The 44,415-nt window shown below is 64.7% G+C and carries 41 protein-coding genes and 1 tRNA gene (1 of these 42 running past the window's edge); 29 read left to right on the forward strand and 13 right to left on the reverse strand.

Annotated elements, in window-relative coordinates:
• Positions 1–243, reverse strand: partial view of an AEC family transporter gene (locus I6F31_RS29815; protein WP_225186534.1) — the 5' end (the start) only. Its footprint begins 681 nt before the window's first position; only the first 243 of its 924 coding nucleotides appear in the window; it begins with the start codon at positions 241–243; its stop codon lies beyond the left edge, outside the window.
• 3 nt (positions 244–246) lie between these two features.
• The gene (gene ruvX / locus I6F31_RS29820; RefSeq protein WP_225186535.1) at positions 247–732 is read right to left on the reverse strand and encodes a Holliday junction resolvase RuvX; all 486 of its coding nucleotides are present in this window, start codon (positions 730–732) and stop codon (positions 247–249) included.
• A 47-nt stretch (positions 733–779) separates the two neighbouring features.
• Here ruvX and I6F31_RS29825 point away from each other — a divergent pair, with 47 nt between their 5' ends.
• The gene (locus I6F31_RS29825) at positions 780–995 is read left to right on the forward strand and encodes a hypothetical protein (protein WP_036039246.1); all 216 of its coding nucleotides are present in this window, start codon (positions 780–782) and stop codon (positions 993–995) included.
• A 58-nt stretch (positions 996–1,053) separates the two neighbouring features.
• Here the strand turns inward: I6F31_RS29825 and I6F31_RS29830 are convergent, their stop codons facing one another.
• Positions 1,054–1,989, reverse strand: coding sequence for a cyclase family protein (locus tag I6F31_RS29830; protein ID WP_036025535.1), 936 nt, complete (start codon positions 1,987–1,989; stop codon positions 1,054–1,056).
• Positions 1,990–2,189: 200 nt separating this feature from the next.
• Positions 2,190–3,080 (reverse strand): LysR family transcriptional regulator, encoded by an 891-nt coding sequence (locus I6F31_RS29835; RefSeq protein ID WP_036025534.1) that lies wholly within the window; start codon positions 3,078–3,080, stop codon positions 2,190–2,192.
• Between the two features lie 97 nt (positions 3,081–3,177).
• Between I6F31_RS29835 and I6F31_RS29840 the strand changes: the two genes are divergently transcribed.
• From I6F31_RS29840 to I6F31_RS29875, 8 genes are all read left to right on the forward strand, one after another.
• On the forward strand, positions 3,178–4,221 hold the full coding sequence (locus I6F31_RS29840) for a nitronate monooxygenase (RefSeq protein ID WP_225186536.1): 1,044 nt from the start codon (positions 3,178–3,180) through the stop codon (positions 4,219–4,221).
• A 118-nt stretch (positions 4,222–4,339) separates the two neighbouring features.
• On the forward strand, positions 4,340–5,416 hold the full coding sequence (locus tag I6F31_RS29845; protein ID WP_036015068.1) for a nitronate monooxygenase family protein: 1,077 nt from the start codon (positions 4,340–4,342) through the stop codon (positions 5,414–5,416).
• A gap of 76 nt (positions 5,417–5,492) precedes the next feature.
• Entirely contained in the window at positions 5,493–5,780 is a 288-nt protein-coding gene (gene gatC / locus I6F31_RS29850) for an Asp-tRNA(Asn)/Glu-tRNA(Gln) amidotransferase subunit GatC (protein WP_225135680.1), read from the forward strand.
• A gap of 14 nt (positions 5,781–5,794) precedes the next feature.
• Positions 5,795–6,007 (forward strand): hypothetical protein, encoded by a 213-nt coding sequence (locus I6F31_RS29855; protein ID WP_027547180.1) that lies wholly within the window; start codon positions 5,795–5,797, stop codon positions 6,005–6,007.
• Entirely contained in the window at positions 6,004–7,479 is a 1,476-nt protein-coding gene (gene gatA / locus I6F31_RS29860) for an Asp-tRNA(Asn)/Glu-tRNA(Gln) amidotransferase subunit GatA (RefSeq protein WP_225186537.1), read from the forward strand. The genes I6F31_RS29855 and gatA overlap by 4 nt, the downstream gene beginning before the upstream one ends.
• Positions 7,470–7,772 (forward strand): hypothetical protein, encoded by a 303-nt coding sequence (locus I6F31_RS29865; protein ID WP_225156971.1) that lies wholly within the window; start codon positions 7,470–7,472, stop codon positions 7,770–7,772. The genes gatA and I6F31_RS29865 overlap by 10 nt, the downstream gene beginning before the upstream one ends.
• Complete coding sequence (gene gatB, locus I6F31_RS29870; RefSeq protein ID WP_128265294.1) at positions 7,769–9,247, forward strand: Asp-tRNA(Asn)/Glu-tRNA(Gln) amidotransferase subunit GatB; 1,479 nt, start codon at positions 7,769–7,771, stop codon at positions 9,245–9,247. The genes I6F31_RS29865 and gatB overlap by 4 nt, the downstream gene beginning before the upstream one ends.
• Before the next feature lie 1,571 nt (positions 9,248–10,818).
• Complete coding sequence (locus I6F31_RS29875) at positions 10,819–11,085, forward strand: hypothetical protein (protein ID WP_036025525.1); 267 nt, start codon at positions 10,819–10,821, stop codon at positions 11,083–11,085.
• Between the two features lie 59 nt (positions 11,086–11,144).
• On the opposite strand, the gene I6F31_RS29880 is transcribed toward I6F31_RS29875, so the two are convergent.
• Both I6F31_RS29880 and I6F31_RS29885 read right to left on the reverse strand, forming a co-directional pair.
• Positions 11,145–13,166, reverse strand: a complete 2,022-nt coding sequence (locus I6F31_RS29880) for a tetratricopeptide repeat protein (protein ID WP_225186538.1) — start codon at positions 13,164–13,166, stop codon at positions 11,145–11,147.
• A 528-nt stretch (positions 13,167–13,694) separates the two neighbouring features.
• A tRNA-Ser gene (locus tag I6F31_RS29885) sits at positions 13,695–13,787 on the reverse strand.
• 748 nt (positions 13,788–14,535) lie between these two features.
• On the opposite strand from I6F31_RS29885, the gene I6F31_RS29890 reads away from it, so the two are divergent.
• Entirely contained in the window at positions 14,536–16,065 is a 1,530-nt protein-coding gene (locus I6F31_RS29890; protein ID WP_225113869.1) for a porin, read from the forward strand.
• A gap of 129 nt (positions 16,066–16,194) precedes the next feature.
• On the opposite strand, the gene I6F31_RS29895 is transcribed toward I6F31_RS29890, so the two are convergent.
• Together I6F31_RS29895 and I6F31_RS29900 are read right to left on the reverse strand one after the other, a co-directional pair.
• Positions 16,195–16,356, reverse strand: coding sequence for a DUF3551 domain-containing protein (locus I6F31_RS29895; protein ID WP_109143524.1), 162 nt, complete (start codon positions 16,354–16,356; stop codon positions 16,195–16,197).
• 264 nt (positions 16,357–16,620) lie between these two features.
• A complete protein-coding gene (locus I6F31_RS29900; protein ID WP_225148427.1) occupies positions 16,621–19,041 on the reverse strand; it encodes a transglycosylase SLT domain-containing protein in 2,421 nt (806 codons plus the stop codon).
• Between the two features lie 281 nt (positions 19,042–19,322).
• On the opposite strand from I6F31_RS29900, the gene dapA reads away from it, so the two are divergent.
• The 4 genes from dapA (at position 19,323) to I6F31_RS29920 (ending at position 21,796) form a co-directional block, all read left to right on the forward strand.
• Positions 19,323–20,213 carry a 4-hydroxy-tetrahydrodipicolinate synthase gene (gene dapA, locus I6F31_RS29905; RefSeq protein ID WP_036015047.1) on the forward strand — a complete coding sequence of 297 codons (891 nt, stop codon included), beginning with the start codon at positions 19,323–19,325 and terminating at the stop codon, positions 20,211–20,213.
• A 26-nt stretch (positions 20,214–20,239) separates the two neighbouring features.
• Positions 20,240–20,680 (forward strand): large conductance mechanosensitive channel protein MscL, encoded by a 441-nt coding sequence (gene mscL, locus I6F31_RS29910; protein WP_225148417.1) that lies wholly within the window; start codon positions 20,240–20,242, stop codon positions 20,678–20,680.
• Between the two features lie 59 nt (positions 20,681–20,739).
• The gene (gene smpB, locus I6F31_RS29915; protein ID WP_025036727.1) at positions 20,740–21,213 is read left to right on the forward strand and encodes an SsrA-binding protein SmpB; all 474 of its coding nucleotides are present in this window, start codon (positions 20,740–20,742) and stop codon (positions 21,211–21,213) included.
• A gap of 73 nt (positions 21,214–21,286) precedes the next feature.
• Entirely contained in the window at positions 21,287–21,796 is a 510-nt protein-coding gene (locus I6F31_RS29920; protein WP_225186539.1) for a peroxiredoxin, read from the forward strand.
• Between the two features lie 85 nt (positions 21,797–21,881).
• On the opposite strand, the gene I6F31_RS29925 is transcribed toward I6F31_RS29920, so the two are convergent.
• Both I6F31_RS29925 and I6F31_RS29930 read right to left on the reverse strand, forming a co-directional pair.
• The gene (locus tag I6F31_RS29925) at positions 21,882–22,556 is read right to left on the reverse strand and encodes a uracil-DNA glycosylase (RefSeq protein ID WP_036025518.1); all 675 of its coding nucleotides are present in this window, start codon (positions 22,554–22,556) and stop codon (positions 21,882–21,884) included.
• Complete coding sequence (locus I6F31_RS29930; protein WP_036015038.1) at positions 22,537–23,181, reverse strand: NYN domain-containing protein; 645 nt, start codon at positions 23,179–23,181, stop codon at positions 22,537–22,539. The genes I6F31_RS29925 and I6F31_RS29930 overlap by 20 nt, the downstream gene beginning before the upstream one ends.
• Positions 23,182–23,511: 330 nt before the next feature.
• Here I6F31_RS29930 and rpoZ point away from each other — a divergent pair, with 330 nt between their 5' ends.
• The 13 genes from rpoZ (at position 23,512) to I6F31_RS29995 (ending at position 37,847) form a co-directional block, all read left to right on the forward strand.
• Positions 23,512–23,904 (forward strand): DNA-directed RNA polymerase subunit omega, encoded by a 393-nt coding sequence (rpoZ, locus tag I6F31_RS29935; protein WP_007603391.1) that lies wholly within the window; start codon positions 23,512–23,514, stop codon positions 23,902–23,904.
• 205 nt (positions 23,905–24,109) lie between these two features.
• Positions 24,110–26,398 carry a bifunctional (p)ppGpp synthetase/guanosine-3',5'-bis(diphosphate) 3'-pyrophosphohydrolase gene (locus I6F31_RS29940; protein WP_036015037.1) on the forward strand — a complete coding sequence of 763 codons (2,289 nt, stop codon included), beginning with the start codon at positions 24,110–24,112 and terminating at the stop codon, positions 26,396–26,398.
• A 45-nt stretch (positions 26,399–26,443) separates the two neighbouring features.
• Positions 26,444–27,196 (forward strand): pyridoxine 5'-phosphate synthase, encoded by a 753-nt coding sequence (locus I6F31_RS29945; protein WP_057029760.1) that lies wholly within the window; start codon positions 26,444–26,446, stop codon positions 27,194–27,196.
• On the forward strand, positions 27,193–27,612 hold the full coding sequence (gene acpS / locus I6F31_RS29950; protein WP_225148418.1) for a holo-ACP synthase: 420 nt from the start codon (positions 27,193–27,195) through the stop codon (positions 27,610–27,612). The genes I6F31_RS29945 and acpS overlap by 4 nt, the downstream gene beginning before the upstream one ends.
• A 249-nt stretch (positions 27,613–27,861) precedes the next feature.
• Positions 27,862–28,626: a signal peptidase I gene (gene lepB, locus I6F31_RS29955; protein ID WP_036015031.1), complete on the forward strand. Its 765-nt coding sequence runs from the start codon at positions 27,862–27,864 to the stop codon at positions 28,624–28,626.
• Positions 28,623–29,444 carry a ribonuclease III gene (gene rnc, locus I6F31_RS29960; RefSeq protein ID WP_109143526.1) on the forward strand — a complete coding sequence of 274 codons (822 nt, stop codon included), beginning with the start codon at positions 28,623–28,625 and terminating at the stop codon, positions 29,442–29,444. Before lepB ends, rnc begins: the two co-directional genes overlap by 4 nt.
• Positions 29,434–30,360, forward strand: a complete 927-nt coding sequence (gene era / locus I6F31_RS29965; protein ID WP_036025516.1) for a GTPase Era — start codon at positions 29,434–29,436, stop codon at positions 30,358–30,360. Before rnc ends, era begins: the two co-directional genes overlap by 11 nt.
• 21 nt (positions 30,361–30,381) lie before the next feature.
• Positions 30,382–30,762, forward strand: a complete 381-nt coding sequence (locus I6F31_RS29970; RefSeq protein WP_036039208.1) for a hypothetical protein — start codon at positions 30,382–30,384, stop codon at positions 30,760–30,762.
• 120 nt (positions 30,763–30,882) lie between these two features.
• Positions 30,883–31,635 (forward strand): DNA repair protein RecO, encoded by a 753-nt coding sequence (gene recO / locus I6F31_RS29975; RefSeq protein ID WP_225186540.1) that lies wholly within the window; start codon positions 30,883–30,885, stop codon positions 31,633–31,635.
• A gap of 102 nt (positions 31,636–31,737) precedes the next feature.
• Complete coding sequence (locus tag I6F31_RS29980) at positions 31,738–32,022, forward strand: hypothetical protein (protein ID WP_036015015.1); 285 nt, start codon at positions 31,738–31,740, stop codon at positions 32,020–32,022.
• Positions 32,023–32,086: 64 nt separating this feature from the next.
• On the forward strand, positions 32,087–34,345 hold the full coding sequence (gene parC, locus I6F31_RS29985; RefSeq protein WP_036015009.1) for a DNA topoisomerase IV subunit A: 2,259 nt from the start codon (positions 32,087–32,089) through the stop codon (positions 34,343–34,345).
• 402 nt (positions 34,346–34,747) lie between these two features.
• On the forward strand, positions 34,748–36,298 hold the full coding sequence (locus I6F31_RS29990; RefSeq protein WP_225186541.1) for an ABC transporter substrate-binding protein: 1,551 nt from the start codon (positions 34,748–34,750) through the stop codon (positions 36,296–36,298).
• A 4-nt stretch (positions 36,299–36,302) separates the two neighbouring features.
• Positions 36,303–37,847: a GMC family oxidoreductase N-terminal domain-containing protein gene (locus tag I6F31_RS29995; protein WP_225186542.1), complete on the forward strand. Its 1,545-nt coding sequence runs from the start codon at positions 36,303–36,305 to the stop codon at positions 37,845–37,847.
• A 619-nt stretch (positions 37,848–38,466) separates the two neighbouring features.
• On the opposite strand, the gene I6F31_RS30000 is transcribed toward I6F31_RS29995, so the two are convergent.
• The 3 genes from I6F31_RS30000 to I6F31_RS30010 form a co-directional block, all read right to left on the reverse strand.
• Complete coding sequence (locus I6F31_RS30000; protein WP_225186543.1) at positions 38,467–38,730, reverse strand: hypothetical protein; 264 nt, start codon at positions 38,728–38,730, stop codon at positions 38,467–38,469.
• A 90-nt stretch (positions 38,731–38,820) separates the two neighbouring features.
• On the reverse strand, positions 38,821–40,203 hold the full coding sequence (chrA, locus tag I6F31_RS30005) for a chromate efflux transporter (RefSeq protein ID WP_225186544.1): 1,383 nt from the start codon (positions 40,201–40,203) through the stop codon (positions 38,821–38,823).
• Positions 40,203–41,021 (reverse strand): chromate resistance protein ChrB domain-containing protein, encoded by an 819-nt coding sequence (locus I6F31_RS30010; RefSeq protein WP_225186545.1) that lies wholly within the window; start codon positions 41,019–41,021, stop codon positions 40,203–40,205. The genes chrA and I6F31_RS30010 overlap by 1 nt, the downstream gene beginning before the upstream one ends.
• 194 nt (positions 41,022–41,215) lie before the next feature.
• Between I6F31_RS30010 and dmeF the strand changes: the two genes are divergently transcribed.
• Entirely contained in the window at positions 41,216–42,175 is a 960-nt protein-coding gene (gene dmeF / locus I6F31_RS30015) for a CDF family Co(II)/Ni(II) efflux transporter DmeF (RefSeq protein WP_225186546.1), read from the forward strand.
• A gap of 288 nt (positions 42,176–42,463) precedes the next feature.
• A complete protein-coding gene (locus I6F31_RS30020) occupies positions 42,464–44,296 on the forward strand; it encodes a tetratricopeptide repeat protein (RefSeq protein ID WP_225186547.1) in 1,833 nt (610 codons plus the stop codon).
• The last annotated feature ends 119 nt before the right edge of the window (positions 44,297–44,415 follow it).

Consider the following 44,415-nt stretch of genomic DNA (forward strand, 5'->3'; position numbering starts at 1 on the left):
AAGGCACAACAGCGACATCGCCAGCGCAGACAGCAGCAGCGCGCCGCCGACCCCGGCGACCGGGACCTTTGCGAGGTCCGCCTTCACCAGCGTCTGGATCAGCAGCATCGGAAACAGCACGAAATAAGTCAGCCGCTCCAGCCCGTGCCATTGCGTGTCGAGCCGCATCAGGCTGCGCTTCAGCACGATGCCGAGCACGATCAGGATGAAGACCGGCAGCAGCGCCGCGATGACGACGGCCATGGATCAGGCGGGTCCCTTGCGCAGGTTTGCCAGGCGATCGAGCGCGCCTTGCAGGATGAAGATCGCGGCGTGCTCGTCGATCACCTCGGCGCGCTTGGCGCGGCTGACGTCCATGCCGATCAGCTCGCGCTCGACCGCCGCGGTCGAAAGACGTTCGTCCCAGAGACCGATGGGCAGCGCGGTCAATCCGGCCAGATTGCGCGCGAAGGCGCGGGTCGATTGTGCGCGCGGGCCTTCGCTGCCGTCCATGTTGATGGGCAGGCCGAGCACGAAGCCGACCACCTTGCGCTCGGTGGCGATGGCCAGCAGCCTGGCGGCATCCTGCTTGAACTGCTTGCGCTGGATCGTCTCGACTCCGGTCGCCAGCCGCCGGTCCGGGTCGGACACCGCAACGCCGATGGTCTTCGTGCCCAAATCGAGGCCGACCAGCGCGCCGCGCGCGGGCCAGTGGGTTGCAGCATCGATGAGAGGCAGGATAGGAGCCGGCATGGCTTTAGCGCATATCATGCGTCGCGCTGCGGGGTGAACTGATAACCATGGATGCACTGACACTATTCGGCCTGTTTGCCGTGACGGCGATGCTGGTCTGCTATGCCCTGGAGGATCGCAGCCACTGGTTCGTGCTGCTGTTCGCGGCGTCCTGCGCGCTGGGGTCGGCCTATGGCTTCCTGCAAGGCGCCTGGCCGTTCGGCCTGGTCGAGGCGATCTGGGCCATCGTGGCATTGCGGCGGTGGCAGGTGAGGCCGCGGTGACGGAGGGGTGGGCGAGGGGCCTGCCGCGCGGCAAGCGGCTCCTCGCCCGGTTTTCAGCTCAGCGGATCGCGATCGGGTTGATCATGGCCTGAACGGCGCCGGTCCAGCGCGGCTGGCCCAGCACGAACAGGAATTCATAGCCCTTGTCGCGCGCGAGCGCGGCGGTGTCCATGTTCTCGAGGATGTAGGTCCCGTTCATCGCGAGCAGGATCTGATGCACCTCGAACACGGTCTTGCCTTCGAACGGCAACACCTCGAGCCCCCAGGTGTCGGCGCCGACCGCGACGACGCCCTTGCCGGCGAGGTACTTCGCGCCTTCGACGCCGAGGCCGGGCTCGCCGGCCGAGTAGCGTTTGTCGTCCTTGCCGATCAGGCTGAGCCAGCCGGTATGGAAGATGACGACATCGCCCTGGCGGATCTCGACGTTCTGCTGCTTGGCGGCTTCCTCGATCTCCTTGACGTTGAAGGCGGTGCCTTCCTTCACCACGTCAGTCTTGAAATAGGCGGCCATGTCGAGCAGCACGCCGCGGGCGACCATCGGCGGCACCTTCTCGATGCCGAGCTTCTTCAAGCCATTCGGATCGGCGAAATCGGCCAGCTTGTTGCCGTTGTAGTAGACGTGCTCGACGCCGAGATGGCCGAGCCCGTCGAGCTGACTGCCGATGCCGACCCAGCTGTCGAGGATGTCATCGTTGTAAGTGGCCTTGTTCGGACCGAGACCCGGGGTGCCGGCCTGTCCGGGCTGCACGATGGTGAGCTTGAAGGTGCGCGGCGGGTAAGCGGGCGTCTGCGGCGTGACGGGGATGCCGAGGGCGTAGGTCTTGCCGGTCTTCACCAGCGATGCCGCCTTCACAACGAGCTCGGGCGTCATGTAGTTGGCGGCGCCGATCTCGTCGTTCGGCCCCCATTTCGATTTGGTCCAGTCCTGTGCGCTTGCAGTTCCTGAAATCGCCGACAACGCAGCGACGCAGCACAACACGAGCGTATTGCGCATCAATAGTCCTCCCGATGTTTTCTGCCGGTGTTTGGCTTCGTTTATGGTTTCGCGCTGGCCAGTCACTCATCCTAACGTAGAAGAAGCGCGGGCTTCAAAGCTTTTCGAAGTGCTGCGCTGCGATGGCAGCACGCAGCGCGGATCGATTCAAACGCGATGGATTTGTGACGAATTTCGTGGCGTGGAACGTTGGCGCTCCGTCATGCCGCGATGACGTCCTCGTCCTTCTTCAGGCAATCGGCAAAACCGCTCAGCGCGCTGTATTGATGTCCGGCGCGGCGCTGGATGAAGAGTGTTTCGACACGTGCATGTGACGGGCTCAGCGTGTGGACGGCGACGGCGCCGTTCATCGCGCTGCGTTCCACGACGGCGCGCGGCAGCAGGGTCACGCCCATGTCGGCGGCGACGCAGCCGATCATGCCGTCGAGCGTGCCGAGCTCGAAGCGCGCCGCCGATGGCCAGCCGAATTCGACGAAGATCTGTTCGAGCCGCTGGCGATAGGTGCAGCCGGTGCGGAACACCAGCGCGGTCGGACCCGACTCGGGCGTGCCGGCGCGCAGCTCGGCGAGCGAGGCCCAGCGGCGCGCGCTGACCAGCACCAGCTCTTCGCGGAACGCGCTCGTCGCGGTGAGGTCGTCATGCGTGATGGGTCCAGCGACGAAGGCGCCGTCGAGCGTGCCGTCGAGCACGAGGGCGACGAGGTCGGCGGTCGGCGCGGTGCGCAACGAAAGGCGCACGGCCGGGAAGCGGCGGTGGAAATCGGCGAGCAGCGGCGGCAATCGCACGGCTGCCGTGGTCTCCATCGATCCGATCGCGAGCGGTCCTTTCGGCTCGCCATCGTCGCGCGCGGCGAGCAAGGCTTCGCGCGACAGCGCTGCCATCTTTTGCGCATAGGGGAGGAGGCGCTTGCCGGCACCGGTCAGCGTCATGCCGCGCGAGTGCCGCTCGAACAGCGGCGTGCCGATCTCCGCCTCCAGCGCCTTCACGCGCTGGGTGACGTTCGACTGCACGGTGTTGAGCTCTTCGGCGGCGCGGGTGATGCCGCCGGTGCGGGCGACGGCGGCGAAGGTCTTGATATCGCTGAGTTCCATGGTGTCGTTTCGCTTTTGAGATGGCAGCGTTCGCAACAATTCAATTTTCGAGAATGCTAGTCGCGCCTAGTCTCGCTGTCCAGATCGGGGAGGAGCCATGCCGATGACGACGTCGCTGACCACGCTGCTGTGGATCGAGCATCCGATCCTGCTGGCGCCGATGGATGTCATTGCCGGCAGCCGCCTGGTCGCGGCGGTGAGCCGCGCCGGCGGGTTCGGCATTCTTGGCGGCGGCTATGGCGAACGGGTCTGGCTGGAGCAGGAGACGGCGAAGCTCGCCGACCTCAGTGCACCGTTCGGGATCGGCTTCATCACCTGGAGCCTCGCCAAGCGGCCCGAGCTTCTCGATGTCGCGCTCGCTGCAAAACCAGTTGCGATCATGTTGTCGTTCGGCGATCCCGCGCCGTTCGCGCCCAAGATCAAATCCGCCGGCGCGCGCCTGATTTGCCAGGTGCAGGACGAAGCGATGGCGCGGCAGGCGCTCGATGCCGGTGCTGACATCCTGATTGCGCAAGGCACGGAGGCGGGCGGTCATGGCGCTTCGCGCACCACTGTCGATCTGGTGCCCGCCATCGTCGATCTCGTCGCGGGGCGCGTTCCAGTGGTGGCGGCTGGCGGCATCGCGGATGGGCGCGGCCTCGCGGCCATGATGATGCTGGGCGCGAGCGGCGTGCTGCTCGGCACGCGCTTCTATGCCAGCCAGGAGGCCGACGGTGCGGAGGAGGCCAAGCGCCGCATCTGCGCGGCGAACTCCGGTTCGACCGTGCGCGGCATCCTCTTCGATCTCTCCCGCAACAATGTCTGGCCGGCGCCGTTTACCGGGCGGTGCCTGGTCAACGATCATGCCAAGCGCTGGATCGGCCGCGAGGTCGAGCTGATGCAGAATGTTGCCGCAGTCGCGGCCGAGTATGCGGCAGCAAGGGCGGCGGGCAATTTCGATGTCGCGGCCGTGATCGCCGGCGAGGCGGTTGGGTTGATTCATGATATCCCACCGGCGGCGGAGATCGTCGAGCGGATTGCGGCGGAGGCGGAGCAGTTGCTGGCAGGACGCCGGAATTCAGCGAGAGGTGTTCTTCCTTCTCCCCTTGTGGGAGAAGGTGGCGCGCAGCGCCGGATGAGGGGTTCTTTCCGCGGAGAGTGAAGTCAAATCGGAGAGGTCTGCTTCCGCGGATGCAAACCCCTCACCCGTCTCGCCGCTATCGCGGCGATCCACCCTCTCCCACAAGGGGAGAGGGAAGAGCGAATGCGAGGCAAGCATCATGTGGCCTGACCGTCGACTGATCGATCTCTTCAAGACCGAATTTCCGATCGTGCTGGCGCCGATGGCTGGCGTGATGGATGCGGAGCTGGTGATTGCGGCTGCGCAGGGCGGGGCGCTGGGGTCGCTGCCGTGTGCGATGATCTCGCCGGAGAAGGCGCGCGAGCAGGTTGGTCTCATCCGCCAGCGCGTCAAGGCGCCGGTCAACATGAACTTCTTCTGCCACACGCCGGTCGAGTTGACGCGCGAAGCCGAGGCGCGGTGGAAGCAGCGGCTCGCGGGGTACTATTCCGAGCACAGTCTCGATCCCTCCGCGCCGATCGCGGCTGCGAACCGCGCGCCGTTCGATGCAGCGTTCTGCGAAGTGGTCGAGGAGCTGAAGCCGGAGGTCGTCAGCTTCCATTTCGGCCTGCCGGAGCAAGCGCTGCTGCGGCGCGTCAAGGCGGCGGGTTGCCTCGTCATCTCGTCCGCGACGACGGTGAAGGAGGCGGTCTGGCTGGAAGAACACGGCGTCGATGCCGTGATCGCGCAAGGTGCCGAGGCGGGCGGCCATCGCGGCATGTTCCTGACCGACAAGATCGCCGAGCAGCCCGGCACCTTCGCGCTGGTGCCGCAGGTCGTCGATGCCGTGAAGGTGCCGGTGATCGCGGCGGGCGGCATCGCCGACGGACGCGGCATTGCCGCAGCCTTCGCCCTCGGTGCCGCCGGCGTGCAGATCGGCAGCGCCTATCTGCGCTGCCCGGAATCCAAGCTCAGCGCGGGCGGCCGCAAGGCGCTGGCCGAGGCGCGGGACGATTCCACCGTCATCACCAATGTCATGACCGGCCGGCCTGCGCGCGGGGTGCAGAACCGGCTGATGCGCGAGGCCGGTCCGATCTCGCCGGATGCGCCGCCGTTTCCCCACGCCGCGACGGCGCTGGGGCCGCTGAAAGCGGCTGCCGAAAAGCAGGGCAGGGTGGATTTCACCAATCTCTGGGCAGGGCAGGCCGTTGCGCTGGGCCGCGAGCTTCCCGCCGCCGAATTGACCCGGGATCTCGCCAAATCGGCGCTGGGGCGCATGAAGGCCCTCGCCGGATAGGGGGAAGCGCCGGTTGCGGCGCAAAAGCGGCCTCTGCTATACGGCACATGGGATTTGCCGTAAGAGGCCTTATATAATGTCCGTCGACGCCGCTACCGTCCGCCGCATCGCGCATCTGGCGCGCATTGCGGTTTCCGAGGGCGAGGTTCCGCATCTGCAGGGCGAGCTCAACGCCATGCTCGCTTTCGTCGAGCAGCTCTCGGAGGTCAATGTCGAGGGCGTGGATCCCATGACCTCGGTCACCCCGATGCAGATGAAGAAGCGGCAGGACGTGGTCGACGACGGCGGGATCGCCGACGATATCGTTGCCAACGCGCCCGCGACCGAAGGTCACTTCTTCCTGGTGCCGAAGGTCGTTGAATAAACAGGTTAGATCCGATGTGCCTGCTTTGCGACGATGAGAAGGCCTATCAGGCCTACATGAATTATCTCGACAAGATGGAACGGCAGGGCAAGGCTGCCGATCCCAACGTCGCCGTCAATGCCGTGCTCGACGAGATCGAGGCGGCCGCGAAAGCCGCCGCCAAAAAGGACGACCCGGCCAACGACAAGACCCTGTCTCCGTTCTTCTGCAGCCCGATCAATAAATGACCGATTTGACATCGCTGACGCTCGCCGAGGCCCGCAAGGGCCTCGCGGCAAAAAATTTCACGTCGCTCGAGCTGACCGACGCGCATCTTTCCGCGATCGAGAAAGCGCGCGTGCTCAACGCCTTCGTGATAGAGACGCCGGACCAGGCGCGCGCCATGGCGCGCGAGGCGGACAGCAAGATCGCCAAGGGCGATGCGGGCCCGCTCGCCGGCATCCCGCTCGGCATCAAGGACCTGTTCGCGACCAGGGGCGTGCGCACCACGGCGTGCTCGAAGATCCTCGGCAATTTCGTGCCGACCTACGAGTCCACCGTCACCTCGCAGCTCTGGCGCGACGGCGCGGTGATGCTCGGCAAGCTCAACAATGACGAGTTCGCGATGGGCTCGGCGAACGAGACCTCGTGCTTCGGCCCCGTCGGCAATCCCTGGCGGCGCGAGGGCAGCAACACCACGCTGGTGCCGGGCGGCTCGTCCGGCGGCTCGGCCTCGGCCGTGGCGGCGCTGCTCTGCATGGGCGCGACCGCGACTGATACCGGCGGCTCGATCCGCCAGCCGGCCGCGTTCACCGCGACCGTCGGCATCAAGCCGACCTATGGCCGCTGCTCGCGTTGGGGCATCGTCGCCTTTGCCTCCTCGCTCGACCAGGCGGGCCCTATCGCGCGCAGCGTACGCGATGCCGCGATGCTGCTGCGCTCGATGGCCGGCCACGATCCCAAGGACACGACGTCGGTCGATATCCCCGTGCCGGACTACGAGGCGGCGATCGGCAAGTCCGTGAAGGGCATGAAGATCGGCATCCCCCGGGAGTATCGCCTCGACGGCATGCCGGCCGAGATCGAGAAACTGTGGAGTGAGGGCGCGGCGTGGCTGAAGGCGGCCGGTGCCGAGCTGGTCGAGGTGTCGCTGCCGCACACCAAATACGCGCTGCCGGCCTATTACATCGTGGCGCCGGCAGAGGCCTCGTCCAACCTGGCGCGCTATGACGGCGTGCGCTACGGCCTGCGCGAGCAGGGTAAGAACATCATCGAGCTCTACGAGAACACCCGTGCGGAGGGATTTGGCGCCGAGGTGCGCCGCCGCGTCATGATCGGCACTTACGCGCTCTCGGCCGGCTATTACGATGCCTATTACCTGCGCGCGCAGAAGGTGCGCACGCTGATCAAGAAGGATTTTGAGGACTGCTTCGCCAAAGGCGTCGACGCCATCCTCACCCCGGCGACGCCGTCGGCGGCCTTCGGCATAGGCGAGAAGGGCGGCGCCGACCCGGTCGAGATGTATCTCAACGACATCTTCACGGTGACCGTGAACATGGCGGGCCTGCCGGGCATCGCAGTTCCCGCCGGCAAGGACGCGCAGGGCCTGCCGCTCGGACTGCAACTGATCGGCCGTCCGTTTGACGAGGAGACGCTGTTCTCGCTCGGCGAGGTGATCGAGCAGGCCGCCGGCCGCTTCACGCCCGCGAGGTGGTGGTGAATGTCGCCGATTTCATCGCGAGCATCGGTGGCGCGGCGCCCGCGCCGGACCTGAACGCGCCGCTCGCCGGCCTGTGGTGGGCGGCGAAGGGCGACTGGGACCGCGCGCACAAGATCGTCCAGGACGAGAGCAGCCGCGAGGCCGCCTGGGTGCATGCCTATTTGCACCGCGTCGAAGGCGATCTCGGCAATGCCGGCTATTGGTACCGCCAGGCCGGCCAGCCGGCGGCAAAGGATTCATTGGAAGCGGAGTGGGAGCGGATCGCTGCCACGCTGCTCGGGAGCAGGACATGAGCACGGCCACGCACAAGCTTCTCAAGGGCTCAACTGGTGACTGGGAGATGGTCATCGGCATGGAGATCCATGCCCAGGTGACCTCGAACGCCAAACTGTTCTCGGGCGCATCTACCGCTTTCGGCGGCGAGCCGAACAGCCACGTCTCGCTGGTCGACGTCGCGATGCCGGGCATGCTGCCGGTCATCAACGAGGAATGCGTCAGGCAGGCTGTCCGGACCGGGCTCGGCCTCAACGCGCAGATCAACCTGCGCTCGGTGTTCGACCGCAAGAACTATTTCTATCCGGACCTGCCGCAGGGCTACCAGATCAGCCAGTACAAATCGCCCATCGTGGGCGAGGGTGAGGTGATCATCGATCTCGACGGCGGCAAGACGGCCACCATCGGTATCGAGCGGCTGCATCTGGAGCAGGATCCCGGCAAGATGCTGCACGACCGGTCGCCGTCGCTGTCCTACATCGATTTCAACCGCTCTGGCGTGGCGCTGATGGAGATCGTCTCGAAGCCTGATATCCGCGACGCCGAGCAGGCCAAGGCCTATGTGACCAAGCTGCGCTCGATCATGCGCTACCTCGGCACCTGCGACGGTGACATGGAGAAGGGATCCCTGCGCGCCGACGTCAACGTGTCCGTGCGCAGGCCGGGCGCGCCGCTCGGCACCCGTTGCGAGATCAAGAACATGAACTCGATCGCCTTCATCGGCCAGGCGATCGAGTATGAAGCGCGACGCCAGATTGAGATCCTGGAGGACGGGGGCGAGATCGAGCAGGAGACGCGCCGGTTCGATCCCAACAAGGGTGAGACGCGCTCGATGCGGTCGAAGGAGGAGGCGCACGACTATCGCTACTTCCCCGACCCCGACCTGTTGCCGCTGGAGTTCAGCCAGGACTTCGTCGACGCGCTGAAGGCGAAGCTGCCGGAGCTGCCGGACCAGAAGAAGGCGCGCTTCGTCGCCGATTTCGGCCTCTCGGCCTATGATGCGAGCGTGCTGGTCGCCGAGCGCGAGAGTGCGCTGTTCTACGAGACGGTGCTCGACAAGCTCGCCAACCGCGCCCGCGACGGCAAGATGGCGGCGAACTGGGTGATCAACGAGCTGTTCGGCCGTCTCAACAAAGAAGGCCGGGATATTACGGCCTCGCCCGTCAATGCCGGGCAACTGGCTGCGATCATCGACCTGATCGGCGAGGGTACGATCTCGGGCAAGATCGCCAAGGATCTGTTCGAAATCGTCTGGCAGGAGGGTGGCGATCCCCGCGCGCTGGTCGAAAGCCGCGGCATGAAGCAGGTCACGGATCTCTCTGCGATCGAAAAGGTGGTCGACGACATCATCGCGGCCAATCCCGACAAGGCGGCGCAGGTGAAGGACAAGCCGCAATCGCTCGGCTGGTTCGTCGGCCAGGTCATGAAGGCATCCGGCGGCAAGGCCAACCCGCAGAGCGTCAACGACCTGCTCAAGTCCAAGCTCGGCGTCTAAGCCTCACGCATTCGAACGAGGTGACGGACGCGTTTCGTCACCTCGCTTTCGGTTCTCGCTGCGACGTTCGCGCGCATCCTCGACGGCAAACTTCATCCTGATCGACGGCGATGCGGCGGCCGAATCGCCGCCGCGCGATTCGCCCGAAACGGCGGCTTGAACGCGCTCCGGCGAGCGCCCGCGCCGTTAAGCATGAAAATATTTTCGTTGCCAAAAATCGCGACTCAGAGTCCGCGAAACGCCTTTGCGAGGCGGCCGCACGATTGTCGATGCGCATCGCTGCGTTGGTCGCGCGCGATACGCGCGCGCGAAAAAATACTTGCTGCATAGTGTTTTCGTGCAATCGCATCGTTCGCGAACGTCGGCGATGCGCGCGCTCTGCATGATCGCAAGTGCACGTCGTACGAAGCGCCTGCGTCGCGCCCGCCAAGCGCAGGCGCCTTGCTGCGTCAACACTTCTTTAAGCGAGAAGCTGTTTTTTTCTTCGTGTTGGTGTATTCGGGATGAAGTGCATTCGATCCCCGAGTGCACGCAGCGATTAAAGCCATCTCACACATCGGAGGGCAACATGGCCAAGAAAGCGAAGAAGGCGAAGAAGGCGAAGAGCGCAGTGAAGAAGACTGCGAAGAAGACCCGCAAGGTCGCGAAGAAGAAGAAGTAACTTCGCTTCTGAAGTTGCCGGCTCCAGATAGCCGGCACGTCATCAGCGCCTCCTAGAGGTTCTGGTCGACGATAGAGGGTGTCGGCGAGACATCAGGTCAACGGTCGGACCGTTCTCTTTCGCGGTCCGGCAGAAGAAACGAGTTTTCTTCGTTCGGTGCGGTTCTCCTCAAACGGGCTCCGCAATTTCACGACAGGCCTTCGGGCCAAAGTGGAATCTGGTCCTGACGTGTTCGCCGACGCCCTCGTTCCCTTGAAGCCGGGGCATTGCCGGCATTCCTCTCTCTCACATCGTTGATTTGACCACGTCGCGTCCGAGCGCGCTTCTGTCGTGCCGGCTTGATCGCTTGGCTTGGAGAGGCAAGGCGGCCCGTGGCGTGATCGCGCGCCGTTTCGCCCGGCGGTGTCGCCGCCCGGCTCCGACGGGCCGATCCAGCACGCGCGGCTTGTCGTGGAACGATTGCGGCCGCTGGAATACTCGGTCACCCGCCTGCCACCTTCGCCGCTTCGGCGGCCCGAGACCGCATACCGTGGAAGCCTTGGCGTAGCGAGGGCGCGGGTGACGCCAGTTGAAGAAAAGCAACCACATGACCTGCGCCACCGCGCGCGATGGTTATCGATGTCCTGAAATCCCAAGGTAAACCGAATCTGACGAATGACAGAAGTCCCTGCGAATCATGGACTTCTTGAATTCTCGGCGCAGGAGGCGCGCGCCCGCGTTTACGTCTGCTTCATCGCGATGCTTAAACTGCCATTCAAATTTGCCCGCCATCATCGCCTCCAACAAGCCGGCAAACGGCGACGGGGAAGAGTTGAACAGTGCACGATCCCGTGACGGGTCATGCACATCAGAGGTTGGACGGGAGCCGCGCTCGGGGGACGAGGCGGCATAAGAACAAAGGGGATGCGTGATGTTTCAGGGTACTTTCGATCTGGAGACGGCGACGCCGGTCGATGCGAGCGCGCTGTCGGACGTGCTGTTCGAGCGCGGGATCTATTGGGCGAGCGGCCGCTCCGGCATCGTCGATCTCGTCGCCGCGCACAAATGGTTCAATCTCGCCGCGCTGAAGGGCCGCAAGGACGCCGTGGCGCTGCGCCAGGAAATCGCCGGGCAGATGTCGGAGGCCGAGATCTCCGTCGCGCAGCGTGAGGCGAGAGCCTGGGTCTGCGCGCACTGAGCGTCACTTCGCTTGGGAACCGGACCTTGACCGGGCGGCGCCACCGCGCCGAGGCGGCTTCAGGTCGAGGTTTGCACGGCAAACGAGGCCGGCGCTTCGCCCGCGCAATGCCTACGCCAGATTTCGTCGAATGCCTTTTCGATATCCCGCGTCATGCGGACAGTATCGAAAAGCGGCCAAGTGGTCCGGCGCGCCGCCAGCTTGCTCCTGAGCGCGACGCGAAGTTCGGAATCGTGCGCGATTCGAAGTGCCAAAGCCTCATATTCCTCCAGCGATCGCGTCACCAGCTCGGGAAGGCCTACGGCGTTCAGGAGACTGGCTGCAACGCGTCCGGCAAAAGTGGTCCCAAGGCACGTCAGGACCGGCAAGCCGGCCCACAGGGCGTCGCTGGCCCCGGTGTGGGCGTTGTAAGGCAATGTGTCCAGGAACAGATCGGCAACCTGGTGGCGCGCCAAATGCTCCTCAGCAGGGACGCGCGGAGCGAACACGATTCTCTCGGCGACAATCCCCCGCGCAACGGCTTCGCGCTTGAGATTCTCCATGGCGACCGGGTCACCATCTAGCAGCCAAAGGACGCTTCCGGGGGTCTTGTCGAGCAGCCGCATCCAGACGCCGAACAACGGGGGCGTGATCTTGGGGCTTCTGTTGAACGCGCAGTAGACGAACGCATCGTCCGCCAGTCCGAGCTGGCTCCGGCTCGGTGGCTTTGACGGGAGCGGTCGCTTCGCGTCGGTCGCCTGGTAGCTATTGGGAAGATAGATCACCTTCTCGGCGTAATAAGGCTGCTCTGCTTCGGGGATGACGATCCGGTCGGCCATGAGATAGTCGAAATAGGGGGCGCCCATCGTGCCGGGAAAGCCGAGATAGCTGACCTGGATAGGAGCCGGCCGGCGCGCAATGATTTTCGGCCGTGCACCGGCGGTGAAGCCGCCGAGATCGACGAGAACCTCGATCTCGAGCTGGCCGATCAGCTTGACGACGTCCTCGTCGGCAAGATCGCTGACATCTTCAAAACGTTCGAATGCGGCCCTCAGGCGGTTGCGCATCTGGCTGTCGTCGTCGGGCCCGTAGGAGATGGCGGTGACGTCGAAGCGCTCGCGGTCGTGCGCCTCGAAGATTCCGGCCATCAAATACGCGGTGGCATGACTGCGAAAATCGGCCGACATGTACGCGACCCGGAGCCGGGACGCCGGTCTCGGCGTTCCGGGCCTGGCGGCACCCCCGTCGGGGGTCACCTTGGCGACATAGGCCTTCGCGCAGGTCAATTGGCGTGCAGGCGATGAGGAGACATGAAAGAAGGTGAAGGGATCGACCGGCACGCCTGCCTCGGCAGCGTCTTCCATGGTGGCCTGTTCACGTTCGAAGCTGCTCCAGTCGGCGCGCTTCCGCTTGCAAGCAACGAGGTTGCTCAGCGCAAACGGGAACGTCTTATCAAGTGCGACCGTTCGTTCCAGAGCCACGATCGCTTCGTCGTCTCGCCCCAGCTGGCCAAGAACCTCAGACAACGCGAAATGGTTCTGTGGGTCGGCCGGTGCAAGCTCGATGGCGCGGGCGTAGCTGTCACGCGCTTCCTCGAGTCGACCAAGCTGCTGCAACGCGCTGCCTCGGTTGGCGAACGCGGCGCTCGACGGTGCGATCGCAATGGCGCGATCAAACTCGGCTATGGCGTCGCGAACCTGCTGCCGTGCAATGAGGATCGCTCCGCGATTGAGATGCGCGTCCGCGAAGTTCGGAGCCAGGGCGATTACTTTCGCAAGCCAGACGAGCGCATCGTCCGGCTTGTCCAGCGCGCGCAGCACGTTGGCATAGTTGAAAAGAACGTCGGGATTGCCGGGGTCGACGCGTGCAGCCTTCTTCAGCAAAGGCTCGGCATCCGCAAAATGGCCGCGCTGGGCGTGCAACAGCCCCAGCATATGGAGCGCGACGGCATGCGTTCTGCTTCCCTTCAGAATGGTCGTGTAGGCCCGTTCCGCTTCCGACAGATTGCCCGAACGGTGCGCCGCAATTGCCTGGTCCAGAATAGCTGACGGATGGAGTGAGGAGGGGGCCGAGGCTCCCTTGTTGCGGCCTTGTTGCGACATGCAATGGGTTCTCGACCCGACGTAGGGGGGTCTGTGCTCGGGCGAAATGGTGCAAAAACTCTAGTCACCTTTGCCGGCGAGAACAACGGCCGCGCCGCCTGCGCTCATTCGCACGGGCGGACGCGCTTGCGCTGGAGCAAGTTTCTTCTTCATGGCGTCGCCTAGAATCCGACGGCATGAGCAACCAGGCTACGAATGGACGATGGCTGCCGATTCAGATCGCTCCCGACGAGTGCGACCTGGAACTCGGGCGTCTGCACAAAACAGGTATTGTGCCATGGTCCTTTCCATGCCGGCGTAAGGGCGGCATCTGGTTCAATGTTTGGCGGATGAGGCCGTGCTGATAGCGCCCTCGCATTGGCGGGTCTGGCGATCCGGCATTTAGGTGGGGGCTCACATATATAAGGAGCGCGCGAATCGCGCGGGCTCGCCGCCCTCATCCTTGTGCGGAACTTTCGTACCGGCGTCGCCCATCGCCTTCCGCTGGACGCGCGCAGCGACCTTGATTCTGCTTCCGGGATTCTGGGGTGGCGGAGAGGGAGGGATTCGAACCCTCGATACAGCTTGAGACCGTATGACGCTTTAGCAAAGCGTTGCCTTCAGCCACTCGGCCACCTCTCCGGTGCGAGCCTTATGCATCTATTTGCTCGGGCTGGTCAATTTGGAAGCGCGTGTTTTCGCTCGAATATTCCCAGTGATTTGCGAAACCAGACGGGTTTGCGCTCGGATCAGGGCGTGGCGCTGAATTTTCGAGGAAATTCAAAGGTGCAAAGAAGGACTAGCACCTCTGCGTCCTCGCTCGCCGAGCTGTCCGGCCCGATTATCCCGCCAGCGTGACTTCCATATAGAGAGTGACGGCGAGCCCCGGACGGCGGAGGTATTTGCAGGCTGCCTGGGTCAGTTTGCGCGGCGGGGAGGCGGGTCGATGCCTGCCAATTGAGTCTCCTTCTGATTCCACGATTCGAGCGCCTCAAAGCTGGCTCAAGCCGAGCTTTCGCGCGCGGCGCCTCATGTGCGGAACTTTCATGGCATTTGGAACCGCTCCGAAAACGTCAATGTAAACAATGCGTTACGAGAGCGGTTTGATCACATCTGCGTGTTATTTGTGCAACACCCGTTGGAAAACACGCTGCACCGGCCCGTTTCGGAGCGTTCTCTTGTTGTGTGTGCAAGGACGTTCGGTAATTGTGACTGAGCGACGGAGGGGGGCATCCCGAGGTCGTCCCGTTTAGGTCATTCGCTTAAGTCCCTCGCGTTCATGCGGGTGTGTCCGAAGACGCGAAGGGGCCGAAAGCGGTGATTTAGAGGGGGTTGGGGAATTGGCCGTCCGGTCAGTGACCTTCCCTGAAGAGCAACTTGGAGGTTTAACATGAAGTTGGTTAAGAGCCTTTTGCTCGGCTCAGCGGCGGGTCTGATCGCCGTGGGCGGAGCTCAGGCAGCCGATCTCCCCGTGAAGGCCAAGGCGGTCGAGTACGTGAAGATCTGCTCCCTGTACGGTGCTGGATTCTACTACATCCCGGGCACCGACACCTGCATCAAGTTCGGCGGCTATCTGCGTGCCGACATGCTGTTTAACACGAACAGCGACTACGGCATTGGCCAGGGTGCTCCCGGCGGCGCCAACAACCGTCTGGACAACTACTACCAGACCCGCGCTCGTTTGGACTTCACCATCGATACCCGTACGGCAACCGAGTATGGCGTGGTTCGCACCTACGCCGATACGGTTTTCAGCTGGGATGCCACCTCGGTGACCGGCAGCGCCCCGTCTGCCTTCTCGGTCGGTTCGGCTTCGCTCGGCCTCTACCATGCGTTCATCCAGTTCGCTGGTTTCACCTTCGGCCGCACGGTTTCGATCTTCGACGCACCGTGGCAGAGCTATCCGGCTGGCGGTCCCGACTTCCTTCCGGGCGGCAGCAACAACGTCACCGGTGTGAACCAGGTCGCCTACACGGCTGATTTCGGCCAGGGCATCACGGGTTCGGTCGCGTTGCAGGATATGACGACCGCTGCTGGCGGCCAGTCGAACCTTTGGAACGCGAGCGTGACCGGCGTTGCGGGTGCAGTGGGTGGCTTCGCCACGACTGCAGCTGCGGGCGCTGCCTTCATCCAGGGCATCTACGGTGTCAACGATTGGGGTGGCACGCGCATGCCCGACATCGTCGGTCAGGTCCGTGTCGATCAGGCTTGGGGTCTGTTCCAGATCTCGGCGGCGGCGCACGAACTCCACTCAGCTTATTACGGTACGACGGAGCTCACGGGCCATCCGTCGGACAAGTGGGGCTGGGCGGTGCAAGGTGCCTTGTCGATCAAGAACATCCCGACTGGTGCGGGTGACTCGATCAACTTGCAGGCGGTCTACACCGACGGTGCTTCGCGGTACAACTTCCAGAGCCTGTTCCCGCAGACCATCTTCATCTACGGCGGCAGCGGCATCGCTTATCAGAGCATCGGCTTCGCCGGTATCGCTGATGGCGTGTTCGGTTCCGGTCTCGGTATCGAGACCGTCAAGACCTGGGGCTTCCGCGGTGGTTATACCCACAACTGGTCCCCGAACTGGGCGTCGGGCATCTACGGTGCTTATGCTTCGCTCCGCTACGGCGATCAAAGCAAGGCTCTGATCTGCGCCAACTTCGCTGCTGCTCTGGCCCCCGCCGCTGGCTCGACCTGTAACCCCGACTTCAACCTTGCGGTTATCGGCGGCAACTTGGTCTGGACTCCGGTCAAGGGTCTCGCCTTCACGGCTGACGTGAGCTACGTCTGGCTCGACCAGAAGCACTCTGGCGTTGTCACGGGCGCCAACACGGCCAACCTGGCTGTTGCCAAGCCCGCAGCCACCTACGAGCTGAAGGATCAGGGCAACCTGCAGATGCTCCTGCGCGCTCAGCGCAACTTCTAAGATCGACCCTAGGTTGATCCATGAACCCCGGCAGGAAACTGCCGGGGTTTTTCTTTGGAGCGTAGCGCTTCGCTTAACGTGCGGACCTTGTTGGCTCGCAAGCTGGAATGTCGGCAAAGTGCTATCAAACTACCATCTCAGGCCCTTCCACTCCTTGAAGGCATAGGTCGGGTTGAGACCGCAGGCATCGATTGTGCCCGACGCGGTCGCCATGCACTGGCTGTAATTGGACAACTGGCAGTTGCCAGGATTCTCCCAACGCCGTTCTTGCAGGCAATAGCGATCCTGGATGCCGGTTACCTGTGGCTGGGCAGGATGGCGGTTCTTGCCGAAGGGGGGAGCCGCCGGTCGCGAGGCCCGACGAGATCACGGCTGCGAACAGGAACGCACCGACCACGCGCAGCGTGACACGTTCCCAGCCTTGTGAGGCATAAGCTAACCGGTGCGTGGGAACGCTTGGCGCAATCCTATCGTCAGGTCGCTGGCGCCGTCGACGAATCCTGCCGAGCCCTGCCCAGCAACCAGGCTTTGATTCTAACGGGCCATCGACGCCCGTTACTGCACGCTGACGGCGCCGCGGCGCAGATCGGCTTCGATCTGCAAGCGGGTGCCGCCGCCGAAACGGGCGCGGTAGACTTGAAGGTTTTCCATGATCCGCTGCACATAGTTGCGCGTCTCGGAGAACGGAATCAGCTCGACCCAGTCGACGGCATCGACCTTGGGGTCGCGCGGATCGCCGTAACGCTCGACCCACTTCTTCACGCTGCCGCGGCCGGCATTGTAGGCGGCGAAGGTCATGATGTAGGAGCCGCGATAATCCTCGAGCAGTCCGCCGAGCTCGGCCGAGCCGAGCGTGGCGTTGTAGACGGAGTCGTTCTTCAGCCGCCCGAGGTCGTAGGTTGCGCCGTGGCGCTTGCAGACGTAGCGGGCGGCATCCGGCGTCACCTGCATCAGCCCGTAGGCCTGCGCCGGCGAGACCACCGACGGGTTGAACGCGCTCTCCTGCCGCGCAATCGCATAGATGATGCTGCGTTCGACCTCGGGGCCGATCGGCGTGAACTGAGGGATGCCGTTGACGGGGTAGGCGTAGAAGTCGAACGGGAGGCCGCGGTTGAGCGCGGCCTTGCCGAGCAGCAGCATGCCGCGCGCGTCGCTGTAGCGCTGGGTGAGCTCGCCGAGGCCCGCGAGCGCCTCGGGATCGCCGTTCTCGCCCATGTCGGCGAGCAGCGGTATCGCGAACTCGCGCTCGTCCAGCTCGTAGAGCAGTTGCGCGGCGCGCACGATCTCGAGCCGCTCGGCGCCGCGACCGCGCGGCTGGCTGTTGAGCTCGATCTGCGGCAGGCCGAGCTTTGCGCGCGCGAGCTGGCCGTAATAGCTGGTCGATTGCTCGGCCGCCCGCGCATAGGCATTGCGTGCCTCCTGCTGGCGGCCCATCGCCTCGGCAGCGCGGCCCTGCCAATAGCCGGCACGCGCCAGCGCGGTGGGATTGACGCTGCCGACGCCGATGCGAGCAAAATGCTGGGCGGCGGTCGCGGGATCGTTGAGGAAGCGCAGCGCGATCCAGCCGGCGGTGAACTCCTGCTCGGTCTTGTAGATGTCGCGCGAGGGCAGGGCGGCGTCGCGCGCGATCAGATAGGCGCTGCGGAATTCCTCGGTGTCGATCATCTTGCGCGCCAGGAGGCGCCGCTCGATCCACCATTCATCGAGATTGTGGAGGCGACCCGGATCCTTCGGCGCCGACAGCATCAGCTGGGCGGCTTCAGTGAACTTCTCCTCGCGGCGCAGCAGCTGGATCTTGCTGAAGATGAAGCCTGGATCGCCGTGCAGCTCGCGCGGCACGGCATCGAGCAGCGCCCGCGCGTTCGGCGCTTTCTTGACCGCGGCGATGCGGGCCTTGGCGAGCGCGACATAGCCGGCGCCGAGACGCTTGGCGGCGCGTAGCGCCGCCTCGTTCTCGCTGCCGTAGAGCAGGTTGTCCATCCGCGCTTTCTGGTCGCCTGGCGTGAGCAGGGCGCCGAACTGGTCGAGCGCGTTGTTCTCGGTGTCCTCCGACATCGGATCGGCGCGCCAGGCGTCGCGCACCAGCCGCTCGGCATTGGCGCGGTCGCCGCGCGCCAGCATCGCCCTGGCCAGCGTGAAGCGTCCCTTGGCGGAGATCGGCGACTCGTTCTCGAACCACGACCACGCGACCGACTCGTCGCGCCTGTCGTCCCACATCGCGGCCTCGAGCCGCCGGCGCAGGAAGGTCTGCGACGGCCAGCTCGGATTGGCTGAGAGGAAGGCGCGATAGCGTTCCACGGTCGCGCCGTTGTCCTCGCTGCGCAGGATGATCCATTCGGCGAGCTTTCGCGCGACCGGATCGGAGATGCCGGCCGCGGCATTGGTGGCGTCGCCGGCCTTGCGCTTACGCACGAGCTCGATGACGCTCTCCAGGGTGTCCTTGTCAGCCTGCGACGTCGACGATGTCGCAGCGACGGCGGCCGGGATGACCGGCTTGCGCGGCGCTGCATGCTGGCGTGTTGCAGGCGCCAGTATGGGAGCTGCGGCCGGTCTGGCTGGGGCCGGCGCAGTTGGTTTGACGGTGGCAGTCACGGCCGGGGCGGGGGCTGCCTTGGGCGGCGCGCCGCTCGCAGTCGGCGCTGCCTTTGGCGCGGAAGCAGGTGCCGTGGCAACGGGAGCGGTGGCCGCAGGCTTGGGTTTGTCTTTGGGCTTGTCCTTCGCCGGTTCCTTGCTGGCGTTCTTGCCGGCGTCCGGCTTCTTCGCGGCGTCCTTGGCGGGGGTGCCGAGCGTACCCTTTGCGGCCTTCGCGGCGTCCTTGCCGGTTCCCTTGGCTGTATCCTTCGCCGTTTCCTTGGTTGATCCTTTGGCCGGGCCATTCGAGGCGTCCTTGGCTGCTGGCTTGGCGGGATCCTTGGTCTCCGCGGCCGTCTCGTTGGACTTGGCGAACGCGGCGCAGTCCATCGACAGCCCGGCCATCAGGCACAATGCCATACTCAGGGATCGCCACGCGGCAGATGCAAAGGAGGTCACGGCGTTTCGTCGCCCCGAATCAGTGAAGTGGCTCAAGACCTAGCTGAATTTGCTTGAATATGCGGAGAAAATACCAACAGCCGCTTACCTCGGGCCGATTTGCACCAGCACCGCGGCAAAATCGCGGCCTAAACCCAGCCTGGCACCGACCCCGGGTCTTTTACCGGCCGGATAGACCCGATATGAAGGGGGCTTGCTCAAGAGATCGCCGCGTACGGAGGAAGTCCATGGCAGCCAAGACGAAATTCCGAGGGTCGTTCACCGCCTTGGTCACCCCGTTCAAGAACGGCTCGCTCGACGAGGCGGCATTCCGCTCCCTGGTCAATTGGCAGATCTCCGAGGGCACCAATGGCCTCGTTCCGGTCGGCACTACGGGCGAGAGCCCGACGCTCAGCCATGACGAGCACAAGAAGGTCGTGGAATGGTGCATCGCTGAAGCCAAGGGCCGCGTGCCCGTCATCGCCGGCGCCGGCTCCAACTCGACCAAGGAGGCGATCGAGCTCTCCCAGCACGCCGAAAAGGCGGGCGCGGACGCCGTGCTGATCGTCACGCCCTATTACAACAAGCCGACGCAAGAAGGCATGTACCAGCACTTCAAGGCGATCAACGATGCGATCGGCATTCCGATCATCATCTACAACATCCCACCGCGCTCGGTGATCGACATGTCGGTCGACACCATGAAGCGGCTGTGGGAGCTGAAGAACATCGCCGGGGTCAAGGACGCCACCGCCAGCATGGTCCGCGTGTCGCAGCAGCGCGCGGCGATGGGCGAGGACTTCAACCAGCTCTCGGGCGAGGACGCCACCATCATCGGCTACATGGCCCATGGCGGCCATGGCTGCATCTCGGTGACCTCGAACGTCGCGCCGCGCCTGTGCTCGGAGTTCCACGCCGCCTGGCAGAAGGGCGACACCAAGGCGGCGCTCGCGATCCACGACAAGCTGATGCCGCTGCACAACAACCTCTTCATCGAGAGCAATCCGGCGCCGATCAAGTACGCGATGTCGCTGCTCGGCAAGCTGGACGAGACGCTGCGGCTGCCGATGGTTCCGGTGTCCGAGCCGACGCGGGTTGCGGTGCGCAGCGCGATGGTTCACGCCGGCCTGGTCAACTGACGCATTACCGTTCGGGGGAGCCTTTCATGAGCGTGGAGGAAAAGGGCGCGCGGATCCTCAAGGAGTTCCGCGAGTTCGCCATGAAGGGCAACGTCGTCGATCTCGCGGTCGGCGTCATCATCGGCGCGGCCTTCGGCGGGATCGTCACCTCGCTGGTCGGTGACGTCATCATGCCGATCGTCGGCGCGGTCACCGGTGGCCTCGACTTCTCGAACTACTTCATCCCCTTGTCGAAGGCGGTCACCGCCACCAACTTGGCGGATGCGAAAAAGCAAGGCGCCGTCCTTGCTTACGGCAGCTTCCTGACACTGACGATCAACTTCATCATCGTCGCCTTCGTGCTGTTCCTGGTAATCCGCGCCATGAACACGCTGAAGCGCAAGGAGGAGGCGGCGCCCGCCGCTCCGCCAAAGCCGTCGGCCGAGGTCGAGCTGCTGACCGAGATCCGCGATCTCCTCAAGAAGTGACGCGCCCACTTCATCCGAACTGTTAGAATCCGAGCGCATCTCGATCAGGTTTGCCCGTCATGGCCGATAAGAACGAACGTCCGATCAAGGTGATGGCGGAAAATCGCAAGGCGCGTTTCAACTACGCCATCGAGGACACGATCGAGGCGGGCATTGCGCTGACCGGCACTGAGGTCAAGTCGATCCGCAACGGCAAGAGCACGATCGCGGAATCCTATGCCGATTCCAAGAACGGCGAGATCTGGCTGATCAACGCCACCATTCCCGAATACCTGCAGGGCAACCGCTTCAACCACGAGCCCAAGCGGCCGCGAAAGCTGCTGCTCCACCGCCGCCAGATCAACAAGCTGATCGGCGCGGTCGACCGCGAGGGCATGACGCTGATCCCGCTCAAGCTTTACTTCAACGAGCGCGGCCGGGCCAAGCTGCAGCTGGCGGTTGCGAAGGGCAAGAAGCTGCACGACAAGCGCGAGTCCGAGAAGAAGCGCGACTGGAGCCGGGAGAAGGGCAGGCTGCTGCGGGCGAGGGGATGACGACCTGCTCGAGGTCGACTGGAGCCAGATTCCCGCGCCTTCCGACGATGGCGCCGCCGCGCATCTCGAAGGCATGACGTTGCCGCCGATTGGCCTGCTCGCGACCGACGACACATCGGTCACCCTGTCGGCTTTGCGCGGCCGCACCGTGGTGTTCGCCTATCCCCGCACCGGCGAGCCCGGCAAGATCGCGCTGGTCGACGATTGGGACATGATCCCCGGAGCGCGCGGCTGCACGCCCCAGACCTGCGCCTTTCGCGATCTCTACGCCGAGCTGAAGGCCGCCGGCGCCGCGCATGTGTTCGGCCTCTCGACCCAGAGCAACGACTATCAGATCGAGATGGCGTCGCGCCTGCATCTGCCGTTCCCGGTGCTTTCGGACGAGAAGCTGGCGCTGACGCGCGCCTTGAACTTGCCGACCATGGAGGTCGCGGGCCTGACGCTGATCAAGCGCCTCGCGCTTGTTATCGACGACGCCAGGATCACGCACGTGTTCTATCCGGTGTTTCCGCCCGACCGGAACGCCGGCGACGTGCTGGCCTGGCTCAAGGCAAATCCCGTCAATAAGGCGCGATGCGATTAGGATGAATCGTCATCGCGCTTTAGCTTATTGTTTGAGCATGATCTTTTCGGAAAACCGCTACGCACTTTTCCGGATCATGCTCTAGCTAATCGAGATCCGCCTTCACCTTCGCGAACACGGATCTGAACATGTCTGGCGTCAGCACGCCGGTGTTCGTGTTGTAGCGGGAGCAGTGATAGCTGTCGTAGAGCCTGAACGCGCCGGCCTGATGCACCGCGCCGTGGCCGAAGGGGGCTTGCGAGGCCTTCAAATTCAGCGGCTTGAGCACGCTGTCGTGCGCAATTCGCCCGAGCGCGACGATAGCGCGCAGCTTCGGCATCGTCGCCAGATTGGCCACGAGAAACTGGCGGCAGGTGTTGATCTCGATCGGCAGCGGCTTGTTCTGCGGCGGCACGCAATGCACGGCATTGGCGATCCGGCAGTCGACGAGTTTCAGGCCGTCGTCGGGACGCGCCTGATAGGTGCCCCTCGCAAAGCCGTATTCGATCAGCGTGGCATAGAGCAGGTCGCCGGCATAATCGCCCGTGAACGGCCGCCCCGTGCGGTTGGCGCCCTGCATTCCCGGGGCGAGGCCCACGATCAGGAGGCGGGCCTTGATGTCGCCGAAGGGCGCAACCGGCGCATTGTGCCACGAGGGCTCGCGCGCGCGGTTCGCCTCGCGGAAGGCGACCAGGCGCGGGCAGAGCGGGCAGTCACGGTCGGGAACGATTGTGAGAGGCTGGCGGCTTGACCGGGCCGCCTCACTCCTCGAAGTCGTCATCGCCCCTCGGCGCCGTCGTGGTCGCGCGCTGGAGGAATTGCGGGGCGTGGTGGCGTTCACCACGCTCGCCGCGGTCACGCGGGGCGGGGCGCTCGGACGGATCGCGGCCGAGCTTGGATTGCAGCTCGACGAGGTCGGTGAAGACGTCGGCCTGGCGGCGCAGCTCGTCGGCGATCATCGGCGGCTGGCTGGCGATGGTGGAGACCACCGTGACCCGCACGCCGCGGCGCTGGACGGCCTCGACCAGGGAGCGGAAGTCGCCGTCACCCGAGAACAGCACCATCTGGTCGATGTGCTCGGCGAGCTCCATGGCGTCGACGGCGAGCTCGATGTCCATGTTGCCCTTCACCTTGCGGCGCCCGGAGGCGTCGATGAATTCCTTGGTCGCCTTGGTGACGACCGTGTAGCCGTTGTAGTCCAGCCAGTCGATCAGCGGGCGGATCGAGGAGTATTCCTGGTCCTCGATGATGGCGGTGTAATAGAACGCCCGCAATAACGTCCCGCGGCTCTGAAACTCCTTCAGCAGGCGCTTGTAGTCGATGTCGAAGCCGAGGGTTTTCGCCGTCGCGTAGAGATTGGCCCCGTCGATGAAGAGCGCGATCTTGTTGGTAGGAGAAGGTGACATTCAGTTTGCTCGCGTAGCGTTCGTGATTGATCGTTTTTTGTTGGCGCGGCGACAACAGGCCGCGCAGTTCTAGAGTGCCGCAGAAACCCGTCGAAACCGCAAATCCGGAGAAGTCGGGGCAATCAAGGTATAGTTATGGCGGACTTGCATACACCCCGGGGCCGCCCCCAACGGCAGCCCGGAAAACCACCCGTCCCAGCCCCAATGTGGGGGTAGCAGAGCGGTTTGGCGAGGCCAAATCACAAAATGGTCTTGCGAAACCGTCCCGGCCCCTATAACTAGCCCCAATCATCCACATATTTCGTCCCACCCACAACGGAGCGACAGTCCATGGCTCGCGTCACCGTAGAAGATTGTATCGACAAGGTCGACAACCGGTTTGACTTGGTCCTGCTGGCCGCCCACCGTGCCCGCATGATTTCATCCGGTTCACAACTAACGGTTGACCGCGATAACGACAAGAACCCTGTTGTGTCTTTGCGTGAAATTGCCGAGACGACGATCTCGCCGGAGGACCTCCGCGAGGAGCTGGTCCACTCGTTGCAGAAGTTCGTCGAGGTGGACGAGCCCGAGCCGGATACAGTGCCGCTGATCGGTTCCGCGGGGGCAAGCGTCGATGCCGACGACACCGAGGTCGCCGTGGAGCGCATGACCGAGGAGGAGCTGCTGAAGGGCCTGGAAGGCCTCGCGCCTCCCGAGGAGCAGCCCGAGGAAGACGAGTAATTCCTCCATCGCGATCATCTTCTTCTTGTGATCATATCAAAGGCCCGAACGATGGTTCGGGCCTTTGCTTTTGTTGACCTTTTCGTGGTTACCATAGCGCTGCGGTCGGTGCTTGGCCCTGTCACTGAATTGATCGGACACGAGCGCGATCGGAGTTAGGATGTATGCAGCGGGCCGGCTCAAGCCCGTTTGAAGGCAGGACGGCATGGTATATCGGCGCCGCAGATCCACGCAGATGCAGGCCGCAACCGAATCGGTTGCCGTGGCCCCGACTGCGCCGGTCGCGCGCCCCGCCAGGCCTCGCGCCCGGATGATGCGTCAATATGACCTCGTCGAGCGCGTCAGGTCCTACAATCCCAACACCAACGAAGACCTGCTGAACCGTGCCTACGTCTACGCCATGAAGGCCCACGGCTCGCAGACCCGCGCCTCGGGCGATCCGTATTTCTCGCATCCGCTCGAGGTGGCTGCGATTCTCACCGACCTCAAGCTCGACGACGCCACCATCGTGGCGGCGCTGCTGCACGACACGATCGAGGACACCGAGGCGACGCGGGCCGAGATCGACCAGATCTTCGGCTCGGAGATCGGCGCGCTGGTCGATGGCCTGACCAAGCTGAAGCGGCTCGAGCTGGTCTCGCGGGAGGCTAAGCAGGCCGAGAATCTGCGCAAATTGTTGCTGGCCATTGCCGACGATGTCCGCGTGCTTCTGGTCAAGCTCGCCGACCGTCTGCACAACATGCGCACGCTGGACTTCGTGCCGACGGAATCGCGCCGGCGCATCGCCGAGGAGACGCTCGACATCTATGCGCCGTTGGCGGGGCGCATGGGCATGCAGGAAATGCGCGAGGAGCTGGAGGATCTGTCCTTCCGCACCCTCGATCCCGAAGCCTATTCGGTGGTGATGCAGCGGCTCGACGCGCTGGCTGAGCGCAACCGCAACCTGATCGGCGAGATCGAGGACCAGCTCTCCAACAATCTGCGCCACCGTGGCTTGGGGGCGCGGGTCTATGGCCGGCGCAAGAAGCCGTTCTCGATCTGGACCAAGATGGAGCGCAAGTCGGTCGGCTTCGAGCAATTGTCCGACATCTTCGGCTTCCGCCTCGTCGTCAGCGACGTCGAGGCCTGCTATCGCGCGCTCGGGATCGTCCACACCACCTGGCCGGTCGTGCCCGGACGTTTCAAGGACTATATCTCGACGCCGAAGCAGAACGACTACCGCTCGATCCACACCACGGTGATCGGCCCCGGCAACCAGCGCGTCGAGCTGCAGATCCGCACCGAGGCGATGGACCAGATCGCCGAGCGCGGCATCGCCGCGCACGTTTTCTACAAGGAGGGCGTGGGTTCGCCGACCGAATTCCTCAAGCGCGAGTCCAACGCGTTCGCCTGGCTGCGCCACACCATCGGCATCCTCTCGGAAAGCGCGAACCCGGAGGAATTCCTCGAGCACACCAAGCTCGAGCTGTTCCACGACCAGGTGTTCTGCTTCACCCCGAAGGGCAAGCTGATCGCGCTGCCGCGCCATGCCAACGTGATCGACTTCGCCTATGCGGTGCATACCGACGTCGGCAACAGCGCGGTGGGCTGCAAGATCAACGGCAAGTTCGCGCCGCTGTCCTCGGAGCTTCAGAACGGCGACGAGGTCGAGGTGCTGACCTCGGAGGCGCAGTCCGCGCCGCCCTCGGCCTGGGAAACGCTCGCCGTCACCGGCAAGGCGCGTGCCGCGATCCGCCGCGCCACGCGCACCGCGGTGCGGGATCAATATGTCGGGCTCGGCCGGCGCATCGTCGAGCGCCTGTTCGAGCGCGCCAAGATCGAATACGCCGACGACAAGCTCAAGGGCGCGCTGCCGCGGCTCGCGCGCACCTCGATCGAGGACGTCATGGCGGCGGTCGGGCGCGGCGAGATCAAGGCCTCCCATGTCGCGCGTGCGATGTACCCGGATTACAAGGAGGAGCGCATCGCGCGCTACGGCGTCAAGAAGGGCCTTGCCGCCAAGCTCAAGGAGAAGGGGGTCTCCGAACAGTCGCGCAGCCCGGTCGCGATCCCGATCCGCGGCATCAATTCCGACCTTCCGGTGAAGTTCGCGCCGAACGGCGGCGCCGTCCCCGGCGATCGCATTGTCGGCATCGTCACGCCGGGCGAGGGCATCACGATCTATCCGATCCAGGCGCCGGCCCTGAAGGATTTCGAGGAGGAGCCGGAGCGCTGGCTCGACGTCCGCTGGGACATCGAGGATTCCGCGCCGCAGCGCTTCCCGGCCCGCATCAAGGTCGAGAACGTCAATGAGCCCGGCGCGCTGGCGCAGATCGCGACCGTGATCGCCGAGCACGACGGCAACATCGACAACATCAGCATGCAGCGCCGCTCGCCCGATTTCACGGAGACGACGATCGATCTCGAAGTCTACGACTTGAAGCACCTCAGCGCGATCCTGGCCCAGCTGCGCGCGAAGGCGGTCGTCGCCAAAGTCGAACGTGTTAATGGATAGGCGCATCTCGCATGCGCCGTTCCCTCTGATTTCGCGAGTTCTGAAATGCCCGCACCTCCGCTCCGCCTCGGCGTCAATATCGATCACGTCGCAACCGTGCGTAACGCGCGCGGCGGCCGCCATCCCGATCCGGTGCGCGCCGCGCTGCTCGCGATCGAGGCCGGCGCCGACGGCATCACCGCACATTTGCGCGAGGACCGCCGGCACATCCGCGACGAGGACATGGCGCGCCTGAAGGCGGAGATCTCCAAGCCGCTCAATTTCGAGATGGCCGCGACGGACGACATGATGCGGATCTCGCTCGCCACCAAGCCGCACGCGGTGTGCCTGGTGCCGGAGCGGCGCCAGGAGGTGACGACCGAAGGCGGGTTGGACGTGGTCGGCCAGCGCAGCGCGCTCGCGCCCTATATCGCGCGGCTGAGCGAGGCCGGCATCCGCGTCTCGCTGTTCATTGCGGCCGATCCCGCCCAGATCGAGATGGCGGCACGGCTGCGCGCCCCTGTGATCGAGATCCACACCGGTGCCTGGTGCGATGCCGTCGTCGATGGCCACACCGACAAGGCCGAGGCTGAATGGCAGCGGATCGTGGCCGGGGTGAAGCTGGCGAAGGACGCGGGACTCGAGGTTCACGCCGGCCACGGGCTGGACTATGCGACGGCGGAGAAGATCGCGAGCTTGCCCGAAATCATGGAGCTGAACATCGGTTATTACATGATCGGCGAGGCGCTGTTCGTGGGGCTGGCCGAGACCGTGCGCAGCATGCGCGCGGCGATGGATCGTGGCCGGAGCCGGGCATGATCATCGGCATCGGCTCCGACCTGATCGACATCACCCGCGTCGCCAAGGTGATCGAGCGCCACGGCGAGCGTTTTCTCGACCGCATCTTCACCGCGGCCGAGCGCGCCAAGGCGGAACGGCGCGCCAAGAACGAGAAGATGGTGGTGGCGACCTACGCCAAGCGCTTCGCCGCCAAGGAGGCCTGCTCCAAGGCACTCGGCACCGGCATCAGGCGCGGCGTCTGGTGGCGCGACATGGGGGTGGTCAACCTGCCGGGCGGGCGGCCGACCATGCAGCTGACCGGCGGCGCGCTGGCCCGGCTCCGGGCCCTGACACCGGAGGGGTTCGAGGCGCGGATCGACCTTTCGATCACCGACGACTGGCCGCTGGCGCAGGCTTTTGTCGTCATTTCCGCCGTCCCGCTGCCGAAACCTTGATCGCGGTTCGGGCGTTTTGTGATTTTCTTTATAAATCAATATCTTAATCAGTTTTGATGCGATCCTTGATTGCGTGGCCTCCGACAACCGTCTAAAAGTCCGCGAACGCAAATCAGCCTGGGCGAATTCGGCTTTACGCCGGAATTGGCCCTCACTATCAGAATCAGGACAATCTCCTTGCGCCGCGAACCGGTGGGCCGTTCGCGGGAGGAGGGCGCTCTATGATCGCCGGCCGGAATTGAGAGAGCAATGAGCGTGACTTCGGGAACGAAAACTGAGAGCGGCGTCGGCGAAACGATCCGAGTCGTCATTCATGCTCTCCTGATCGCGCTCGTGATCCGCACCTTCCTGTTTCAGCCTTTCAACATCCCGTCCGGCTCGATGAAGGCGACGCTGCTGGTCGGCGACTATCTGTTCGTCTCGAAATATTCCTATGGCTACAGCCATTACTCGATTCCATTCTCGCCGCCACTGTTCTCGGGACGGATCTGGGGCTCGGACCCCGCTCGTGGCGACATCGTCGTGTTTCGCCTGCCGAAGGACGATTCCACCGACTACATCAAGCGCGTGATCGGCCTTCCCGGCGACCGTGTCCAGATGCGGGACGGGCTGCTCTACATCAACGATACGCCCGTCGAGCGGCAGCGCATGAGCGAATATGTCGGCGAGGACCCTTGCGGCTCGGAAGGCGGCGGCATCTCCCGGGTGAAGCGCTGGAAGGAGACGCTGCCGAACGGCGTGTCCTATGAGACGCTGGACTGCGCCGACAACGGCTACATGGACAACACCAACGTCTACACCGTCCCGGCCGGCCACTTCTTCATGATGGGTGACAACCGCGACAACTCCACCGATAGCCGCTTTCTCGGCCAGGTCGGCTACGTCCCGCAGGAGCACTTGATCGGCCGCGCCCAGATGATCTTCTTCTCCATCGCTGAAGGCGAGCACGCCTGGATGCTCTGGCGCTGGCCGTGGGCGGTGCGCTGGAATCGGTTCTTCAAAATCGTCCGATGAAAGACGAAGCCAAGGACATCGCGATCCAACCGACCGAGGTGCAAGCCGCTCCCGAGGGCGATGCTGCGGCGAAGGCGCCTGCCAAGAAGAAACGGCCGCGGAGCAGCAAGGCCAAGGGCACGAATGCCAACGCGGCGCTCGAGGCGCGGATCGGCCACAGCTTCGCCGATCCAAATATGCTGATGCAGGCGATCACGCATGTCTCGGCCCTGAAGTCCGGGCGCAAGCGAGGCGACAGCTATCAGCGGCTGGAATTCCTCGGCGACCACGTGCTCGGGCTCGTCGTCTCCGACATGCTCTATCACGCCTTCCCGAACGCCGATGAGGGCGAGCTGTCCAAGCGGCTTGCCGAGCTCGTGCGCAAGGAGAGCTGCGCGGACGTCGCCAAGTCGCTCGGTCTCGTCGACGACATCAAGCTGGGCTCGGTCGGCTCCAGTGCCGATGCCCGCCTGCGCAAATCCATCCTCGGCGACATCTGCGAGGCCGTGATCGGCGCCATCTACCTCGACGGCGGCCATGCGGCGGCAGCCGAATTCGTCAAGCGCAACTGGACCGAGCGGATGCACAAGCCGCGCCGGCCCTTGCGCGATCCCAAGACCGTGCTGCAGGAATGGGCGCAAGGCAAGGGACTGCCGACGCCTGTCTATCGCGAGGTCGAGCGCACCGGCCCGCATCACGATCCGCAGTTCCGTGTCGCCGTCGATCTGCCGGGCCTGGCCCCGGCCGAGGGTATCGGCGGCAGCAAGCGCGCGGCAGAGAAAGTGGCAGCCTCAGTGATGATCGAACGCGAAGGCGTCGGCGGCAGCAATGACGGTTGAAGCAAGCGGCGGGGCACCCGGCGCGACGCGCTGCGGCTTCGTCGCGCTGATCGGCGCGCCGAATGTCGGCAAGTCGACGCTGGTCAACGCGCTGGTCGGCGCCAAGGTCACGATCGTCTCGCGCAAGGTGCAAACCACGCGCGCGCTGATCCGCGGTATCGTCATCGAGAACAACGCGCAAATTATCCTTGTCGACACGCCCGGCATCTTCTCGCCCAAGCGCCGGCTCGACCGCGCCATGGTCTCGACCGCCTGGAGCGGGGCGCATGATGCCGATCTGGTCTGCGTGCTGCTCGATGCGAAGACCGGGATCGACGAGGAGGCGGAGGCGATCCTCGCCAAGGCCGCCAGCGTCAATCACGACAAGATCCTCGTCATCAACAAGGTCGATCTGGTCCAGCGCGAGAAGCTGCTGGCGCTGGCGCGGGCCGCCAACGAGCGCATGGCGTTCGCAAGGACCTTCATGATCTCGGCGATCTCGGGCGATGGCGTCGACGACATCCGCAAGACGCTCGCGGACATGGTGCCGCCGGGTCCGTTCCTCTACCCCGAGGACCAAATGTCGGACGCGCCGATGCGGCAGCTGGCTGCCGAGATCACCCGCGAGAAGATCTATCAGAAGCTGCACCAGGAATTGCCCTACCAGTCCACGGTCGAGACCGACAAGTGGGAGGAGCGCAAGGACAAGTCTGTGCGGATCGAGCAGACGATCTACGTCGAGCGCGAAAGCCAGCGCAAGATCGTGCTCGGCAAGGGCGGCGCCACCATCAAGTCGATCGGCGCCGACTCGCGGAAAGAGCTGATGCAGATTCTGGACGTGCCGGTGCACCTGTTCCTGTTCGTCAAGGTGCGCGAGAACTGGGGCGACGATCCCGATCGCTATCGCGAGATGGGCCTGGACTTCCCAAAAGAATAACCAAGAAAAGATCGGCATTCGATGAGCCTACCCACCAACGTCCAGCGCTTCGAAGCGCTGCTCTATGCATCGTTGATGCTGGACGCCGTCTCGGTCGCCGTGCAGGACCGCACGCCCAATGCCGCGGTGACCGAGCAGATGATCATGACCGGGACGCTGCTCGCCGGCGGCATGATCCTCCTGTTGCTCTATTTCGTCCGGCTGGCCGCGCATCATCGCAAGAACTGGCCACGCTGGGTGCTGGCGGCGGCCCTCGTGTTGTCGGTGATCTCGCTCGGCCAGATCATCGGCGAGAAGGGCCTGGAGCTCGACAGCGCCATCGAGATCGTCTCCTGCGCGCTGACGACGATGGGCCTGTATTTCTCCTTCAGCGGCGACGCGCGGGACTGGTTCAACGCGTGAGGCGCCGTAGGGTCGATTAGCGAAGCCTAATCCACCTTTGACGTGCACGGGCGATTGGCGGATTACGCCTTCGGCTAATCCGCCCTACGATTGAACGCCGGAATCCGCTACACTTCCCCTATGGAATGGTCCGACAAAGGCATCGTGCTGGGGGTGCGGCGGCATGGCGAGTCCAGCGCCATCGTCGAGCTGTTGACGCGCGCGCATGGCCGGCATCTCGGCCTCGTCCGCGGTGGCGCCGGCTCGCGGATGCGGCCGCTGCTCCAGCCGGGGAACAGCGTCAGTGCGGTGTGGCGGGCGCGGCTCGACGAGCATCTGGGCACTTATACGATCGAGGGATTGAAGCTGCGCGCGGCAACGCTGCTGGCATCGTCCCACGGCGTCTACGGCGTCACCCATCTCGCCTCCGTCGCGCGGCTGCTGCCGGAGCGCGATCCGCACGAAGAGATCTTTGCGCTGCTCGAGCATTCGCTCGACGATTTCGACGACATCGGCAGCGCGGCCGTGCACCTGATCCATTTCGAGCTGGCGATGCTCGCCGAGCTGGGTTTTGGCCTGGCGCTGGACAATTGTGCCGTGACCGGCGAGACCACGGACCTGATCTATGTCTCGCCGAAATCAGGCGGCGCGGTATCGCGCGGCGCGGGCGAGCCGTGGCGCGACCGGCTGTTGCGGCTGCCGCCGTTCCTGCGCCAGGGCGAAACCGCGGGCGATCTCACCGAGCAGGATCTCCAGGACGGTTTTCGGCTCACCGGCCTGTTCCTGCTCCGCCACGTGCTGGAGCCGCGTGGCCAAGGCCATTCCGATGCGCGGGCCGGCTTCATCAACGCCCTGATGCGGCAGCAGGCGAGGGCGGCGATCCCGGCGCCATGACGTAATAGCTGCCCAGCCTTGCCCAGCAGCATGCAGTTCCCTGGAACGAAATCGGCCCGCGCGGACTTGGGGCTTGAGGTTCCACATCGGGGGACAGCCCAAATGTTGATCAGGGGATTCGCCTTGTCCGCGACGCTGCTTGCGTTCGCGCCCGACGCCATGGCTGGCGAGCCGCAGCCCGGGGCGTTTCGCCGGGCCTCGTGCACGGTGGTGCGGTACTATGTGGCGAAATATTCCGCTGCCGCTGCAGAGACATGGGCGCGGTCGCGGGGCGCGACCGACGCCGAGATCGAGGCCGCCCGCCGTTGCCTGACCAATGCGCCGGCGCCTGCGCAAACACCTGGTCCAGCCCCAACCCAGACCGTCACAGCCGGCTGGGCAGGTTAGTACGTCGCCCACAGGGAACCATTCGATCCTTGCCCGATTCGCTTCCACGGTTTAACCGGGCGGCATGGGAAAACGAATCGTTCCGCCGGAAGAACCGGCTGAAATCCACGAGGTGCCGCTGCGTGAGGCGCTGGAAGAGCGCTATCTCGCTTATGCCCTCTCCACCATCATGCACCGTGCGCTGCCGGACGCGCGCGACGGCCTGAAGCCGGTGCACCGGCGCATCCTCTACGGCATGCGCCTGCTCAGGCTCGACCCCGGCACGGCCTTCAAGAAGTCGGCCAAGATCGTCGGCGACGTGATGGGCTCGTTCCATCCGCACGGCGACCAGGCGATCTACGACGCCATGGTCCGCCTCGCGCAGGATTTCTCCTCACGATATCCGCTGGTCGACGGCCAAGGCAATTTCGGCAATATCGACGGCGATAACCCCGCCGCCTACCGCTACACCGAAGCGCGCATGACCGACGTCGCGCGGCTTCTGCTCGAGGGCATCGACGAGGACGGGGTCGAATTCCGCGCCAACTACGACGGCCAGTCGAAAGAGCCCATCGTGCTGCCGGGCGGCTTCCCGAACCTGCTCGCCAACGGCGCGCAGGGCATCGCGGTCGGCATGGCGACCTCGATCCCGCCGCACAACGCCGCCGAGCTGTGCGATGCCGCGCTGCACCTGATCGAGAAGCCCGACGCAAAGTCGAAGGCACTGCTCAAGTGGGTCAAGGGCCCGGATTTCCCGACCGGCGGCATCATCGTCGATTCCAAGCAGGCGATTGCGGAAGCCTACACCACCGGCCGCGGCTCGTTCCGCGTCCGAGCGCGGTGGACGCAGGAGGAGGGCGCACGCGGCACCTGGGCCGTCGTCGTCACAGAGATTCCGTTCCTGGTGCAGAAGTCGCGTCTGATCGAGAAGGTCGCCGAGCTGCTGGACCAGAAGAAGCTGCCGCTGGTCGGCGACATCAGGGACGAATCGGCCGAAGACGTCCGCATCGTGATCGAGCCGAAGTCGAAGAACGTCGATCCGGCGCTGATGATGGAATCGCTGTTCCGCCTCACCGAGCTCGAAAACAAGATTCCGCTGAACCTCAACGTCCTGATCAAGGGGCGCATCCCCAAGGTCGTGGGGCTCGCGGAGTGCTTGCGCGAATGGCTCGACCATCTGCGCGACGTGCTGATCCGCCGCAGCAACTACCGCAAGGCGCAGATCGAGCACCGGCTGGAAGTGCTCGGCGGCTTCCTGATCGCATACCTGAACATCGACAAGGTGATCAGGATCATCCGCACCGAGGACGAGCCGAAGCCTGAGCTGATGAAGGCGTTCAAGCTCACCGAGGTGCAGGCGGAAGCCATCCTCAACATGCGCCTGCGCTCCTTGCGCAAGCTCGAGGAGATGGAGATCCGCACCGAGGACAAGAACCTCCGCGCCGAGCTCAAGGGCATCAATGCGGTGCTCGCCTCCGAAGCCGAGCAGTGGAAGAAGGTCGGCGAGCAGGTCGGCAAGGTCCGCGACATGTTCGGACCGAAGACACCGCTCGGCAAGCGTCGCACCACCTTCGCGGATGCGCCCGAGCACGACCTCGCCGCGATCGAGGAGGCCTTCGTCGAGCGCGAGCCGGTGACGGTTGTCGTCTCCGACAAGGGCTGGATCCGCACCATGAAGGGGCATGTCGAGGATCTCTCCGGCCTCGCCTTCAAGCAGGACGACAAGCTCGGCTTCGCCTTCTTCGCCGAGACGACCTCGAAGCTGCTGCTGTTCGCCACCAACGGCAAGTTCTACTCGCTCGACGTCGCCAAGCTGCCGGGCGGCCGCGGCCATGGCGAGCCGATCCGATTGTTCATCGACCTCGAGCAGGAGGCCGCGCCCGTCGCGCTGTTCGTCAACAAGGGCGGCCGCAAATTCCTGGTCGCCAGCCACGAGGGCCAGGGTTTTGTGGTCAACGAGGACGATTGCGTTGGCACCACCAAGAAGGGCAAGCAGGTCCTCAACGTGGACATGCCGAACGAGGCCCGCGCGATCACCGAGGTGACGGGCGACACCGTCGCCGTCATCGGCGAGAACCGCAAGATGCTGGTCTTCCCGCTCGACCAGGTGCCGGAGATGGCCCGCGGCCGCGGCGTGCGCCTGCAGAAATACAAGGACGGCGGCCTGTCCGACGTTGCGGTATTCGACGCCAAGGCGGGCCTGACCTGGAAGGACTCCGCAGGACGCGAATTCTCGGCGACCATGAAGGAGCTGGCGGAGTGGCAGGGCACCCGCGCCGACGCCGGCCGCCTGCCGCCGAAGGGTTTCCCGAAGTCGAACAAGTTCGGTCGGGTGATCGGGTAGGGCACTGGCCCCAACTGTCGCCACAACGACGCTGTCATCCCCCGCCTAGTGCGCAATTGCGCACGGGGGCGGGGCATCCAGTACGCCGCGGCTTCTCCGTATCCATCAGCTGTCTCTGGAGTACTGGGTGGCCCGGTCAAGCCGGGCGGCGACAGCGCGTGTTGTGCTCTCTGCTCCACCGTCATTGCGAGCGCAGCGAAGCAATCCAGAATCCCACCGCGGAAAGACTCTGGATTGCTTCGCTGGGCTCGCAATGACGAGCTGCGACAGCCTCGCTCTCCACTCTAAGTATGTGCATCCTGCAAACGCGTGGCAGCTAGCTATGAGCGCATACGTGTGGGCACGAACATTGCTTTTTTTTTGCTGAACGCAAACGGCTGGTCAAAAGGCAAAAACACCCCAATGCTCAAACTGAAGACTTTCATTCCCGCGCTGTTCGGCCTTGCGCTGGTGGCGGCGCCCGCGCATGCGGCGGGCAATCTCGTCGCGGTGCTCGAGGCGGAGATTGTCACGCTCGATCCGCATTTCTCCACGGCCTATATTTCGCGCACGTTCGGCTACATGGTGTTCGACACGCTGTTTGCGAAGGATGCCAACGGCGACATCAAGCCGCAAATGGTGCAGGACTGGAAGGTCTCGCCCGATGGCTTGACCTATACGTTCACGCTGCGCGACGGCCTGAAATGGCACGACGGCCAGCCGGTCACATCAGCCGATTGCGTGGCCTCGCTGCGCCGCTGGGGCACCCGCAGCGCGCTCGGCCGCCGCATTTTTGCGATCACGGCTTCGCTCGAGCCGGTCGATGCGAAAACCTTCGTGCTGACGCTGAAGGAGCCGTCCGGCCTCGTCATCGACGCGCTCGGCAATCCCGTCAGCCCGGTCGCTTTCATGATGCCCGAGCGCATCGCGAAGACGCCCGGCGACCAGCGCATCACCGAGATCGTCGGCTCCGGCCCGTTCGTCTACAGCAAGGCCGAGCACCGCACCGGCGACCGCATGATCCTGAAGAAGTTCGGCGACTATGTGCCGCGTTCCGAGCCCGCGGACTTCCTGGCCGGCGGCAAGCGCGTCAATGTCGACACGCTCGAGGTCCGCGTCATTCCCGATGGTGCGACTGCCGCCTCTGCGCTGCAGGCCGGCGAAATCGATTTCATGCAGTACGCGCCGTTCGATCTGCTGCCGCAGCTGGAGAAGAACACGCGCGTCAAGCTCGTCAACTTCACCGGCGGCAACATGTTCGCCGGCGCCTACCGTCTCAACGCGGCCTCGAAGCCCTTCGATGATCCGGAAATCCGCCGCGTGCTGTGGAAGCTGGTCGACCAGCGCGAAGTGCTGGATGCGCTCGGGCTCGACGCCAAATACGCCACGCCTTGCGCGACCTACTTCACCTGCGGCACCACCTATGAAAGCAAGGCCGGCATCGAGGCCGCGGCCAAGCCCTCGATCGAAGCGGCGAAGGCCGCGCTGAAGGCGACCAAATACGCCGGCGAGCCCGTCGTCGTGATGCAGGCCAACGACCTCGAAGCGCCGCGCGTCTCGGCGCAGGTGCTTGCGGAGCGGCTGAAGGCTGCAGGTTTCAACGTCGATCTGCAGGTGATGGACTGGGCGAGCGTGCTGGCGCGCCGCGCCAAGAAGGAGGGCTGGAGCGTCTATGGCGTCCACGCCGGCGGCTTCGACCTCGGCTCGCCGCTGACCAATGTCATGGTTGCCTTCAACTGTGCCGACTTCACCGGCTGGCAATGCGATGCGCGCATCACACCCTTGATGGAAGCCTTCGCCAAGGCGCCGGCCGAGGAGGACCGCAAGAAGATCGCGGGCGAGATCCAGGCCGTCATGTACGACCAGGCACCCGCGATTCCGTGGGGCCAGTTCGCGCAGCCGGCCGCCTATCGCGCGACCTTGCGCGGTCTGATACCGTCCGCCATCCCGGTGTTCTGGAACGTTGAGAAGTAGCGCGATGTACGATGTCATTGTTGTCGGCGGCGGCTCCGCCGGCGCCGCCGTGGCCGCAAGGCTCTCCGAAGATCCCGCACGGCGCGTCCTGCTGCTCGAGGCGGGGCGCGACTGGCGCGCCGATGAGGCGCCCTGGGAGGTGCGGACGCCGAATCCGATCCCGATCATCCACAAGCGCGAGTACCAGGAGAAATGGCAATGGCCCGATCTTCTGACGCGCCGCGTCGCTGGGCAGGAGCCGCGCTTCTACTGGCGCGGCAAGGGGCTCGGCGGCTCGTCGATGATGAACGGCCAGATCGCGATCCGCGGCGTTGCCGATGCCTTCGACGAATGGGCGGCCAATGGCTGCACCGGCTGGTCGGCGAAAGAGGTGATGCCGCTGTTTTCGGTGATCGAGGACGATCTGGAATTCGGCGATGTCGAGGGCCACGGCCGCGGCGGGCCACTGCCGGTCTACCGCGCGCCTTTGCAAAAGTGGGGTCCGATCGACCGCGGCTTGCGCGATGCGGCACTTGCGAGCGGCTATCCCTGGTGCGCCGACGTCAATGGTCCGGACGGCGAGGGCGTTGCGTGCTACCCCATCAACAGCCGCGACTTGCGCCGCATCACCACCAATGAGGGCTATCTCGAGCCCGCACGCGGGCGCGCCAACCTGGAGATCCGCGGGCATGCGCTGGTCGATCGCGTGCTGATCAGCGACGGACGGGCGACCGGTGTCCGCGTTCATGTCGAGGGGCAGGGCACCCAGGAGATCAGCGCCCGCCAGATCGTGCTGTGCGCCGGCGCCATCCACAGTCCGGCGATCCTGCTGCGCTCGGGCATCGGGCCGGCCGAGGAGTTGAAGGCAATGGGGATTGTGGTCACGCGCGATCTGCCGGTCGGCCGCCATTTCTTCGACCATCCGCTGTTTCGCGCCACGATCCAGCTCCGGGACGAGCTTCGTCCCACCGATCCGGATACGCGCCACACCAATTGCTGCGTGACCTATTCCTCCGGCCTCGCCAATGGCGGCAAGCGCGACATGATCCTGATCGCCTTCAATCATCGCGGCATCGGGAACCCCGGAGCGATCGGCGCGGGGCTGTTCAACGCCTATTCGCGCGGGACGCTCAAGCTGGCCTCGACCGATCCTGCAATCGATCCGGTCGTCGAGGAGAACATGCTGGCCGATCCGCGCGACATGCTACGCATGATCGATGCGGTGAAACGCCTCGCGGTCATCACATCGCAGCCGGCGCTGTCAGGCATCGCCGACTGGATCAGGCTCGCTGACACGGATCTGACGCTGCCGCAGGCCGCCAGCCTGCCCGATCACGAGCTCGAAGCGGTGCTGCGCCGCGAGACGGGCGACATCCAGCATGCCGCCGGCAGCTGCCGTATGAGCGGCTTGGACGACCCGGATGGCGTGGTCAACCCCGACGGCACCGTGAAAGGAATCGGCGGCCTGCGTGTAGCCGACGCCTCGATCATGCCGTCCGATTGCCGCGCCAACACGCATTTCACGACGGTGGTGATCGGGGAAGCGATCTCGCGGATGATGATGCGGTAGCCGGCAGCCGGGATTCAAGGCGCATTGTGTTGAGTCACGCGCGCGTCGCGGAAGATGGGCGAGTGGCGGGACCAGATTCAATTCAACGTTGCGCGACATCGTTCCTACCAATGTTGAAAGCCTCCGATGAATATCATCAGGAACGTTTGCGCGCGGCTTCGATTGGCATGTCATCGTCAATCGGAGTTTGAACAATGCGAAAGACAATCTTCTCAGTCGCCATGTGTGCGTTGCTTGCCGGCGCGTCGATCGGGTTCGCCCATGCGCAGGCGGGCGGAGGTGCCGGAGGCGGGGCCGGCGCAGGTGGAGCGGGCGGCGCGGGTGCGGGCGCTAGCGCCGGGGCCGGAGGAACCAGCGGCGGAACGAGCGGCGCGGCGGGTGGAACGGGAGCGGGCGATGCAGGTACCGGCAGTTCGACGGGATCCAGCGTAGGCGCCGGCGGCGGCAGTGGCGCGGGTTCCGGCCAGGGCGGTCCTCAGACCATCCGTCCGGGCGGCACAAACGATCCAACCCGACGCTAACAAACGTCGGCGCTTACGACGTGAATAAGGGAAGGCTGCAGGGTTCGACTCAGCAGCTTTCCCGCGGCATCAGCGAGCCGGCCCAAGGTGGAACGGGTCTATGGACTGAACAAGCTGCGAAGAAAACGCTCCTTTTCGCCGGGCGCATAACCTTGAGAAGCGCCGAAATAAGGTTCAGTGGCGCCAGGATAAGCTGAGGTTTCCGGCGACGGCGCGTAGGCGAAGCCCGAAGCTGGACCGGACAGGATCATACCCTGACCGGAATGGACAATCGCGTGCCGCCGGTGTGGATGACGCGCCTGTGCGGCGTCGGCAGCGCCGACCAAGGTGATCAGAAAACTGAAAACCAGAAGGAAACGCATCGCTGTTTCTCCAAACGCCCCCTGCCTAGGTGGCGTTCGGCCGCGGCGTTCCAACTCATCCTGGACTCACGATTAGTCACGTCCCTGGCATCAGATCACCCCGGCCATCCGCAACGCCACGCCCGCCGCGCAGCTGCCCGCCAGCACCGTCAGCATGCCGAGCTTGAACCGGAAGATCGCGGTGGCCGCCGCGATCGCCAGCACCAGCGCCGGCACGTCGACGCTCCTCAGCACCGGCATGTCGAAGTTCAGCGGAAACGCATCCACCGGCACGGTCTCGCGGAACAGGATGTGCAGCGCGAACCAAATCGACAGGTTGAGGATCACGCCGACCACGGCGGCGGTGATCGCGCTGAGCGCGCCGGCGAGGCCCGCGTTGCCGCGCAGGCGCTCGATGTAGGGCGCGCCGACGAAAATCCAGAGGAAACAGGGCATGAAGGTAACCCAGGTCGCGAGCAGGCCGCCGAGCGTGGCCGCGAGCATCGGCGACAGGCCGCTAGGGTCGCGATAGGCCGCCATGAAGCCCACGAATTGCAACACCATGATCAGCGGGCCCGGCGTGGTCTCGGCCATGCCGAGACCGTCGAGCATCTCATGCGGCTTGAGCCAATGATAATGCTCGACCGCCTGCTGGGCGACATAGGCCAGCACCGCATAGGCGCCGCCGAACGTAACCAGCGCCATCTTCGAGAAGAACAGCGCGATCTGGCTGAACACATTGGCCTGACCCAGGGCCATCAGCAGTGCGATCACCGGCACCAGCCAAAGCGCCAGCCACAATGCACCGACGCGGATCGCGCGCGCCGTGTTGGGCCGGACGTGATCGGGCACGGCCTCGCCGAGCATGCTGTCGATCGCGGCGCCGCCGCCATGGCCGTGACCGGCCGGCGCGAATTCCGGACGGCCGCTTCGGGCGCCGGCATAACCGATGAGGCCGGCGGCGATGATGATGATCGGGAAGGGGACCGCGAAGAAGAAGATCGCGACGAAGGCGATGCCTGCGAGCGCGATCATGATGCGGTTCTTCAGCGCGCGCTTGCCGACGCGCACTACCGCCTCGACGACGACGGCGAGCACGGCCGCCTTGAGCCCGAAGAACAGCGCCTCGACGAAGCTGACATTGCCGAAGGCGGCATAGATGTAGCTGAGGCCCATGATGGCGATGATGCCGGGCAGGATGAACAGCCCGCCCGCCATCAGCCCGCCGGCGGTGCGATGCATCAGCCAGCCGACATAGGTCGCGAGCTGCTGCGCCTCAGGTCCCGGCAGCAGCATGCAATAGTTCAGTGCGTGCAGGAAACGGCCTTCGGAGATCCACTTCTTCTCCTCGACCAGGATGCGGTGCATCACCGCGATCTGGCCCGCGGGCCCGCCAAAGCTCAGGCAGGCGACACGGAGCCAGACGCGGAAAGCTTCGTTGAAGCTGATGCCGTGACCGGCACCAGCTCCCGCTTGATCGGCGCGAACGTCCATTACGCCTTCACCTTGTTGGTCGGCCAGTTGTGAGTCTCGGTGGTGGCGTCGCGGCACCAGCGGTAGAAGGCATCATAGAGCAGCATGCCGGCCTCGAGCTGCTCGAGGTCGTCGTCATACATGCGCGACAGCCCGAGCGAGGCCGCGAGCAGGCCGGGCGCCTCCGGCGCGAGGTCGGGTCGCGCGGTGTCGGCGCCCCGCACCAGCGTCGCGAGACGCAGCAGGGGCAGAGTCGCGATGCCGAACTCCTCGATCATCACGTCGAAGGTGCAGAGGTCGCCGCGGTGGCTCCAGAACACGTTCTCGATGTCGAAGGGCGCTGCGCCGAACCGCTCGCCGACGGCGACCACCTCGGACGGCGCGACATAGAGGAACACTGCGCCCGGATCGACGAAGCGGCGGATCAGCCACGGGCAGGCGATGCGGTCGACCTTCGGCCGCGCCCGCGTCACCCAGACGGTGCGCCCCTTGGCATCGCGCGGCGGCAACTTGCGGGCGTCGACCAGCGGCAGTTTTGCGGCCTTCCAGCCCTCGAAGCCGTCTTCCAGGGTTTCGGCCTCGGCACCGAGCTGCCTCAGCCAGGCAGCCGTACCTTGCGCCAGCTTGGCGCCGCGCAGGCAGGAGACGATGGCAGAGCGGCCGGCGAATGCGCCGCCCCATTCGGCGACGGTTTCGTGGCTGAGTTTGATCGAGCCGGGAATCAGCCGCCGGTCGGCGGCAAAATCCTCCTCGGTGCGGACATCGATCAGGACAGGAGCGTTGGCCGTGCCGATCAGGCGCGCCAGTTTATCGGATGAGATGGTCGTGAATGTAGACATGATGCGTCCTCGAGAACCAAACGGGACGCGATGCTTGGGCCTGTCGCCTCGTGGGGAGATCGCTCAAATCCCCATGGCGCAGATTACAGCGAAACTAAGAAGCACTGTCAATCCGCGGGACGATTGGTCCTTAGAAAATTGGTGCCTGCCGTCTATATTGGAGGCCAACAGAGCTGAATCTTCTGGAGAATTCGATGCATTCCCATTCCATCGAACAATGGACCCATGACCACGCCTTCCTGGGCGAGAAGCACGACGACAACGAGCGCCGCACCTGGTTCGTGGTCGTGCTGACGCTGGTCATGATGGTCGGCGAGATCGTCGCCGGCTCGCTGTTCGGTTCGATGGCGCTGCTCGCCGACGGCTGGCACATGGGCACCCATGCGGCGGCGCTCGGCATTGCCGCCTTCGCCTATCGCTTCGCGCGGCGGCATCTGGGGAATGCGCATTTCACCTTCGGCACCGGCAAGTTCGGCGATCTTGCCGCCTTCGCCAGCGCGATCATCCTCGGCCTGATCGCGGTCGAGATCGCCTATGAGAGCGTGCTGCGCTTGATCAATCCGGTGCCGATCGTCTACGGCGAGGCCATGGCCGTGGCTGCTCTCGGCTTGGGCGTCAATCTCGCCAGCGTGTGGCTGCTGCGCGACAGCCACGATCATCACCACGGCCATGGCCATGCGCATGATGACCACGCCGAGCATGACCACGAGCGCGATCATCACCACCATCAGCACGACAACAACCTCCGCGCGGCCTATGTCCATGTCATGACCGATGCCGCAACCTCGGTGCTGGCGATCGCAGCGCTCGGCCTTGCCATGTATTCCGGCTGGGTCTGTGCCGACCCGGCGGTGGGTCTGATCGGCAGCGCCGTGATCGCGAGCTGGGCATTCGGCCTGATCAAATCATCGGGTGCGGTGCTGCTCGACGTGCGCGCCGACGAGAAGCTGGAGCGGGTGATCCGCGCCCGCATGGAGGTCGGTGAGGATCGCGTCACCGACCTGCATCTCTGGCAGGTCGGCCCCGGCCATTGTGCCGTGCTGCTCTCGGTGGTGTCGGACAAGCCGAAGCAGCCGGCCGTCTACAAGCGGCGGCTCGCCGGGCTGAAGGGCCTCAGCCACGTCACGGTCGAGGTCGAGACCTGCCCGCATTAGCGGTGAGTGAACGTGACTTCGCGCATGACGAGAAGAAGTTTGCGTTTTCATTTTGAGTTGTCGCGATTGCGACCCACCCGGGCGTTTCGCAAATCGTGATCTGGTTCATAACCGAGCGGCCAGCTGCGCAGTATGGATTGACGTGCGCTCGATGAGGACGTGCGTGCGCTGAGTTCGCAACTGCCGGGCAAGGTCCGGTCAACATCAAGGTAGTGAAGCAGTACCGGCCTTAAGGGCCATTCACCTGAGAGCCCGGTCAGCGGAGGCCGGGCTTCGGAGAGACGAGCAATGGGCCTCGTGCAGCAGGACACCGTGGTCCTCTTGGTCGACCTCGTCGAGTCCGTGCGTCTGATGCGGGAGCATGAGGCGTCCGCGGTGCGTCGATGGACCGACTTCGTCCAACTTGCCACCGGCCAAATTCTGCCGCGTTATCGCGGCGGCCTCGTGAAGAGCCTCGGAGACGGGCTCATGGCCCGCTTCGAATCCGTGCGTGATGCCGTCAATGCCGCCGCCGAAATGCACCGGAGTATCGCCGTTCAGAACACCGGGCGGCCTGAAGATCAACACTTCCAGCTTCGTGCGGGGATCAACTCCTCCACCGCCTGGAGTGACGGCACTGACATCTATGGCACCGGCATCAACCTCGCAGCCCGGCTCGCAACTCTTGCCGGTCCCGGTGAAACCATCGCCAGCGAGGCCGCGCATGAGCAACTGGCGACAGCTCTTGCCAGCCTGGCCAGTCCGGGGGAGACGATTGGCAGCGCTGCGGCGCGCGACGAGCTGACGCACGGAGTGGATGCGCTGTGCGAAGATTTGGGCGACTGTATCCTCAAGCACTTTGACAAGCCGGTTCGCGCCTACCGCGTTGGTCCGGCCAGTCCACACCCAAGCCTCGCAGCTCGGCGAGACTATGGAACTCCCATGGAGCCGACGATCGCCGTCATCCCCTTCGACGCGCGCAAGGACGCGGAGGAGCATCTCGACGTCGGTAACCTGATCGCGGACTGCGTGATCTGGTGCCTGTCCAGATCGGCGAACCTCAAGGTGATCTCGCGTCTGTCGACCAACATATTTCGCGGCAGGGTCAGCGATGTGGCGGAAGTATCGGCGCATCTCGGTGCCACCTACATTCTCAGCGGCAGCTATGTGGTCGATGCGGACCGGATTCTGGTGACGGCGGAGCTGTCCGCGGCGCGAACCAATCAAGTCGTCTGGACCGACCGCCTGAGCGGCAATATCGGCGATCTGCTGCAGCCGGAGAGCGAACTGGCTCACCGCATCGCCGCTGCAGTGCATCTGTCGGTCTTCGATGCCGAGGTCGAGCATATCCTGACCCAGCCGTTACCGACGCTAGAAAGCTACTCGCTGCTGCTTGGCAGCATCCGCCTGATGCACCGGTCGAGCAGGGAGGAGTTTCTCCAGACCCGGACGGTGCTGGAGGAACTGATCAATCGCCACGGCCGAATAGCTGCCCCGCGCGCCTGGCTCGCCAACTGGTACATCCTGCGCATGACGCGCGGCTGGTCCGAGGACCGCAAACGCGAGGCCGCCGAGGCCTTGAGCGCCACTCGCGCGGCGCTCGACCGTGACCCGTCCGACGCGCTTGCGCTTGCGACCGAAGGCTTCGTCTATTGTCACATGTTGAAGGACCTGGACGCTGCCCGAAAGCGGTGCGAGCAGGCCGTCGATGCCAACCCCAGCCACGCGTTGGGCTGGCTCTACCGGGGCACCGTCGACGCCTTCAAAGGCGACGGCGAGGCAGCCGTGGACGCAACGCGGCGCGCTCTGAAACTCTCCCCGCTCGATCCGCAGCGGTATTATTTCGAGTCCCTGGGCGCCACGGCGCTTCTATCGGCGCATCGATACGACGAGGCGGAAGAGCTCGCGCGCTCATCTCTCATTCTCAATCGCATGCATCCGTCTACGTGGCGGGTCCTCGCTATCGCACTCGTTTCGCAGGGACGGGTCGCGGAGGCCCGCGAAGCCTTGGGCAAGATGTGCGAGCTCGAGCCGCATTTGACCCTAGATCGATACATCGGGCGCCTCCCCAATGCGCATCTCGAAACAGGCAGGCACTGGGCTCGCTGCCTCGAAGTGGCAGGACTACCGACGACAGGCTGACTAACCTCATACCGACTTGTTTTCATAAGGAGGCAGGCAATGGCTCAACTAGGCGGGGCGGGAGGAGCAGGCGGCGCAGGTGGTGCTGGCGGAGCCGGCGGCGCAGGGGGGGCAGGAGG

Origin of the sequence: Bradyrhizobium sp. NBAIM01 (assembly GCF_020194115.1) — a bacterium.
In the GTDB taxonomy this organism is placed as follows: Bacteria; Pseudomonadota; Alphaproteobacteria; order Rhizobiales; family Xanthobacteraceae; genus Bradyrhizobium; species Bradyrhizobium yuanmingense.

What these genes read in the sequence shown, in the direction of transcription:
- chrA (WP_225186544.1), bottom strand. Translation starts at nt 40,203, where the DNA reads ATGGACGTTCGCGCCGATCAAGCGGGAGCTGGTGCCGGTCACGGCATC.
- gatB (WP_128265294.1), top strand. Translation starts at nt 7,769, where the DNA reads ATGAGCACGGCCACGCACAAGCTTCTCAAGGGCTCAACTGGTGACTGG.
- I6F31_RS30020 (WP_225186547.1), top strand. Translation starts at nt 42,464, where the DNA reads ATGGGCCTCGTGCAGCAGGACACCGTGGTCCTCTTGGTCGACCTCGTC.
- I6F31_RS29970 (WP_036039208.1), top strand. Translation starts at nt 30,382, where the DNA reads ATGAGCCTACCCACCAACGTCCAGCGCTTCGAAGCGCTGCTCTATGCA.
- I6F31_RS29840 (WP_225186536.1), top strand. Translation starts at nt 3,178, where the DNA reads ATGCCGATGACGACGTCGCTGACCACGCTGCTGTGGATCGAGCATCCG.
- I6F31_RS29980 (WP_036015015.1), top strand. Translation starts at nt 31,738, where the DNA reads ATGTTGATCAGGGGATTCGCCTTGTCCGCGACGCTGCTTGCGTTCGCG.
- I6F31_RS29845 (WP_036015068.1), top strand. Translation starts at nt 4,340, where the DNA reads ATGTGGCCTGACCGTCGACTGATCGATCTCTTCAAGACCGAATTTCCG.
- I6F31_RS29835 (WP_036025534.1), bottom strand. Translation starts at nt 3,080, where the DNA reads ATGGAACTCAGCGATATCAAGACCTTCGCCGCCGTCGCCCGCACCGGC.
- era (WP_036025516.1), top strand. Translation starts at nt 29,434, where the DNA reads ATGACGGTTGAAGCAAGCGGCGGGGCACCCGGCGCGACGCGCTGCGGC.
- smpB (WP_025036727.1), top strand. Translation starts at nt 20,740, where the DNA reads ATGGCCGATAAGAACGAACGTCCGATCAAGGTGATGGCGGAAAATCGC.
- I6F31_RS29940 (WP_036015037.1), top strand. Translation starts at nt 24,110, where the DNA reads ATGGTATATCGGCGCCGCAGATCCACGCAGATGCAGGCCGCAACCGAA.
- I6F31_RS29995 (WP_225186542.1), top strand. Translation starts at nt 36,303, where the DNA reads ATGTACGATGTCATTGTTGTCGGCGGCGGCTCCGCCGGCGCCGCCGTG.
- I6F31_RS29875 (WP_036025525.1), top strand. Translation starts at nt 10,819, where the DNA reads ATGTTTCAGGGTACTTTCGATCTGGAGACGGCGACGCCGGTCGATGCG.
- I6F31_RS29925 (WP_036025518.1), bottom strand. Translation starts at nt 22,556, where the DNA reads ATGACGACTTCGAGGAGTGAGGCGGCCCGGTCAAGCCGCCAGCCTCTC.
- rnc (WP_109143526.1), top strand. Translation starts at nt 28,623, where the DNA reads ATGAAAGACGAAGCCAAGGACATCGCGATCCAACCGACCGAGGTGCAA.
- acpS (WP_225148418.1), top strand. Translation starts at nt 27,193, where the DNA reads ATGATCATCGGCATCGGCTCCGACCTGATCGACATCACCCGCGTCGCC.
- mscL (WP_225148417.1), top strand. Translation starts at nt 20,240, where the DNA reads ATGAGCGTGGAGGAAAAGGGCGCGCGGATCCTCAAGGAGTTCCGCGAG.
- I6F31_RS29900 (WP_225148427.1), bottom strand. Translation starts at nt 19,041, where the DNA reads ATGGCCGGGCTGTCGATGGACTGCGCCGCGTTCGCCAAGTCCAACGAG.
- recO (WP_225186540.1), top strand. Translation starts at nt 30,883, where the DNA reads ATGGAATGGTCCGACAAAGGCATCGTGCTGGGGGTGCGGCGGCATGGC.
- I6F31_RS29880 (WP_225186538.1), bottom strand. Translation starts at nt 13,166, where the DNA reads ATGTCGCAACAAGGCCGCAACAAGGGAGCCTCGGCCCCCTCCTCACTC.
- dmeF (WP_225186546.1), top strand. Translation starts at nt 41,216, where the DNA reads ATGCATTCCCATTCCATCGAACAATGGACCCATGACCACGCCTTCCTG.
- lepB (WP_036015031.1), top strand. Translation starts at nt 27,862, where the DNA reads ATGAGCGTGACTTCGGGAACGAAAACTGAGAGCGGCGTCGGCGAAACG.
- I6F31_RS29930 (WP_036015038.1), bottom strand. Translation starts at nt 23,181, where the DNA reads ATGTCACCTTCTCCTACCAACAAGATCGCGCTCTTCATCGACGGGGCC.
- parC (WP_036015009.1), top strand. Translation starts at nt 32,087, where the DNA reads ATGGGAAAACGAATCGTTCCGCCGGAAGAACCGGCTGAAATCCACGAG.
- dapA (WP_036015047.1), top strand. Translation starts at nt 19,323, where the DNA reads ATGGCAGCCAAGACGAAATTCCGAGGGTCGTTCACCGCCTTGGTCACC.
- gatC (WP_225135680.1), top strand. Translation starts at nt 5,493, where the DNA reads ATGTCCGTCGACGCCGCTACCGTCCGCCGCATCGCGCATCTGGCGCGC.
- I6F31_RS29890 (WP_225113869.1), top strand. Translation starts at nt 14,536, where the DNA reads ATGAAGTTGGTTAAGAGCCTTTTGCTCGGCTCAGCGGCGGGTCTGATC.
- ruvX (WP_225186535.1), bottom strand. Translation starts at nt 732, where the DNA reads ATGCCGGCTCCTATCCTGCCTCTCATCGATGCTGCAACCCACTGGCCC.
- I6F31_RS29855 (WP_027547180.1), top strand. Translation starts at nt 5,795, where the DNA reads ATGTGCCTGCTTTGCGACGATGAGAAGGCCTATCAGGCCTACATGAAT.
- I6F31_RS29830 (WP_036025535.1), bottom strand. Translation starts at nt 1,989, where the DNA reads ATGCGCAATACGCTCGTGTTGTGCTGCGTCGCTGCGTTGTCGGCGATT.
- I6F31_RS29920 (WP_225186539.1), top strand. Translation starts at nt 21,287, where the DNA reads ATGACGTTGCCGCCGATTGGCCTGCTCGCGACCGACGACACATCGGTC.
- I6F31_RS30000 (WP_225186543.1), bottom strand. Translation starts at nt 38,730, where the DNA reads ATGCGTTTCCTTCTGGTTTTCAGTTTTCTGATCACCTTGGTCGGCGCT.
- I6F31_RS30010 (WP_225186545.1), bottom strand. Translation starts at nt 41,021, where the DNA reads ATGTCTACATTCACGACCATCTCATCCGATAAACTGGCGCGCCTGATC.
- gatA (WP_225186537.1), top strand. Translation starts at nt 6,004, where the DNA reads ATGACCGATTTGACATCGCTGACGCTCGCCGAGGCCCGCAAGGGCCTC.
- I6F31_RS29825 (WP_036039246.1), top strand. Translation starts at nt 780, where the DNA reads ATGGATGCACTGACACTATTCGGCCTGTTTGCCGTGACGGCGATGCTG.
- I6F31_RS29990 (WP_225186541.1), top strand. Translation starts at nt 34,748, where the DNA reads ATGCTCAAACTGAAGACTTTCATTCCCGCGCTGTTCGGCCTTGCGCTG.
- rpoZ (WP_007603391.1), top strand. Translation starts at nt 23,512, where the DNA reads ATGGCTCGCGTCACCGTAGAAGATTGTATCGACAAGGTCGACAACCGG.
- I6F31_RS29945 (WP_057029760.1), top strand. Translation starts at nt 26,444, where the DNA reads ATGCCCGCACCTCCGCTCCGCCTCGGCGTCAATATCGATCACGTCGCA.